40 protein-coding genes, 1 pseudogene and 1 riboswitch (2 of these 42 only partly in view) are annotated in these 57,671 nt (G+C 40.7%); of the genes and pseudogenes, 31 read left to right on the top strand and 10 right to left on the bottom strand.

Features of this window, described 5'->3' with window-relative positions:
• The 9 genes from IGL23_RS13310 to IGL23_RS13270 form a co-directional block, all read left to right on the top strand.
• Nucleotides 1-458, top strand: partial view of a CtsR family transcriptional regulator gene (locus IGL23_RS13310; protein ID WP_002354715.1) — the 3' portion only. It extends 10 nt beyond the left edge of the window; the window shows 458 of its 468 coding nt (coding positions 11-468); its start codon lies off the left edge, out of view; it ends in the stop codon at nucleotides 456-458.
• Nucleotides 459-460: 2 nt separating this feature from the next.
• Nucleotides 461-2,956 carry an ATP-dependent Clp protease ATP-binding subunit gene (locus IGL23_RS13305; protein ID WP_002378875.1) on the top strand — a complete coding sequence of 832 codons (2,496 nt, stop codon included), beginning with the start codon at nucleotides 461-463 and terminating at the stop codon, nucleotides 2,954-2,956.
• Between the two features lie 133 nt (nucleotides 2,957-3,089).
• Nucleotides 3,090-4,124 carry an FUSC family protein gene (locus tag IGL23_RS13300; RefSeq protein ID WP_002354721.1) on the top strand — a complete coding sequence of 345 codons (1,035 nt, stop codon included), beginning with the start codon at nucleotides 3,090-3,092 and terminating at the stop codon, nucleotides 4,122-4,124.
• Between the two features lie 179 nt (nucleotides 4,125-4,303).
• Nucleotides 4,304-5,224 carry a peptidase U32 family protein gene (locus tag IGL23_RS13295; RefSeq protein WP_002354722.1) on the top strand — a complete coding sequence of 307 codons (921 nt, stop codon included), beginning with the start codon at nucleotides 4,304-4,306 and terminating at the stop codon, nucleotides 5,222-5,224.
• A gap of 27 nt (nucleotides 5,225-5,251) precedes the next feature.
• The gene (locus tag IGL23_RS13290; RefSeq protein ID WP_002368523.1) at nucleotides 5,252-6,499 is read left to right on the top strand and encodes a peptidase U32 family protein; all 1,248 of its coding nucleotides are present in this window, start codon (nucleotides 5,252-5,254) and stop codon (nucleotides 6,497-6,499) included.
• A gap of 23 nt (nucleotides 6,500-6,522) precedes the next feature.
• Complete coding sequence (locus tag IGL23_RS13285; RefSeq protein ID WP_002354724.1) at nucleotides 6,523-8,085, top strand: PucR family transcriptional regulator; 1,563 nt, start codon at nucleotides 6,523-6,525, stop codon at nucleotides 8,083-8,085.
• Nucleotides 8,086-8,218: 133 nt separating this feature from the next.
• Nucleotides 8,219-9,493, top strand: a complete 1,275-nt coding sequence (locus IGL23_RS13280) for a cytosine permease (RefSeq protein WP_161634303.1) — start codon at nucleotides 8,219-8,221, stop codon at nucleotides 9,491-9,493.
• Nucleotides 9,494-9,512: 19 nt separating this feature from the next.
• Complete coding sequence (locus tag IGL23_RS13275) at nucleotides 9,513-10,607, top strand: DUF917 domain-containing protein (RefSeq protein WP_002354727.1); 1,095 nt, start codon at nucleotides 9,513-9,515, stop codon at nucleotides 10,605-10,607.
• Nucleotides 10,608-12,161, top strand: a complete 1,554-nt coding sequence (locus IGL23_RS13270; protein ID WP_010821972.1) for a hydantoinase/oxoprolinase N-terminal domain-containing protein — start codon at nucleotides 10,608-10,610, stop codon at nucleotides 12,159-12,161.
• 56 nt (nucleotides 12,162-12,217) lie between these two features.
• Here IGL23_RS13270 and IGL23_RS13265 read toward each other — a convergent pair whose 3' ends face one another.
• Complete coding sequence (locus IGL23_RS13265) at nucleotides 12,218-13,735, bottom strand: RNA-binding domain-containing protein (RefSeq protein ID WP_002386215.1); 1,518 nt, start codon at nucleotides 13,733-13,735, stop codon at nucleotides 12,218-12,220.
• A 423-nt stretch (nucleotides 13,736-14,158) separates the two neighbouring features.
• Between IGL23_RS13265 and gor the strand changes: the two genes are divergently transcribed.
• From gor to IGL23_RS13225, 8 genes are all read left to right on the top strand, one after another.
• Nucleotides 14,159-15,508, top strand: a complete 1,350-nt coding sequence (gene gor, locus IGL23_RS13260) for a glutathione-disulfide reductase (protein WP_033594852.1) — start codon at nucleotides 14,159-14,161, stop codon at nucleotides 15,506-15,508.
• 197 nt (nucleotides 15,509-15,705) lie between these two features.
• The gene (gene folB / locus IGL23_RS13255; protein ID WP_033594850.1) at nucleotides 15,706-16,068 is read left to right on the top strand and encodes a dihydroneopterin aldolase; all 363 of its coding nucleotides are present in this window, start codon (nucleotides 15,706-15,708) and stop codon (nucleotides 16,066-16,068) included.
• Nucleotides 16,069-16,554 (top strand): 2-amino-4-hydroxy-6-hydroxymethyldihydropteridine diphosphokinase, encoded by a 486-nt coding sequence (gene folK / locus IGL23_RS13250; RefSeq protein WP_033594848.1) that lies wholly within the window; start codon nucleotides 16,069-16,071, stop codon nucleotides 16,552-16,554.
• Complete coding sequence (gene folE, locus IGL23_RS13245) at nucleotides 16,548-17,117, top strand: GTP cyclohydrolase I FolE (RefSeq protein WP_002383148.1); 570 nt, start codon at nucleotides 16,548-16,550, stop codon at nucleotides 17,115-17,117. The genes folK and folE overlap by 7 nt, the downstream gene beginning before the upstream one ends.
• A 3-nt stretch (nucleotides 17,118-17,120) precedes the next feature.
• Nucleotides 17,121-17,714, top strand: a complete 594-nt coding sequence (locus IGL23_RS13240) for a non-canonical purine NTP pyrophosphatase (RefSeq protein ID WP_002386218.1) — start codon at nucleotides 17,121-17,123, stop codon at nucleotides 17,712-17,714.
• Complete coding sequence (gene folP, locus IGL23_RS13235) at nucleotides 17,707-18,498, top strand: dihydropteroate synthase (protein ID WP_002386219.1); 792 nt, start codon at nucleotides 17,707-17,709, stop codon at nucleotides 18,496-18,498. The genes IGL23_RS13240 and folP overlap by 8 nt, the downstream gene beginning before the upstream one ends.
• Nucleotides 18,499-18,950: 452 nt before the next feature.
• On the top strand, nucleotides 18,951-20,999 hold the full coding sequence (locus tag IGL23_RS13230; protein ID WP_080279877.1) for a hypothetical protein: 2,049 nt from the start codon (nucleotides 18,951-18,953) through the stop codon (nucleotides 20,997-20,999).
• Between the two features lie 96 nt (nucleotides 21,000-21,095).
• A complete protein-coding gene (locus IGL23_RS13225; RefSeq protein WP_162531340.1) occupies nucleotides 21,096-21,257 on the top strand; it encodes a hypothetical protein in 162 nt (53 codons plus the stop codon).
• A 546-nt stretch (nucleotides 21,258-21,803) separates the two neighbouring features.
• On the opposite strand, the gene IGL23_RS13220 is transcribed toward IGL23_RS13225, so the two are convergent.
• The 4 genes from IGL23_RS13220 to IGL23_RS13205 all read right to left on the bottom strand — a co-directional run bounded on the left by IGL23_RS13220 (nucleotide 21,804) and on the right by IGL23_RS13205 (nucleotide 25,983).
• Nucleotides 21,804-22,790 carry a polyprenyl synthetase family protein gene (locus IGL23_RS13220; RefSeq protein ID WP_033594842.1) on the bottom strand — a complete coding sequence of 329 codons (987 nt, stop codon included), beginning with the start codon at nucleotides 22,788-22,790 and terminating at the stop codon, nucleotides 21,804-21,806.
• 37 nt (nucleotides 22,791-22,827) lie between these two features.
• The gene (locus IGL23_RS13215; RefSeq protein WP_002354743.1) at nucleotides 22,828-23,385 is read right to left on the bottom strand and encodes a Gx transporter family protein; all 558 of its coding nucleotides are present in this window, start codon (nucleotides 23,383-23,385) and stop codon (nucleotides 22,828-22,830) included.
• An 11-nt stretch (nucleotides 23,386-23,396) separates the two neighbouring features.
• Nucleotides 23,397-23,819, bottom strand: a complete 423-nt coding sequence (locus IGL23_RS13210; RefSeq protein WP_002358956.1) for a NusG domain II-containing protein — start codon at nucleotides 23,817-23,819, stop codon at nucleotides 23,397-23,399.
• A gap of 217 nt (nucleotides 23,820-24,036) precedes the next feature.
• On the bottom strand, nucleotides 24,037-25,983 hold the full coding sequence (locus IGL23_RS13205) for an NAD(P)/FAD-dependent oxidoreductase (RefSeq protein WP_002354747.1): 1,947 nt from the start codon (nucleotides 25,981-25,983) through the stop codon (nucleotides 24,037-24,039).
• A gap of 277 nt (nucleotides 25,984-26,260) precedes the next feature.
• On the opposite strand from IGL23_RS13205, the gene pplA reads away from it, so the two are divergent.
• The 7 genes from pplA (at nucleotide 26,261) to IGL23_RS13170 (ending at nucleotide 41,737) form a co-directional block, all read left to right on the top strand.
• Nucleotides 26,261-27,190, top strand: coding sequence for an extracellular electron transfer flavoprotein PplA (pplA, locus tag IGL23_RS13200; RefSeq protein WP_002368513.1), 930 nt, complete (start codon nucleotides 26,261-26,263; stop codon nucleotides 27,188-27,190).
• A gap of 254 nt (nucleotides 27,191-27,444) precedes the next feature.
• A complete protein-coding gene (locus IGL23_RS13195) occupies nucleotides 27,445-28,512 on the top strand; it encodes an FAD:protein FMN transferase (RefSeq protein WP_033594840.1) in 1,068 nt (355 codons plus the stop codon).
• A 13-nt stretch (nucleotides 28,513-28,525) separates the two neighbouring features.
• Nucleotides 28,526-29,473: a 1,4-dihydroxy-2-naphthoate polyprenyltransferase gene (gene menA, locus IGL23_RS13190; protein WP_010821964.1), complete on the top strand. Its 948-nt coding sequence runs from the start codon at nucleotides 28,526-28,528 to the stop codon at nucleotides 29,471-29,473.
• A gap of 387 nt (nucleotides 29,474-29,860) precedes the next feature.
• A complete protein-coding gene (locus IGL23_RS13185; protein ID WP_104869734.1) occupies nucleotides 29,861-30,223 on the top strand; it encodes an LPXTG cell wall anchor domain-containing protein in 363 nt (120 codons plus the stop codon).
• On the top strand, nucleotides 30,210-34,091 hold the full coding sequence (locus IGL23_RS13180; protein ID WP_113826347.1) for a WxL domain-containing protein: 3,882 nt from the start codon (nucleotides 30,210-30,212) through the stop codon (nucleotides 34,089-34,091). The genes IGL23_RS13185 and IGL23_RS13180 overlap by 14 nt, the downstream gene beginning before the upstream one ends.
• Before the next feature lie 211 nt (nucleotides 34,092-34,302).
• A complete protein-coding gene (locus tag IGL23_RS13175; RefSeq protein ID WP_033595076.1) occupies nucleotides 34,303-37,362 on the top strand; it encodes a WxL domain-containing protein in 3,060 nt (1,019 codons plus the stop codon).
• 568 nt (nucleotides 37,363-37,930) lie between these two features.
• On the top strand, nucleotides 37,931-41,737 hold the full coding sequence (locus tag IGL23_RS13170) for a WxL domain-containing protein (protein WP_033594230.1): 3,807 nt from the start codon (nucleotides 37,931-37,933) through the stop codon (nucleotides 41,735-41,737).
• A gap of 189 nt (nucleotides 41,738-41,926) precedes the next feature.
• On the opposite strand, the gene pepG1 is transcribed toward IGL23_RS13170, so the two are convergent.
• The 3 genes and pseudogenes from pepG1 to IGL23_RS13155 form a co-directional block, all read right to left on the bottom strand.
• Complete coding sequence (gene pepG1, locus IGL23_RS13165; protein WP_277813408.1) at nucleotides 41,927-42,070, bottom strand: type I toxin-antitoxin system toxin PepG1; 144 nt, start codon at nucleotides 42,068-42,070, stop codon at nucleotides 41,927-41,929.
• 235 nt (nucleotides 42,071-42,305) lie between these two features.
• Nucleotides 42,306-42,450 (bottom strand): annotated as a pseudogene (locus tag IGL23_RS13160) (putative holin-like toxin).
• Between the two features lie 328 nt (nucleotides 42,451-42,778).
• Nucleotides 42,779-44,395, bottom strand: a complete 1,617-nt coding sequence (locus IGL23_RS13155; RefSeq protein ID WP_002372620.1) for a phosphatase PAP2/LCP family protein — start codon at nucleotides 44,393-44,395, stop codon at nucleotides 42,779-42,781.
• A gap of 91 nt (nucleotides 44,396-44,486) precedes the next feature.
• Nucleotides 44,487-44,653: riboswitch (M-box (ykoK) riboswitch) on the bottom strand.
• 429 nt (nucleotides 44,654-45,082) lie between these two features.
• Between IGL23_RS13155 and IGL23_RS13150 the strand changes: the two genes are divergently transcribed.
• Nucleotides 45,083-45,721, top strand: coding sequence for a lytic polysaccharide monooxygenase (locus tag IGL23_RS13150; protein ID WP_002375448.1), 639 nt, complete (start codon nucleotides 45,083-45,085; stop codon nucleotides 45,719-45,721).
• Nucleotides 45,722-45,887: 166 nt separating this feature from the next.
• Here IGL23_RS13150 and IGL23_RS13145 read toward each other — a convergent pair whose 3' ends face one another.
• Nucleotides 45,888-46,895, bottom strand: a complete 1,008-nt coding sequence (locus IGL23_RS13145; protein ID WP_033594232.1) for a biotin--[acetyl-CoA-carboxylase] ligase — start codon at nucleotides 46,893-46,895, stop codon at nucleotides 45,888-45,890.
• A gap of 138 nt (nucleotides 46,896-47,033) precedes the next feature.
• Between IGL23_RS13145 and IGL23_RS13140 the strand changes: the two genes are divergently transcribed.
• From IGL23_RS13140 to rpoC, 5 genes are all read left to right on the top strand, one after another.
• A complete protein-coding gene (locus IGL23_RS13140; RefSeq protein ID WP_002354768.1) occupies nucleotides 47,034-47,249 on the top strand; it encodes a zinc ribbon domain-containing protein in 216 nt (71 codons plus the stop codon).
• A 171-nt stretch (nucleotides 47,250-47,420) separates the two neighbouring features.
• A complete protein-coding gene (mazE, locus tag IGL23_RS13135; RefSeq protein ID WP_002354773.1) occupies nucleotides 47,421-47,651 on the top strand; it encodes a type II toxin-antitoxin system PemI/MazE family antitoxin in 231 nt (76 codons plus the stop codon).
• The gene (locus tag IGL23_RS13130) at nucleotides 47,651-47,992 is read left to right on the top strand and encodes a type II toxin-antitoxin system PemK/MazF family toxin (protein ID WP_002360937.1); all 342 of its coding nucleotides are present in this window, start codon (nucleotides 47,651-47,653) and stop codon (nucleotides 47,990-47,992) included. The genes mazE and IGL23_RS13130 overlap by 1 nt, the downstream gene beginning before the upstream one ends.
• A gap of 370 nt (nucleotides 47,993-48,362) precedes the next feature.
• Nucleotides 48,363-51,977, top strand: coding sequence for a DNA-directed RNA polymerase subunit beta (gene rpoB / locus IGL23_RS13125; protein WP_033594233.1), 3,615 nt, complete (start codon nucleotides 48,363-48,365; stop codon nucleotides 51,975-51,977).
• A 166-nt stretch (nucleotides 51,978-52,143) separates the two neighbouring features.
• The gene (gene rpoC / locus IGL23_RS13120) at nucleotides 52,144-55,797 is read left to right on the top strand and encodes a DNA-directed RNA polymerase subunit beta' (protein WP_002354777.1); all 3,654 of its coding nucleotides are present in this window, start codon (nucleotides 52,144-52,146) and stop codon (nucleotides 55,795-55,797) included.
• 48 nt (nucleotides 55,798-55,845) lie between these two features.
• Here the strand turns inward: rpoC and IGL23_RS13115 are convergent, their stop codons facing one another.
• Nucleotides 55,846-56,538 (bottom strand): prepilin peptidase, encoded by a 693-nt coding sequence (locus IGL23_RS13115; protein WP_033594234.1) that lies wholly within the window; start codon nucleotides 56,536-56,538, stop codon nucleotides 55,846-55,848.
• Nucleotides 56,539-56,646: 108 nt separating this feature from the next.
• Here IGL23_RS13115 and IGL23_RS13110 point away from each other — a divergent pair, with 108 nt between their 5' ends.
• Nucleotides 56,647-57,671, top strand: the 5' portion of a protein-coding gene (locus IGL23_RS13110; RefSeq protein WP_430619661.1) for a gluconokinase. The gene runs 496 nt beyond the window's last position; 1,025 of the gene's 1,521 nt are visible here — the first part of the coding sequence; the start codon lies at nucleotides 56,647-56,649; its stop codon lies off the right edge, out of view.

Here is a 57,671-nt window from a genome sequence, read left to right as displayed (position 1 = left end):
AAAATACGTCAGATTTAATCGAGGCTTATTTAAAAAAGATTTTAGAAGAAAGTAATAAAATTGAAATCCGTCGGGCGGAAATGGCTAATTTATTTAATTGCGTTCCTTCACAAATTAACTATGTAATTAATACACGTTTTACCATCCAACGAGGCTACGCAGTTGAAAGTAAACGTGGTGGAGGCGGCTATATTCGCATTGTCAAAGTACAAATTTCAGATAACGATCAATTACTAAAACAAATGGATCAATTGATTGGCGCAACCTTAACAGAAAAAGATGCGCTAACATTTATTCAAACATTGTATGAAGAAGAAGTGATTACGAAAAAGGAAGGCAATTTAATGCTAGCTGCTTTAAGTAAAAGCACATTGAATGGTCTGGGGAATCACGAAGATTTTCTAAGAGCTCAAATAATGCGTTCATTTTTAGAGCGCTTGAGCTATGAGGAGGAATAACTATGGATGAACTATTTACAGAAAGTGCGAAAGCCGTACTGGCGATTGCCCAAGAAGAAGCGAAGTATTTTCGTCACCAATCCGTCGGTTCTGAGCATTTATTATTAGCACTCGTTTTAGAACCAAATGGGATTGCCGGAAAAACATTACGACAATTGAATACTGACACAGAAGACATCCGTGAAGAAATTGAGCATTTAAGTGGCTATGGCACCATGCAAAGTCCAATGGGGAATAACAACTTATACTTACCTTATTCACCAAGAGCCAAACAAATCTTTGCCTATGCTGGAGATGAAGCGAAGCGCTTAGGGGCTCAAAAGATTGGTACCGAGCATTTATTATTAGGCTTGTTAAGAGACGAAGAAATTTTAGCGTCTAGAATTTTAGTGAATTTAGGATTAAGCTTATCCAAAATGCGTCAATTATTATTGAAAAAAATGGGCGTTTCCGAACCCAATGGCGCACAACGTCGTCGGAATGGTCAAAATAAAAATGCGCCACAAGGGACGCCAACATTGGATTCTTTAGCAAGAGATTTAACCAAGTTAGCACGAGAACAAAGTTTGGATCCAGTAGTTGGTCGCGGGACCGAAGTTCGTCGTTTGATTCAAATTTTGAGTCGCCGTACCAAAAACAATCCTGTCTTAGTCGGTGAACCAGGTGTTGGGAAAACAGCGATAGCAGAAGGCTTAGCCCAGAAAATTGTCAACCGAGAAGTCCCTGAAGATATGCAAGGCAAACGTTTAATGATGCTAGACATGGGTGCCTTGGTTGCTGGAACCAAATATCGAGGTGAGTTCGAAGATCGCTTGAAAAAAGTTGTCGATGAAATCTATCAAGATGGACAAGTCATTTTATTTATCGACGAATTGCATACCTTGATCGGTGCTGGCGGTGCAGAAGGGGCGATTGATGCTTCAAATATTTTAAAACCTGCTTTAGCACGTGGCGAGTTGCAAACAATTGGTGCGACAACTCTGGATGAATACCAAAAATATATTGAAAAAGATGCCGCTTTGGAACGTCGTTTTGCCCGTATTCAAGTAGCAGAACCAACGCCAGAAGAAGCAGAAGAAATTCTAAAAGGCTTGCGTTCACGCTATGAAAAACATCATGGCGTAGAAATTACAGATGAAGCTCTACATGCAGCGGTTCAATTATCGATTCGCTATTTAAATGACCGCCAATTACCAGATAAAGCAATTGATTTAATGGACGAATCTGCAGCAAAAGTTCGTTTAGATAAGGCAGATCAACCTTCAGAAATTAATGAATTGCGTACCGAAATTTCTCAATTAATTACGGAAAAAGAAGAGGCCATTCAAAACCAATCATTTGAAAGTGCTGCTCGGATTCGTCAAAAAGAAAAACAAGTGATGGAAAAACTAGAAGAATTGATTGCAGTGAAAGAAAAAAGTCTGTCTGGTTACAGTACGCAAGTAACAGAAGAAGACGTGGCTGGAGTCGTTTCACAATGGACAGGCGTTCCTTTGCAGCAGCTAGAGAAGAAAGAAAGCGAACGATTGATGGAATTAGAAACCATTTTACATCAACGGGTCGTTGGCCAAAATGAAGCAGTTGAAGCTGTTTCACGCGCTATCCGTCGTGCGCGTAGTGGCTTGAAAGACCCAGCAAGACCGATTGGTTCCTTCATGTTCTTAGGGCCAACAGGGGTTGGGAAAACAGAACTTGCCAAAGCCTTAGCCGAAGCGATGTTTGGCAGCGAAGAAGCGTTGATTCGCGTGGACATGTCTGAGTTTATGGAAAAATACAGTACTAGCCGTTTAATCGGTTCTCCTCCAGGTTATGTCGGCTACGAAGAAGGCGGCCAACTAACTGAAAAAATTCGTCAACGTCCTTATTCCGTTATTTTGCTAGATGAAGTAGAAAAAGCCCATCCAGATGTCTTTAATATTTTATTACAAGTCTTAGATGATGGCCATTTAACGGATGCCAAAGGACGAAAAGTCGATTTCCGTAACACGATTTTAATCATGACCTCCAACTTAGGAGCAACAGCGATTCGTGAAGAAAAACATGTCGGCTTCAATGTGAAAGACATTTCTAAAAATCATGAATTAATGCAAAAACGAATCATGGAAGAATTGAAAAAAGCCTTCCGTCCAGAATTCTTAAACCGAATTGATGAAACGGTTGTCTTCCATTCCTTGAAACAAGAGGAAATTCATGAAATCGTAAAAATTATGAGTCAATCTGTCGTAAAACGGATGGCCGAACAAGAGGTTAAAGTGAAAATCACACCAGCTGCAATTGAAGTTATTGGTAAAGTCGGGTTTGATCCAGAATATGGCGCACGTCCAATTCGTCGGGCCTTGCAAAAAGAAGTGGAAGATCGTTTAAGTGAAGCCCTTCTTTCTGGTCAAATTCAGTTAGGGGATAAAGTAACTTTAGGCGCTAGCAAAGGCAAAATCACGTTAAATGTGCGGGCACCAAAAGCACCAAAGACAGAAGCAAAAGAATTACAAACTGTATAGATGAGATGCGAAGTCTGGTACAAAAACCATTTAGGGTTTTTATGCCAGGCTTTTCTATTTTCCAGTGGCGATTTCTTTTTGAGAATTGCCAGATTGATTTTTCTGTGCTACGTTAATAAGGAGGGGTGATGGAATGGAACAATCTTTTTTTCGAGAATTACTACATTATCAGCGTCCAAAGGATAATCCTTTTCGACTAGTGTTTGCTGGCTTGGTTATGTTCAGCATTCTTTTTTTGGGCTATATCAATCATCAATTATTGATTTCAAGCTTTGGCTCGTTAGGTATTTTTACTTTTTTATATTATCAGCCGCTACCATTAAAACAGTTAATGACTCGTTTATCTGTGGTCGGCAGTTACCTTTTTTTAGGAAATTTGTTAGGCATGTTATCGACCCATATTGCATGGCTTATTCCCATTGTTGTTGCCCTGGTCGGTTTTGGTGGCCGCTTTTTCTTTGAAGTCTACGATATTTCAAAACCAGGGGCCTTCTTTGGTGTGATGGTGACAGCGATGGGTGCCAGTACGAGTATTCCGTTAGCAAAAATTCCGTTCATGAGTGGCTGTATGTTATTAGGTATTGGCTTTTCTATTTTGTTTGCACTAGTGTTGCATTTTACAGAGAAGGAAATCAGTGCCCCGCTAGCTAAGCGATCATTACGGGAACGAATTTATCGGCATCCAGAAGCGCCATTAGATAGCATATATTATAGCTTTGTCTTATTTTTTGCTGTATATATCAGCGAAAGTTTACATTTACAGAATCCGTATTGGTTAGTCGTTTCCTGTGCATCCATTTTACAAGGAGACAATTTACGTGCGATTAAGCAGCGAAATATTCAGCGAATTTTTGGCACAACGATTGGTTTGGTTATTTCCGCTTTTCTGCTTAATTTAGCTTTGACAACTTTTGAATCGATTGTCGTGATTACAATCTTATTTGTGACCGTTGAGTATTTTATTCGTCGTAATTATGGATTGGCGCAATTTTTCACAACGCCTATGGCTCTGATGCTTTCATTGCTCGTTCGTCAGCAGTACGTGATAACGTTGATTCAATTCCGCTTTTTGGGGATTGTTTTAGGCAGCTTGTTAGGCTTAGCGGCAGCGTGGCTATTCACCGTTGTAGTAACGTTTTATGAACGAAAATATCACTTGAACGAGTGACCAAAGAACAGATGACCAGTAATTAAAAAAAGAGCATTTGGTAGGTAAGCGGATGGCGCTTCTCTACCAAAATTTTTTCGGAAACATTGTGAAAAATGTACGTTTAATACAGATAGGCTCTTTTAAAGTTTGTGAACGTATGATACTATTAAACGGTCATAAAGAAGGAGGCTATATTTATGATTGAACTGATTGCAACTGCAGAATCTGTTGAGCAGGCTGTAGAATTACTCGCAACAGGTGTGGATACATTATATATTGGAGAAGAAACATTCGGGTTGCGTTTGCCCGTATCTTTTACACGAGATGAACAACGCGAGATTGTGAAACGTGCACATGAAATGGGCAAACAAGTGCTAGTTGCAGTAAATGGCATTATGCACCCTGAAAAAATGAAATTAGTCCCAGAGTATCTGACATTTTTAAAAGAAATCAACGTCGATAAAATTACTTTGGGTGATCCAGGTATTGTGTTTATTATGCAACGAGATGGATTAGAAATTCCTTACGTTTATGATGGTGAAACCTTAGTAACGAGCTCACGTCAAATCAATTTTTGGAGTAAACGAGGAGCCATCGGAGCTGTCCTAGCTCGGGAAGTACCTTTTGAAGAAATGGTCGCAATGGAAGAAAACTTAGCAGTTCCAGCTGAAATTCTTGTCTATGGGGCGACCTGTATTCATCAATCGAAACGCCCATTAATTCAAAATTACTACAATTACACAAAGAACGACAAAGGGGTTACGAAAGACGAAGGGCTGTTTATTTCTGAACCCAAAAAACCAGAAACCCACTATTCCATTTATGAAGATAGTCATGGTACGCATATTTTTGCCAATAACGATGTGAACTTGATGAATGAGTTAACAAACTTGTATGACCATCACTATCGCACATGGAAGCTCGATGGCCTTTACACACCAGGTGAAAATTTTGTCGCGATTGCTCGCTTATTTGCTGAAGCGAAAGCAGCACTTGAAGCGGGAACTTGGTCAGAAGATCAAGCAGCTCATGCAACAGCTGAAATTGAAAAATTACATCCAACAGGTCGTGGCTTAGACAATGGTTTCTTTGATTTAAGTGCCGATGCAATAAAATAAATTGATTCATTTAAGGGGAAGAAGAACATGAAAGTAATGACAGAACGAACATTGAAGCGTCCCGAGGTGTTGGCTCCAGCCGGGACGCTAGAAAAACTAAAAGTCGCAATTCGTTACGGTGCCGATGCCGTTTATATCGGAGGGAATGCCTACGGTCTGCGTAGCCGCGCAGGAAATTTCACGCCAGAAGAAATGGCGGAAGGCGTAGCCTTTGCCCGCGAACATAATGCGAAAGTTTATGTCGCTGCCAATATGGTCACTCATGAAGGAAACCAGGAAGGGGCAGGAGCGTTTTTCAGAGAATTGCGAGACATCGGAATTTCAGCTGTGATTGTTTCCGATCCAGCTTTAATCGAAATTTGTGCGACAGAAGCACCAGGTTTACCCATCCATTTATCGACACAAGCTTCAGCAACCAACTATGAAACATTAGAATTTTGGAAAAATGAAGGCTTAGAACGTGTGGTATTAGCGCGCGAAGTTTCAATGGAGGAAGTTGCAGCGATTCGTGAAAATACGGACATTGAGATTGAAGCCTTTATTCATGGAGCAATGTGTATTTCATATTCAGGACGTTGTACTTTATCCAACCATATGTCGATGCGGGATGCCAATCGTGGCGGTTGCTCACAATCTTGTCGTTGGAAATACGAGTTATTTGATATGCCTTTTGGGACAGAACGTCGGAGCAAAACCAGCGAAGGGGAAGTTGAAGAAGAGTTTTCAATGAGCGCCGTAGATATGTCTATGATTGAACATATTCCAGAATTAATTGAAAATGGTGTCGATAGTTTTAAAATTGAAGGCCGCATGAAATCCATTCACTATGTTTCGACAGTCGCTAATGTGTATAAAAAAGCCGTCGATTCTTACATGGAAGACCCTGAAAACTATGTCTGCCAACAAGAGTGGATTGATGAATTATGGAAAGTAGCACAACGTGAATTAGCAACTGGATTTTATTACAATACACCAAGTGAAAATGAACAATTATTCGGCGAACGTCGTAAAATTCCACAATATAAATTTGTTGGCGAAGTGATTGCGTACAACGAAAAGACGCAAGTCGCGACAATTCGTCAACGGAACCTTTTCAGTGTCGGCGATGAAATTGAATTTTATGGTCCCGGGTTTACCCATTTCCACCAAACCGTTAAAGAGATGTATAATGAAGACGGTGAAGCGATCGATCGGGCACCTAATCCCATGATGTTATTAACGATGGAAGTGACCCAACCTGTTGCAGTCGGCGATATGATTCGTAAGAAAAAATAAACCAGCCAAAAGGAGGAGTAAATATGAGTGTCCGCGTGAATGATTTATTAAAATTACCGTCTTTGCGAGAAGCAACGGTACTTTCTGGTAAAAACCAATTGGACACATCTGTTGCTTCTCTTTCTTTTTTAGAAGTCTCTGATATGTCTTTGTTTTCGGAAAAACTTCACAAAACAAATGAATACCATGCTGGCGAAATTTTGATTGGTTCATTTTGTGCCATTCGTCATGATGTGGTGAAGCAATGCGAAACGATTCGGCATCTCCATGAATTAGGCGAAGTAGGCCTAATCTTGTACTACGTTGGGATTATCGTACCGAAAGTTGCAGAGGAAGTGATTCAATTAGCGGATTCTTTAGGTTTCATTTTAATCCAAATGCCTAAAAATGATCCCACATTACGCTACAACGAAGTCATTTATGAAGTCATGAAATTGTTAGTCAATAAAAATAAAATGGCTTCTTTTGCAACGGACCTCTTGGAAAAAGTTTCCCTTTTGCCTGAACAAAACCGCAGTGTGGAAATGACCTTGAAAATCCTATCCGATTTTTTAAAAGTCAATATTGCGTTAACCACCTATACCAATGAAATCATCAGCACCATCAATTGGCCGCGAAGCACGAAATTACCCTTAACCAAGTTACTTTATCAATCACAAGAGAAAGTAGCGCTGGGAGAAACGACCTACTTCATTACCTCGCAAAAACTTCCTCAGAAAGATGGACAAACATTGAAGCTTTACTTCATTCGAGAAGAAGAGCAGTTAACCTCTTTTGAGATGAATCAAGCGGTGGAAGTCGTTCAGATGGCTCTGAATTTATGGGGGAAAAACTATGACGAAGTCAGTGAGTATGCCTTAGTCCAAGCAATCATTAACGATGAAAGTGATAAGATGTACCAATTAGCCAAAAAATTAATGATTGATATTTCTTCTGTCGAAACGATGTGGCTTTTGCCTATTTGGCAACAAGGACAAGAAATCCACGCTATTCAGCAAGATTTGAAAGATTTCCTACGTTACTATTACCAAACAACGATTGTCCAGCAAACAGAAAATTACCTGATTGTTCTCTTAGGTAATTATTTACACAAACAGCCTGAAGCCACGATTAGTAAAGAATACTTGCAAGCCACAGACTATCAGGACTATTTAGGTGAAATCATCCTTTGTCCGAAAGTTCGTAACACGACTGAAGTGCGTGTCAGCTACCAAACCGCTAATCAAGTCGCGCCGTTTTTAAAGCGCGTCTATCCACAAAGAAAAGTGTTATCAATCGCGGAAATTCGTACAGTTCAACAAATGATGACGTGTCTCCAAGCAGGAGAAGAAGCAATCCAACAACGCTTAGCAGTTATCCAACCTCTCTTAAAAGAATCAGAGCAGTTAATGACATTAGGGACGTTTTTACTAGATGCAAGTAGTGATTTTAAAGAATGCGGCGAACGCCTATTTGTTCATAAAAATACGGTCAAATATCGTATCAGTAAAATTAATGAAGCGCTCGGCTATGATATGACTAACGCCGCCGAAGCCTATGAAGTCTATTTGGCGATGATCTTATATCGCTTGGTCACGAATGAATGAAAAAAGCAGACAATCGGCAGTAGCCGATTTGTCTGCTTTTTTATTTTAAGCCAAAACTTCCTCGATATTTTTTTCAATTTGAAAAAGACCTATGACTGATTTTTCGTTATAATTGAAAAATAATTAAGGAGGAATGAGAATGAAATTAAAAAACGAGCAACAACAATCGTGGCTTAGCTTAGCATTTGTTTGGGCGGGCGCAATGATTAGCGTGCCAGGATTAATTATTGGAGGAACGTTAGTTGCAGGCATGCCTTTATGGGAAGCTTTGTTAACAGGATTTATTGGTTACGGTATTATTGTTATTTTAATGATTTTACAAGGAATTCAAAGTTCCGACTTACAAGAACCTTCTGTCAAAGTCGCTTCTCAAGTGTTTGGCATTCAAGGTTCGCAAAAGATTATTTCCATTATTCTAGCGATTGCTTGCTTAGGTTGGTTTGGTTTGCAAGCCAATGTCAGCGGCGGCGCCTTCACGAACTTTTTAAAAATTTACGGCATTGATTTACCTGTGTCGTTTTCTTCCTTAATCTGGGGAGTTATCATGCTTATTTCGGCTCTTTATGGCATAAAAATATTGAAAATTCTGAATTATTTTGCGGTTCCTGTGTTAGTTCTGGTTTGTCTTTATGGCTTGGTGGCTTCGTTAAGAAACAACGGTTGGGAAGCTGTTAGTCAATATACACCTCAAACAGCAGGAAGCTTTATGTCAGGTCTTTCAATGACTGTCGGTTCTTTTGCATTAGGCGCAGTAATTGCCGGAGATTACTCTCAATATGTTTCTTCTCGTAAAGATGTGGTCAAAGCGGCCACCTTAGGGATTTTACCGACAGGCTTGTTGATGATTGGCGTTGGTGCGGTCTTGACCATTGCATCGAACACCGCAGATATCACGGAAGTTTTTATGAATCTCGGTTTTCCAGTTTTAGGAATTATTGCGCTAATTTTAGCAACTTGGACCACGAATGCCGTGAATGCTTTTTCTGGCGGACTGGCCTTGATTAATGTCTTTGATATTCCAAAAGAAAAAGAAAAAGTCGCTGTCGGTGCGGCCGGCGCCATTGGAACCTTATTAGCAGTTGTGGGGATTTTAAATTACTTTACACCGATTATGTCTGTCCTTTCTGCGATGGTTCCACCAGTGGCTGGTGTAATGATTGCTGCCTATTGGTTGATTAACAAAGGCGATCGAACCAAATGGCAGCCAATGCCTGGCGTGAATAAATTAGGTGTTTTTTCATGGCTAATTGGTGCTGCAGTGGGGGGCATTCCGGTGATTATGAGTTTCTTTCCCAATGCCCCTCAATTGCCTAACCAACCGCTAATTGGCATTGTTTTATCGTTTGTTATTTATTATTTCGGTGCAAAACGTCAACAGACGAACACCGAATCATTAGAAATGGAATGAAGAAGAGGAGTGTCGGAGAATGCGTTATTTAGATGCAGAAGCAATTGAGAATATAGCCACAGGAGCAGCTTTTTTAGGGACAGGAGGTGGCGGTGATCCCTACATTGGTAAAATGATGGCTTTGTCCGCCATCGAAGAAAACGGACCTGTCAAACTGGTTTCTCCAGAAGAAATTGCTGCGGAGGATTTTTTCCTACCTGCCGCAATGATGGGTGCCCCATCTGTCGCAATTGAAAAATTTCCCAAAGGCGACGAATTCGTCCGTGTCTTTGAGAAGTTAGGAAAATATTTAGACCAAGAAACGATTGCGGGAACCTTTCCAATGGAAGCTGGGGGCGTCAATTCAATGATTCCAATTGTTGTTGCAGCGAAGCTAGGCATTCCCTTGGTGGATTGTGATGGTATGGGTCGGGCCTTTCCAGAATTGCCTATGGTAACGTTCCATTTGAATGGGATGTCAGCGACCCCTATGGCAATTACCGATGAAAAAGGAAATATTGGCATTATGGAAACGATTGATAATACTTGGACAGAACGTCTTGCTCGTGTTCAAACGGTTGAAATGGGCGCCAGTGCTTTAGTGAGCATTTATCCCGCGACAGGCAAACAATTACAAGACTATGGTATTCACAACATCGTGACATTATCAGAAGAAATTGGCAAAGTGATTCGAGGTACCTATGCAGATGAACAAGAAAAACGCCAAGCATTAGTAGAAGTTACGGATGGCTTTGAATTGTTCCAAGGAAAAATTCTAGATGTAGAACGAGAAGTAAAAGGTGGCTTCAATTTGGGACGTGTCAAATTGAGTGGCTTAAACAGTGATGCTGGTTCAGAAGCAGTTGTCCATTTTCAAAATGAAAATTTAATTGCCGAGAAAGATGGTCAGGTGATTGCGATGACGCCTGATTTGATTTGTATGGTAGATTTAGAAACTTTAACGCCTGTGACAACAGAAAGCTTGAAATACGGCAAACGTGTCCAAGTAATGGGTTTGAAAGCGAATGCCGCTTGGCGAACGAAAAAAGGTATCGAAACAGTGGGTCCTCGGTATTTTGGCTACGAAATGGATTATCAACCACTAGAAAACTTAGTAGCGAAGGAGGACAAATAAATGTATAAAATCGGTATCGATGTCGGCGGCACAAATACAGATGCTGTTATTTTAGATCATCAATTAAACTTGATTCATTCAGTGAAAGTTCCAACAACCGATGATATTCAAACAGGGATTGCCGGTGCCTTAAATAAAGTCTTGGCAGAATCAGCAGTGGACCCAACCAAAGTCACACATGCAATGTTGGGCACGACCCAATGTACGAATGCCATTGTTGAGCGAAAAAAATTAGCAAAAGTTGGGGTCCTTCGTTTGGGCTATCCAGCAACCGCTTCGGTCTTGCCTTACACAGCTTGGCCCAAGGATTTAGTGGCCACTCTTTCAGAAACGTATGCTTTAGCACATGGCGGCTACGAATATGATGGACAACCATTGACTGCACTGGACGAAGAAGAATTACGTGGGATTTTGGCCTCTTGGCGAGGAGAAGTAGAGGCAATCGCAGTAATTGGCGTTTTTTCTTCTTTAAAAAATGACCAAGAATTGTTTGTTCAAGCACTTGCGAAGGAAGTGTTAGGGGCAGATGTTCCTGTATCTTGCTCCTCAATGATTGGATCTGTCGGTTTAATTGAACGGGAAAATGCGACAATTTTGAATGCTGCGTTGCACAAAGTAATTAAAGTGACCAGCGAAGGCTTTGAACAAGCCTTAGAACAAGAAAAAATTCATCACGCCCAAGTGTACTTATGTCAAAATGATGGTACGTTAATGTCGTTAACGTATGCCAAACAGTTTCCTATTTTAACCATTGCTTGTGGACCAACAAATAGTATTCGTGGGGCTTCTTACTTAGCCGGCTTGAAAGATGCAGTTGTTTTAGATGTTGGTGGCACAACGTCAGACATTGGCGTGTTAGTGGATGGCTTTCCAAGAGAATCTTCACTGGCCGTTGATGTTGGCGGGGTACGGACCAATTTTAGAATGCCAGATATCGTGTCAATTGGTGTCGGCGGCGGCAGTCTAGTGCGTGAACAACCAGATGGTTCTGTGACAGTTGGCCCCGATAGTGTCGGCTACCGTATTACACAAGAGGCCCTTGTTTTTGGCGGCACACAATTAACGACCACTGATATTGCGGTTCGCTTAGGCCATGCCCAAGTCGGTGATCCTAGCAAAGTGGCTCATTTAGACCAAGCGTTTGCGGAAAAAGTGTACCAAAAAATTGGCGAATTGGTCAGTGAAGCGATTGATCGCATGAAAACCAGTTCTGCAGACGTGACGGTCGTTTTAGTTGGTGGTGGAAGTATTATCATCCCCGAAGAATTGACAGGTGTTAAAGTGCTAATTCGCAACGAAAACGGGGCAGTGGCGAATGCCATCGGTGCCTCTATCGCTCAGATTAGCGGACAATACGAACAAATTTATGTCTATTCAAAAATCCAACGAGACGCGGCGTTGGCCGATGCCCAAGAAAAAGCCGTCCAACAAGCTGAACTTGCGGGTGCAGTCCCTGGCACAATCGAGTTAGTCGAGGTGGAAGAAACACCACTCGCCTATCATCCAGAAAATGCAACCCGCTTACGAGTAAAAGTGGTTGGGAACATGTATTAAAAGAAAGGAAATCCTCTGGCATATGAGGGTTTCCTTTTTGTGCTATAGTCTCATCTTTACTTTCGAGTCAATTCAGTTTCAATGCGTTTTAAAATCCTCTTGTTTGCAATTATACCAAGTTCTTCTGTTGAGTTAAGCATATAAATCGTTGATTTCCCATTTCCTTTGTTTAACAAAGTACCTTGTTGGACTAAGCTGGTAACGGTTTTTCTAATTTTATAGTCAGAGTACCCACTATTTTTTTGAATATCTTTAATTTTTGCTTGTCCGTGATCCATCAAGTATAAAATAATTAATTGTTCAATATCAGTATAACCTTTTAGGCTATCTTTCATATTAATTTTCCAGATTTTGATAGTGGTTGCATCGAAATAGGTATCAATATCAGGTGCTTTTAAACTATTTTTAGTCGCTGCATCTATTATTCTAGGTCCTCCAGACCCTGCCTTCTCAGCAATTCCTACTCTCCTAAACAAAGTTGAAATAATCGGATTTCTAGTGACTGAATAACTTCCATGAATAAATTCTTCTTTAGACACTTTCATTTCTCCTGGATTGTAGAACTCAATATAATCATCGTAATCTGCAATCTTAATGACATGATCTGAATCATAATACGCATGCATTAAGACATTTACCAAAGCTTCTTTTAGTGATAATAATAGATCTGATTTATAGGAACCGCGAGTCATATCTTGTGATTGTCTAAAAGTATCAGGAATTGCGAGAGCGAATTTTTCAATGACAATAGTGTAAAAAGAGAAAATATTCATCTCTGGATAGTTCATATCACCTGTGGAAACTCTATCTAACCAATCGCTATCTAATGAACTTTTTTTCTTAAAATAATCCAATTGAAACTTTTTAAACCTGTCTGTAATTGAATGATATTTTCCGAAAAATAATAGTCCGCCAGTTGTTAATTTATATACATTATCGCTGTTCATTCTATCCTTTTTCAGGACACCCAAATTTATAAGTAACTCTTCATCTGAATAATCTAAGTATTTTTGCTCCTGAGTATTTTTATAAAGTAATTCTCTATATTCTTGAATTGTTTTTGTGTTTAAATCGTCCAGGGTATAATTATTTAGTAGCTCAGTATCTATATCGTTCTGAGAATCGACAATTAGGTATTTAAATTGATTATCATCTGCTTTTCGATCGCCATCATCTGTTCTTATGTAGGTATTCGTTTTATTTCCATTTAGATAAATAGGTCTTCTTTCAAATGAAGCTTTTGGGACTTTAATTTGTATAATTGATTTTCCAGCAACTTTTAATGTAATAACATCTTCATTACTCAATAAATTAGCGCTCACTTTTTTCTTGTCGTGAATAAGATTCCAAAAATCCCTAAGGATCATTTCTGGCTTATCAACGCCAACAACTCTATAGCCGTTGGGTATTTCTTCTACACCTAAAATAATTATACCACCCTTAGTATTTGCAAATGCGCTGTATGTACTCCAGATATCTTTGGAAAGAGAAGTCTGTGATTTTTTGTACTCTAATTGCCAACTTTCTTTTGGATGTGAAAAGATTTCGTCTTTTAATTCTATAAATTGATTCATACGTCCCCTCCTTAGTAATAAATTCAAAAGTAAATCAAAAGTAAAAAAACTGAGTGGTATCAAGCTTTTGAGTGATTTTTTCAAAAGAAAAAGTCATTTTTGAAAAGAAAACCAAAAGAATTGACATATAGATAAAATGTGGTATAATTTTAGGTTTCAATAATTAAATTGTATCATTAAAAAACTTTTTTTCTAGAAGATTTTAGCAAGAAGTAGTTAAATGAACCAAGTAAATCAATCATAACTAGGAATTCCCTTCGACAATGCTACGGTTGAATTCCTTTCCCCCAGTGCTTTTACGGAACGAATCCATGAAACAGAAGCAGCAGAAAACTAAACAAAAGTAAGTAATACGACTGTCTTTTTTTGCTATTTTTTGCGATAATAAGAGAGAAAGTTCAAATTGAAAGGGAGCCAGAATAAATGAAAACCTATGATTATATTGTTATTGGTGGCGGTAGTGGCGGGATTGCTTCTGCTAACCGCGCAGGAATGCACGGAGCCAACGTCCTTTTAATTGAGGGCAACGAAATTGGTGGGACCTGTGTCAACGTTGGTTGTGTGCCTAAAAAAGTCATGTGGCAAGCCAGCAGCATGATGGAAATGATGGAAAGAGACACAGCAGGCTACGGGTTTGATGTTGAAATCAAAAATTTTAGCTTTAAACAATTAGTTGAAAATCGTGAAAAATATATCAACTTCTTACATGGTGCGTATAATCGTGGTTTAGACAGTAACAACATTGAACGTATCCATGGTTACGCTACGTTTACTGGGGAGCAAACAATTGAAGTCAATGGGACAGAATATACGGCGCCGCACATTTTAATCGCGACAGGTGGTCGTCCGAAAAAACTAGGTATTCCAGGAGAAGAATATGCCTTAGATTCAAACGGCTTCTTTGCGTTAGAAGAAATGCCAAAACGTGTGGTCTTTGTCGGTGCAGGTTACATCGCAGCCGAATTAGCAGGAACCTTACATGGCTTAGGCGCAGAAACACATTGGGCCTTCCGTCATGAACGACCATTACGAAGCTTTGATGACATGCTTTCTGAAAAAGTCGTAGAACGCTATCAAGAAATGGGCATGCAAATTCATCCGAATGCAACACCAGCTAAAATTGAAAAAACGGCACAGAATGAGTACGTTATTACATTTGAAAATGGTGAATCAATCACGACAGATGCCGTGATTTTCGGGACAGGCCGTCAGCCGAACACGGATCAATTAGGCTTAGAAAATACGAAAGTAGCCCTTGATGAAAAAGGCTACGTCAAAGTAGATAAATTCCAAAATACCACGCAAAATGGCATCTACGCAGTCGGCGATGTCATTGGTAAAATCGACTTAACGCCAGTCGCGATTGCCGCTGGTCGGCGCCTGTCTGAACGTTTATTTAACGGACAAACCGATTTATATTTGGATTATAACTTGGTACCAACGGTGGTCTTTACCCATCCACCAGTTGCGACAATTGGCTTGACGGAAAAAGCAGCGCTTGAAGAATATGGTGAAGACCAAGTGAAGATCTATCGCTCTAGCTTTACGCCAATGTATTTCGCTTTAGGAGAATACCGTCAAAAATGCGACATGAAATTAATTTGTGTCGGCAAAGAAGAAAAAATTGTCGGTTTGCATGGCATCGGCATCGGTGTTGACGAAATGCTACAAGGCTTTGCAGTCGCTATTAAAATGGGCGCGACCAAAGCAGATTTTGATAATACTGTTGCGATTCATCCAACAGGCTCAGAAGAATTTGTAACAATGCGATAAAAGGCGAATAAACCCCGAAAAAGAGCGTTGCTGATGCAACGCTCTTTTTTGAATACACAAGTTATACTATTGGATTCATAAAAAGTAATTTTTTATATCATACTAATAACCACTTTTCCATCTTTTAACTACTGACTTTTCCAAGAAATATGCTATGATTAAAAAAATTAGCAAAACAGAGGGTAGGGAGTTAGAGGATGGATAAAATTAGAATCAACAACTTGAAATTTTTCACAAAAAATGGTGTTTTGGCAGAAGAAAAACGTCTAGGACAGCAAGTAGAAATCGACCTTGAAATGCTGTTGTCGCTAGCCGAGGCAGGGCGAACAGATGATGTCACCCAAACCGTCAATTATGCCGAAGTGAATGAATTGATTGCCCAACGAGTAAACAATCACTCGTACGATTTAATCGAAGGTTTAGCGAGTGCTATTTTAGATGATATTTCCGCAGATTATCAAGAACAATTGAACAAAATTATCATTAAAATTAGAAAATATAGTGTGCCGATGCCCGGCCTTTTTGACAATATTGAAATTGAAATGGAGCGAGAAGTATAGATGATTGGCTATGTAGCATTAGGTAGTAACGTCGGCGATCCGTACGCAAATTTAGTGAAAGCCCGCAATTATTTAAACGAAGACCCGCAGATTCAGGTCGTGGCTTCTTCAAAACTTTATGAAACGGATCCTTACGGCTATACAGACCAAGATGATTTTTTGAACGCCGTATTGAAAATTGATACTAGCTATACCGCTGAAGGGTTATTGGCTGTTACCCAAGGGATTGAGCAAGTAATGAAACGTAAAAAATTAATTCACTGGGGTCCGCGGATTATTGATATTGATATTTTATTATTAGGGGAACAGTCAGTCGCGTTGCCCCACTTACAAGTTCCTCATCAAGAATTAACAAAACGGTCATTTGTTTTGATTCCCTTAAGTGATGTTTACGCAGAGGAACAACTATTGGGCGCGCCAATAGCTACGTGGATTCAGCGCAGTGGCAATCAAGAAGAAGTGCGAGTAAGCGAAAAGGAATGGTAGAGATGGAACAGGAAAAACAAGCGCAAATTGAGCAGGCAGTTACCACAATCTTAGAAGCAGTGGGGGAAGATACTCAACGGGCAGGACTCATTGATACACCCAAACGCGTAGCTAAAATGTATGCAGAAGTTTTTAGTGGATTAACCGAACCTGAATTTGATGATTATAAATTATTTGATAGCTTAAATGAAGGCGAAATGGTTTTAGTAAAAGATATTGCCTTTTATTCAATGTGTGAACACCATTTATTGCCATTTTATGGAAAAGTACATGTCGCTTATCTGCCAGAAGGTGGCAAAGTATTGGGACTAAGCAAGTTACCAAGATTAGTAGAACATTGTGCCAAACGTCCCACAGTTCAAGAAGATTTAACAGTGACAATTGCCCGCAAACTCCAAGAAAATATTCCCGTCAAAGGCATTGCAGTAGCCATTGAAGCGGAACATATGTGTATGACGATGCGCGGCGTGAAAACACCACAAAGTAGCACCAAAACATTTCAATTTACCGGACTATTTAAAGAACAAGAGTGGAAAAATCAATTTTTAATGGAGATACGTTAGAAAATGGAAATCATTGTTGGCACGAATAACCAAGGTAAGTTAAAAGAAATGCAATCAGGACTTAAGGACCCCGCTATTCAACTTGTCTCTTATCGAAAGTATACAACCAGTCAAGAACAACCTGCAGAAACTGGCACTACGTATGCTGAAAATGCTTATCTAAAAGCTCGCTTTTTCCAACAATTAATTGGCCGCCCAGTGTTAGGTGATGATGGCGGCTTAACGTTAACTGCTTTTCCTGATTTATTAGGTATTCATACAAGCCGCTTTTTCCATTCAGCCAATCCGGAAGAACAGAACCGCGAACTGTTGCACTTATTTGAAGGGCAACAGTCGATTCGCGAGTTAACCTTATCAGCCACGTTGGTCTATGTACTCGATGACGACAAACTGTTGCAAACGGAAGCCACTTTGACTGGTGAATTAGTTGAACCGCGCGGTACAGGCGGTTATGGTTTTGATCCGATTATTTATTTACCAGACCGAGGCAAAACCTTAGCGGAGTTGTCCACGAGTGAACGAATGAAGATAAGTCCTAGAATGCGGGCTTTACGAAAGATGATTCAGCAGATAAAGGAGCAATGTGACAATGATTGATTTAAAAAAGAATTACCAAATTATGGGGATTGTCAACACGACCCCCGACTCTTTTTCTGATGGCGGTAGCTACACAACGGTCGACGTGGCCTATCAACATGCGCTTCATTTACTAGAAGCGGGGGCCGATATTTTAGACATTGGCGGCCAATCCACACGTCCTGGCTACGAAGAAGTTTCTCCACAAGTTGAGGCAGACCGAGTATTACCGTTAATAAAAAAAATACGTGAGACTTCTCTAGCGCCGATTTCTGTGGACACCTACTATCCCGAAGTAGCGGAAGCCGCGATCCAAGCTGGCGCCACAATGATTAATGACATCAAAGGATTAGACACTCCGGGGATGGCAGAAGTCCTCGCGCAATATCCTGAAATCCAAGTTGTGATTATGCATTCTAGAAAACGCCAATCTCTTTCTTTAAAAGAAGAGTTACACCAATTTTATACAGAAAAAATTGAACAATGCCAAAAATACGGCCTTTCCTTAGAAAAAATTTGTTTCGATCCAGGGATCGGCTTTCATAAAACTGTCGCAGAAAACCTTCAATTGTTAAAAGATCCTAACGCCTTTCGCTACCAAGATTATCCGTTACTATACGGCGTTTCTCGCAAACGAACCATTGGCGCTTTAACGAACGAACCAGAACCAGCCAACCGTGATTTTGGTTCAGCCGCTGCTTCCTTGTATGCAGCACAACAAGGCGTAGAAATTTTACGTGTTCATAATGTCCAAGGCTTAAAACAAACATTTGATGTCTGGCGAGCATTGTCGGAGAAGGAGTAAAGGCGGAGCAATAGACTAAATAGACCGACCATCTTTTTTGATGGTCGGTCTATTTAGTCTATTGCTAAAATCAGTAATAAAAAATAAACCTGTCATAACTTTTACCGAAGGTTGATTATAATTAAAGATGACGTCTTAAACGTTCGCAACCTAATAAACGGCAGAAACAGAACCAACGCCTTCGGAACTAATTGGTTCTGTCCTGACCTCTTCATGTTTATCGTGTTTATTATGCTAAGTTGAAACGGGAAAGTCGATTGTTAAATAAGCTTTCGTTTTTTAGGTATTTTTAAGAAATATTTTAGAGTAGATACAGCATAGAAATTCTATTACAATTGTCTTTGGATCTTTAAATAATATCAATTGTTATTTAATATTTATTTTATTTTTTACAAGTAAAAGTAAGGAGGTTGTAATCTCAATTGAAAAAACATAACTATTTATTGATTTTATTGTGGATAGTTGGAGGGATCTTTTTAGGAGTTGAAAAAGTAGAGGCTGCTCCTAGACCATTAACAGAACTGGGCTATTTCCATTGGGCAAATCAATCGATTACACCAGCGGCAAACACATTTATTATGCATTACGGCGAAAATACATCCGTCGAACCAATTGAAGGCGAAGTGTATTCAAACTACATGGCAGTTAGTCGAACGACAAATAAAAGTAAAGCATTAGTAAAAAATGTGGGGTTCTATGAAGGAAAAGCAGTTAATTTATTAGTTACATTACAACGGAATAAAAGTAATTTGGATGGAGGATCAATTAGTTTTACTGAAAGCTATTTTTTAGGAATTACGATTAAAGGCGAAATGCTGGTTACCTATGATTTTGTTGATAATGATGGTCAGCCCTTAACGATAAAAACAGCATTTAATTACTATGGGTTAAATTCAAACAAATATGTTGGCTATAAAAACCCTGGAACGATAATTGATGCCTTATATGCGGAAAATCCTACACATATTCTTTACGATACGTGGGATGGCGGAGACGATGATTATTGGTTATATCTAAAAAACGTTACTGCAGGGGTACCTTGGCGGGACCCTCGCCAGCGTTTTGAAATGACGACCAAAAGTATTTCTACTGTTACGTTTGTAGTCCACAACAATGACACAACGCCGTCATCCATTGTTTACTTTACGGATTTTTTGGCAAAACCAGAATTTCCACCAGCCTACGCAATGGATACTTATTTTGAAAATGCAGAGACGGCTGTTTGTTTAAATGTGCAACAGACCATTCCCAATATTGATCAGTGGACAAAACCTAGTCAAATGGTTGTAAACGTTAACCTGAACCAAGTAAATCAAACAAAGCAATATCAATTTGACAAAGTCTTAGTTACAGACTTTAAAGGAGAAGATTTAACGGATTTATTTACTAGCCAAACAGATGGTGAAAATGTCCAAATTATGACAAAAAATCTGTCAGATAGTCGTTTCTACGATACCGTATTACAATATAAAGTTTACTTGAAATGGCAAGGGACTCAAAATCCAGTCGATACGGCGCTCATTTCAAGTGGAAAATTAGACTTGCCGTTTAGTGCAAGAACTCTTTTAGATGGAGAAAATTTAGAGGAAACGACTGCTACATCCAGTGTGAATTATGTGGGGAAAGCAACGGCTGTGTTTTTAAATGAACAAGATAATGCTATTCATGAACCGGTCACAAAAGAAGGGATTTTAACCACGCCTTTTGACTTGTCTAATCAGTATCCCAAAATAGCTGGCTATGAACCAATTAAGACCCAACAAGATCAAGGAATGTTTCTTCCAGAGGAGCAAACAATTATTCATCGTTATCGTGAAAAGAAGTTATTACAATTCAAATTGATGGATGAAGAAAATCCGCTATTGGTCTCACGTTTTACAAATCAGCGAGAAGTTACTTTTTCATTTTCTCATGATCCATCAACCAATATAACTTTAATAGCGAAGTGTGGCACAGAAGAAAAAGAATTAAAAAAATATGTAGATGCGCCAGAATCGGTTGTTGATAAAGTTACGTATACTTTTCCTGAACATTGGTTGAATCGAGAGGTTTTCTTTTATATAAAAGATGAGAACAATCAAGAGTCAGAAAAAGACAGTCGGACTCTTCAAAAAGAAGCTGGGCCCAAGCTCATTTTACCTGATACAATCAATTTTGGTGTGAATGAAATTCCCGCAACAGAGACAATGATTTCTTCTATTACAAATAAAGAAATCCGCATTGAAGATACAAGCAAACTTGATAAAAGTCGGTGGACAATTAAAGTAAAAGAAGAACAACCGTTAAAGAACGAAAGCGGTGAGTTACTCGACAAAAGAATAAGTTATGGTGAGAAGAATCAGCGTGTTCTAATTAATGCAGATAGCCAACCTATTTTGCAAGGAAGCGGCAACGCTACCGCTAATTTGACCAAACAACTTCAGTTGACGATTTTTCCTTCTGATTCAGTCGGAAGGTATAGTGGAGTATTGCGATGGTCTCTGGAAGATGCGCCAGAATAAAACCTTTTTTATAGATCTCTCTGGGGCTCCTACTTTTTTAAAGAGAGCGCCTTCTAACAAAGTACAAATGTGTTATACTACACAAGTAGGAAGTTTATGACGGTGGCAATTTCTCAAAAAAGGGGGACTGCCAATGTTTTTGCTTGTTCGCTTTTTCCCTACAAAGGAATAGCAGTGACTGTCTTTGAAGCATTGATGCTTGCGATTGCTTTCGCAACGTTAATTGTCAAAATCAGTAATAAAAACGACAAAAAATAAACCCGTCATAATCTTTAGCCAGGATTAACGGGTTTATTTTCTAATTAATTCAGCTACCGTCTTAAACGGTCTACCAGAGAGCGTATGTCTAGTACGCTCTCTTCGTGTTTATTATAGCAAGTTGAAACGGAAAAGTCGAATAGTAAATAAAAAAAGTAAGCGTATTCCAGTAAGGGATAAATGTGTTATACTACACAAGTAGGAAGTTTATGACGGTGGCAATTTCTCAAAAAAAGGGAGACTGCCAATGTTTTTGCTTGTTTGCTCTTTCCCTAGAAAGGAATAGCAGTGACTGTCTTTGAAGCATTGATGCTTGCGATCGCTTTCGCAACGTTAATTGTTAAAATCAGTAATAAAAACGAAAAAAAATAAACCCGTCATAACTTTTAGCGAAGATTGACGGGTTTATTAACCAATAAATTAAAGCTACCGTCTTAAACGGTCTACCCGAGAGCGTATGTCTAGTACGCTCTCTTCGTGTTTATTATACCAAGATATCACCTAAAAAGCTAGCCGCTAAATCCTCAATAGGATCCAGCGGCTTTTTTAATTTTCTCTTGTCAAAATCGTTTGTGTAATTTCATACAATTGTTCTTTCGCTTGGGCCTTTGTTTCAGGAAGTTTGCTGATTTCTTTCAGCGCTTTTTCTGTGTAATGAGTGGCTAATTGTTGGGCCTTTTCTACGCCACCTAGTTCATGGACAAGACGATAAATTTCCTGTGTTTCTTCATCGATCAAGGCTTCTTTTTTCATTAAAAGTGGCAACAAGACTTCACGATTGGCTTCAAGTGCATAAATCAAGGGCAAAGAATACACGCCTTGACGTACGTCTTCTAAGACGGGTTTGCCGATGGCATCGGCAGTTTGTGTATAGTCCAAAATATCATCAATAATTTGAAAAGCCAGTCCGATATTTTCGCCGATTTCACCACAACGTTTAGCAAAACGTTGGGAGGTGCCACTTTCATAGGCACCGACAAAACAACTTAGCGCAAACAGTTCGGCAGTTTTCCCGGAAATGTTTTTTAAATATTGGTCAATCGTTACCTCGAAATTATAGCGATTGTCCATTTGACCAAGCTCACCAGTCAGGACTTTTTCCATACTGCGCGAATTTAATTGAATGCTTTTTAATGAAGAAGAATAATCAGATAAGAGCTTAAAACAGCAAACAAAAAGATAATCGCCTGTATACACGGCTGTGCTATTGCCAAAGCGCGAACGCAATGTTGGCAAGCCACGACGCGTATCGGCTTCGTCGACAATATCGTCGTGAACTAACGTGGCGGTATGCAGTAATTCAATGGAAGCCGCTAACGCTGTCGCCTTTTTAGGGTCCCGCTGTTCACCAAAATAAGAGAACAACAGTTGGTAGGCTGGACGTAGCAATTTGCCGCCAGAATGAATCATGTCATGGACAGCAGCTTGAATCTCTTGATTATCGATTTGAACCGCTTGTTCCATCAAGCGAAGAGTAGTTGTTAATTCTTTTGATAACGTAGGATAGGTATTCCACATAGGATGTATATTCATAAGATGACTCCTTTAATTGTGGCGGACAGGTTTTCAATTAGAAAAATTGACTCCACTTATGTTTCGTTGTTTGTTCATAATTCAGTTGGAATTTTCGTAACGTCTGGACATGTTGTAGTAAATAATTAGCGGCAATCCCAATGGCAATCCCTGAGAGTAACCCAAACAGAGATAAAAATGGTAAGTACAGCATCGGCGCCCACGAATGAGCAAAGAAAGAGGTCGTTAGCAACTGACCAACGTTGTGTAAGAAACCACCAACGGCACTAATCCCAATAATGCTGACCCGTTTTGGCCCCAGCTGCTTGACAAGCAACATGCCGAAATAACTTAATAAGGCACCACTGGCACTATAGAAAAAGGTCGAAAGTGTGCCGCCCAGTAATGTCGTTAAAATCAAACGTAAACAGACCAGGAAAAAACTATCACGCTTACGCATGGTGAAAATCGCAATAATGGTAATTAAATTTGCTAGACCGAGCTTTGCCCCAGGAGCAAATGCGAAAGGGTAAGGAATCATATTTTCGATTAAACCAATAATGACCCCTTGGGCAACGAGCATAGCAATATAAATATTCTTGTGTAATTTGCTCATAGTTGTCGTGCTTAATAAATTAAGCTACCGTCTTCACTCCCATCAGAAGCTTCCACGGTGATAAACAAATTGTGGGGTAGACAGGCAATCGGGGTTTCACCAGGTTTGGAAATCCAGCCTCGCCGAACATCCACTAAGTCAGCACAGTTGGCTTCCTTCACGCGGATACGATCACCATCTACTTCAATCAGGTTGTAATCACCGTCTTTTGCTTCGTATTTATATGTATAATGCGGGCCGTCCTTTTTTAAGTCAAAGACTTTGATTACTTTGTTGTCTACTTTCAAGACTGCTTGATACGTAGCCGCTTCTTGACCACGGTTTTGCATGGCAAAAACAACAAGGGGCAGAAAAGAACCAAGAACTAAAACAGCAATAATAATAACGTCCCATGTTTTCAAGCGACTTTTCTTAATGAATTCTTTGATCGTCATTTTCTTCTCTCTCCTTTGGTGTTTTTTTCTTGTCTATCATAACATAATGAACGGAAAAGAAGTATTCTTTTCCAGTTGAGCCACCATATTATATAAAAGAAAATATGTGGGACAAAAGTCATGCTTGACTGCTGTCCCACATACTAAATCCTATGATAGTCAGCTGGAGACATGTGTCTCAGCTTTTGCTCGTAGTTGTCAATCGATTATCGATTGCTTACTTACCGCCGTATCTAGCTTTCGGGGTACCATACCACGCTTTACCAAGTTTGCGTTGAATCCATGGAATTACCCAGCGGTCTAAACCGACAGCACGGCCTGAACCGTTCATCAAAGCAAAAGCGACAAAGATAAACCAGATATTTACCCAATAGAACATGCCAGATAAACAGAAGGCAATTGTTAAACCAATTGTAGCAGCACTTGATAACCAAGTGAATAAACCAGCAATCAATGCTAAAGCAATACATACTTCAACGATTGTCATGAATTTTTGCATGAACAAAGCAACTTCTTGGTTTGGCATCATAAATTTCATTACGCTTTCGAACCATTTAGGCATGTGATCAAACACTTGCATTGGTGTTTCGCCGTAAGCGTAGCTTAAACCAAAGTGCGCTGCTTGTGTTGCCGCATCGGCACCACCGCTTGCCGCCGCATCCGCCGCACCACTTGCAGCAGTTGTTGCTGTTTCAGTTGCTTGAGAAGCACCTGTTGTTACTTGTTCTTGTAACCAAGGGAATGGGAAAACGACTTTATCTGTGAACCAAGAACCATCACCAAACCAAGTGCTTGGTTTCAAGTAATCGCCGTTGCCGACAATTTTCTTCATTGATTCGACTAACCAAACCATACCATAGAAGACACGTAGCGGAACACTCCACAAGACATTGCCGTAACGAGACGTATGTCCGCGAGCAACAGAACGATCATCTTTAATATGGAAGATTTCGTGCATAATGTATTGGAACATGTAGTAACCAGAACGAATATCAAAGAAGTATTTCAAGTTAACGATATGTTTCATAATGATGGCTAAGAAACCACTCAAATGAATTTTATCGAATAAGTTGGCAACGCCCCATTTCGCGCCGATGGAAACCATGAATCCTTGGTAGTTTCCTTTAAAGGCGTGTTTTTCGCCGCCTTTAATATCTGCAACGATGTTGGCAGCTGCAGTATGACCTGTTTGTTCAGCTGCTTGAACGATTTGAGGAGTTGGTGTATTTGGTGTTTCTTCGTAATAAACCAAGTCACCAATGATATAAATGTTTTTGTCTTCGTAGCCTTTTGCTTGCATGTATTCATTCGCAACTAAACGACTACCACGTGCTGCTTCTAAACCAAAGTCAGCGGCATCAGAAGTTGCTTTCACACCAGCTGTCCAGATTAACGTATGCGTTGGTACTTCAGAACCATCTTTTAATTTAATGTGATCTGCTGCAACTTCAACGATTGGTGAGTTCAATAATAATTGAACATTTTTCTTTTCTAGATAACGTTCTGCTTTGGCAGCATCGTTACGAGATAACATGTTTAAGATGGTTGGCATTGCTTCAACAACCATTAATGTAATTTCGTCTGGATCAATTTTGGCATCTTTCGCTAAACGATCTTTCCAGTCGATTAATTCGCCGACCATTTCGATCCCAGTAAAACCAGAACCACAGACAACGAATGTTAACATTGCTTTGCGTACTTCAGCATCTGGTTCGATGGCTGCTTTAGCAACGGTTGCTTCAATGTGATGACGAATTTTCACTGCATCATCAAATGACCATAAGGTGAAACCATTTTCTTTCACGCCTGGTGTTCCAAAGTCGTTTGGTTCGCCACCCATACCCAGAATTAACTGGTCAAATGGATAAGAACCTGCTAAAGTTTTCACAACTTTGTTTTCTTTGTCGATCCCAGTAACAGTATCTGTTACCAATTTTACGTTTTTCTTGCGTGAGAACAAACGTTGTAAGTCGTATTGAATTGCTTCTGGTTCAACACGTCCGCCTGCTACTTCATGCAATTCGGTCATCATAGTGTGGTAAGAATGGCGATCAATCAATGTGATTGTTACGTCCGTATCTTTTTTAAATTTCTTTGCTAGAAATTTAGTAGCTGAAACGCCAGCATACCCAGCACCTACAACGACAATATTTTGCTTTGTCATTGACAATCCGCTCCTTAATATTGTAAGTAGTAAAATAGTGATAATGATTAATAAGTACACAATCGACTAACATTATATAAGTATTTCACGAATTTGTCTAATATAAATTTTAATTGTCAACAAATTTACTCCAACGATGAGTTTTTGATGAAAAAAAGACCGAAATGTAAATATTTTTAGGGGATGGTCTTGACAACGTTTTTAAAACCATTATAATGTGTAATGTATCACAAACTTTTGATGTTTGTGAAAATCATGAAAGAAAAGGTGACTATCAATGAAAGTGAATAAATTTGTTAAAGGTTTTGCGGCAATTGCATTATTTAGTTTAGTATTAGCAGGCTGTGGCGCAGACAAGAAAGACAACACAACGAACTCTTCTAGCGCAGCATCTTCAGAAACGAAAAAATCAACTGAATCATCAGCACCAGCGAAAAAAGTTGCCGGTGGCGATTTAAAAGATGGTACGTATAAATTAGAAGAAAAAAATGAAAAAAATGGTTACCGTGCAGTCTTTGAAATGACTGTAAAAGACGGCAAAATCACTGAATCTAAATATGACAACATCAATGCTGACGGCAAATCTAAAACAGAAGACACTAAGTATGAAGAAAGCATGAAAGCAAAATCTGGTGTTGGACCAAAAGAATACATCAAACAATTAAACGATTCTTTTGTTAAAGCACAAAGCGCAAGCGGTGTGGAAGTAGTAACTGGTGCGACTCATTCATCTGAATCATTCCAAAACTACGCACAACAATTAATCCAAGCAGCACAAGCTGGTAACACAGACACAATCGAAATCGACAATGGGGCAACATTGAAAGATGGTACGTACTCATTGAAAGAAAAAAATGACTCAAACGGCTACCACACAACATTCTCAATGACTGTGAAAGATGGTAAAGTGACTGAATCTAACTACGATAACGTGAACGCTGACGGCAAATCTAAAAAAGATGACACTGAATACGAAAGCAAAATGAAAGACGTTGCTGGCGTTGGACCAAAAGAATATATCGAAACATTAAACAAAGAATTTGTTAAAGCAATGGGCGAAGAAGACGGCTCACCTGCAGGTGTTGAAGTGGTAACTGGTGCAACACACAGCACACATTCATTCATCAACTACGCACAACAATTAGTGAACGCTGCTGAAAAAGGCGACACAACTGAAATCGTTGTTGACAACATCGTAACAAAATAATTAGAAATAAATGAATCGTGAAGTAGTTCCTGAAATGCTTTTCAGCAATTACTTGACACCATTGAGGGGTTGGGAAAAAGTCGGTTGGCTGACTTTCCCGCCCCTTTTTCTTCGCTAGTTCTGTCCATCATTTCACAAATTTTTTCACAGAAATTTGTGAATTTCCAAGAGAAAGACTTTTCATTTTTTCCAAAAAAGGCTACTATGCAAGAGAACTTATTTTTTAATTAAAGAAGGAAAGAAGAGGGAATCCTATGAAAAAGAAACTTCTGCTCATGGTGAGTGTTCTAGCAGTGCTGTTTGTGGCAGCTGCTTGTTCCTCAAAACCAGAAGCGAAAATTAATACAGAACCATACTCTGACCGTCAAACAATGCTTGGTACCTACGTTCAAATTCGCATCTACGATGATGGCAAAGAAGACGTCTTACCGAAAGCCTTTGCCCGCGTCAAAGAACTAGGCGATAAAATCACGGTCAACCAACCAGGTTCAGAAATTGATGAAATCAACCAAGAAGCAGGCGTGAAACCGGTCAAAGTCTCAGATGACCTGTATCCTTTGTTGAAAAAAGCCTATGAATACAGCAAAGACTCCCGCGGTGGTTTCGACATGGCAATTGGCCCAATCACCTCTATGTGGCACATTGGCTTCGATGATGCCCGCAAACCAAGCCAAGCCGAAATTGATCAAGCCTTGAAACTTGTCGATTACACGAAAGTCAAATTCAACGACAAAAAGCAAACCGTTTACCTTGAAGAAAAAGGCATGCAATTGGATTTAGGCGCAATTGCCAAAGGCTTCATCACCGACGAAGTTGTGAAAGTCCTCAAAGACAACGGCGTCACCACCGCTATTGTCGATTTAGGCGGAAATGTTTACGTCTTAGGACACAGCCCACGTGGCAAAGACATGGACTGGACAGTCGGCATTCAAGACCCGAATAAAGCCCGCAACACTGTTTTAGGTCAAGTCAAAGAAAGCAACAAAACCTTAGTCACATCAGGAATTTATGAACGCTACTTAAAAGTCGATGGCAAAACCTACCACCATCTCTTTGATCGTGAAACTGGCTATCCGTTTGATAACGACATCGCGGGTGTCACCATTATCACCGACAAATCCATCGATGGTGATGGTCTCTCAACAGCCGTCTTCTCAATGGGCGTCAAAAAAGGACTAGAATATGTCGAAAGTCTGAAAGGAACCGATGCCATTTTCGTCACAAAAGACGACAAAGTCTACATCAGCAAAGATATCGAAGGCAACTTTGAAATCGGCAAAGACTCTGGCTATACGATGGGGAATCGGGCCGATTTGAAATAAGGAGCGACTAAAAATGTCTTTAAATGTGTTTTTAAAAGTAGTGGAAATTCAGACGAAGCTAGCCAGTCTCTTTCCCTTTATTATCGGGGTCTTGTTTTCAATGACCTATTTTGGGGAAGTCCAGTGGGGCAACACGCTGGTTTTCTTCATTGGCATGGTGGTCTTTGATATGGCCACCACCGCCATTAATAATTACATGGACTTCAAAAAAGCCAAATCAGACGTCTATAAATATGAAGAAAACATTATCGGACAATCAGGGGTTTCACCACAACTAGTTCGCAACATGATTTTCGCCATGATTGCCTTCACTGCCGTTGTGGGTGCGTACTTAACGGTTCAAACCGGCTGGCTCTTCCTCGTATTAGGCGGGATTTGCTGCTTCATCGGGATTTTCTACACGTATGGACCGATTCCGTTATCCCGCATGCCCTTGGGGGAAATTTTCAGTGGCTTCACGATGGGCTTAGGCATCTTCGTCTTAACCGTTTACTTGAATGTCGTCACCAATCCGCCGTTTTACTTAACGGTCGATTTTGCTAGCGGCGCCTTTCGCTTAGACGGCAATCTCTGGGCGGTGCTTGCGATTGTCGTGGCGTCCTTGCCCTTGGTCTGTTCGATTGCTAACATCATGCTCGCCAACAATTTACGGGACTTAGACACGGATATTGAGAACCACCGTTATACATTAGTCTATTATATCGGGCGCCCAGCAGGGATTGTGCTGTTTCAAGTGTTAGCGCTAGCTGGTTATCTGGTGATTTTATTCGGCTTCATTAGTGGCATTTATCAATGGCCAGTGTTAATTACATTTGCTACTTTGCCTGTCATTTGGAAAAATATTCAAACGTTTAAACAAGAATTGCCGCAGCCGAAAAGTTTCCGTCATTCCATTAAAAACTTAATGGTTTTCAATGGCACCTATGCCTTAGGGCTATTCATTAGCGCCTTACTTGGTTAGTCTTGCGGAAAAATAGCGGGCTGGGCGAAAAAAATACTGTTTTTTTTCAGGTGCCTACTTCAAAACAATCAAACAAAGCTCAAAATGTTAGTATTCGTTGCTAACATTTTGAGCTTTTCTTGTTAAAAAGAGCGGAATCTTAAAATTTTGTCAGGGGATTTTGGTAAAAATTTGCCGAAATCGCCCTTTTTTTGAGCCGATTATTAAATAACAGCTGTTGTAACCCTTGTCAGAATAGGAACCTTCAAAATTTTCGCATGGGGTGCGAAAAAATCGTCAATTTCTGCTGGGGGTTTCTTTGTTATTATAGAGGAGTAACAAAAGGTTGTTTCGTCTTTCTTGTGTAAAAGGGCAAGAAAGGCTAGCGAGTTAAAAGGAGGTTTTTCAATGAAAAAAAAGCGTTATTTAATGATTGTGTGTCTACTATCTTCTCCTAGTTTTTTTATAAATGTTGAAGCGTCTGATGGTGGTTCTAGTTCGGTGGGGATTGAATTTTACCAAAATCCGACAACACCCGCTCCAAAAGATCCCCCACCGAAAACAGATGCGCCAGCTGCTGATCCCAAGGAACCAGCTGGTCCTCCGCAAGGAGATCAACGAAGTGGTGGTTCGACACAGACCACCACAACTGGCTCGCAGCTCCCTCGTACAGGGAGCAAGAGTCAGGCAAATTTGAACATTCTCGGCTTCGCCTTAATTGGCTTGGCGGGAATCGTACATAGAAAGAAGGGACGACATGAAGCGAAATAAATGGCAACGTCTTGCAGCTATTGGCTTATGTAGTTCTTTGCTAGTGAATGCCTTTTCTGGCGTGACGGCAGTTGCGGAAACTGTGACGATTGAAAGTAGTCCGACCGCCGAAAGTAGTGCCAAGGAAGAGACGCCAGCCAGTAGCGTGAAGGAAGAAACAACGAAAGCCAGTACGGAAAATAGTCAAGAGACGACTGATACGAGTCAGGAAGAAGCAACGAAAGAAGCGGAAGAACAAGAAGAAGCAGACAGCAAGATTGTGAATGATGTCAATAGCATAGTGTCGAAGGATGTACTGAAAGAATCTAATAAAAAGCTAGCTAAGGCAGTTGTTTATTCACCAGTATTCCCAGGTTTTAATGCTGAGTTTTTTGATGAAGAGAATAAAGCATTTACAGAACCTCTAAATATTACTGGAGAGTACGTCCATTGGCTTGCTTCTACTACACAAGTAGTACGTTATACAGATACAATGTATCCGATGGTATCTAGTAAATCTACAGTAAATAATAGGTATAAGGTAGTAACACAGAATGTAATGCAAGTACCCAGCAACCTGTTTGAATTCTTTCCAACTGGGTATACACAACGAGGATTAGGAATTAATAAGCTACAAATTACAACACCTTTACGTTACGTAGATAAAATTGAGCTTACAACAACCAGTGTACCAGGATATTATTATAATATTGATGGAATAGCTGGACCTCCTTCGACAACAGTAGGAGTAAGTCCTAATGCTGTTGAGAAGAGTTTTATAAAAAACAATACAGATAATACGTTCTCTATTCAGTCAAAATGGGGAGCAGGAACAGTTTACACCGTTCTTCCTGTAACAGCTATGGTAACAGGAAAGCCTGACTCGTCAGTTGCAGCGTTATTGATAGGATTTAACGCCGATACAGAACCACATCCATATGTGGCGAAATACAAAGTCACACGTAAACAAGTCACCGAAAAGTTCGTAGATGCGAACGGCGTAGCCATTACACCACCAACAGGGTTTACCCAAAATAAGAAAACACCAATGACCAGCAATGACTTCACCTTCAAACAAGCAGGTACCTTACCCGACACCTACACAACAGGCGGTAAGACCTACAAGTTCAAAGGCTGGTACAAAGGGAAAACCAAAACCGAGCCCTTGAAAACGACGAAAGCGCCAAGTTATGGGGTAACCTATGATGGCAATGATGACTTGAATGTGGTGTATGAGGAATCGAATTTCCCAGCAGTCACGTATCAATTTGGCTTTGTGAACGAAGCAGGACAATTAGTGAATCTTGCTGATATTAAGATTACGTATGATTATAAGAGCATTGCTTTTAGAGGAACAGGAGGTACAGGCTCTACTGTTTCTTTTGGAACACTTGCCACCAATCAGAGTGGTTCAACTGTTGGTAAGTTAAAAGAGGTAACACTCCCTGCGGCTAATATTGCTCGACCTACCGCAACGGGATGGAATGGTGATGCCTTTTCTAACTTCTCTATTAAGCTTCCTAGATACTATCAGTCGTTAAATCTTTATGATAAAGCAGGAAAGATTAATCCCAACTATCCACTACCTGCTATGACAATGATCAATTCTACTGGAGAAAATACAGACCAAACGGAGGCTGCTGTTATTGCTAATTTGATATTAACACAGCGAGCAGATAAGAGTTATACACCAAAAGAACTATATTCAGTAGCTGATCCCAGTGTTAAATATCCATATTTTTTGCGTAGAGTTATCAATAGCGCTAATTTAAGCTCTGGAAACTTAACCTATTGGACTGTCGGTAGTCCAATCTACTATCACTTAACCAACCGCAAAGTCACCGAAAACTTTGTAAACACAAGCGGTGCCAAAATCACAGCACCAAGTGGTTTCACCCAAGGCAAACAAACGGCGATTACCAGTGACCCGTACACCTTCAAACAAGCAGGCACCTTACCCGACACCTACACAACAGGTGGTAAGACCTACAAGTTCAAAGGCTGGTACAAAGGTAAAACCAAACCAAGTACCTTGACCACCACCAAAGCACCAAGTTATGGGGTAACCTATGATGATAATGATGATTTAAATGTGGTGTATGAGGAAGTAAGAGCCTTTGATTTTCCTGCAGAGACATTCCAATTTGGTTTTGTTGGTGAAGATGGTAAGTTAGCGAATCCTGCAGATATTAATATTACGTACAATCATACGGGGATTTCTTTTAGACGACCTGCAGGAGTAGATCCAAGCGTTTCTTACAAAACAATTGCTGCCAATCAGAGTGGTACAACGGTAGGTAATTTTAAACAGGTAATATTTCCTGCGACAACTATCGAGCGACCTACTACAACCGGCTGGAATGGAGATGTCTTTTCTGACTTCTCAATCAAGCTTCCTAAATATTATGAATCGTTAAATCTTTACGATAAAACAGGGAAAATTGGGACGAATTATCCATTGCCTAAACTAGCAATAATTAGCACGATTGCACCAGATAATGTTTTCACTGAAGCAGGGCTTATTTCTAATTTAACTTTAACACAGAGGGAAGATAGGAGTTATACACCGTGGGAGATAAATGTGACGATAGATTCTAGTGTTAAATATCCGAATATTATGAGTAGAAGTATTAATAGTTTAGATGAAAGCGATGGAAATATTAGATATAAAACAATCGAAGGGCCAATCTACTATCATTTAACCAATCGCAAAGTCACCGAAAACTTCGTTGATGCCAACGGTACCAAAATTACCGCACCAACAGGCTTCACCCAAGGTAACCAAGTACCGATGACTAGTAACACCTTCAAGTATACAGCGGCAAAAGCTTTACCAGCGACGTATACTACAGATGGCAAGACCTATACTTTCCAAGGGTGGTACAAAGGAAAAACCAAGCCAAGTACGTTGAACAAAACCACAACACCAACGTTCAATGCGACCTTTGATGGCAATGACGATATGACCGCCATGTATAAGGAAGAAATACCAACGGCTAGTGTCACATTAACTCGACCAAAAGAAGTGATCGATACGAATACCAATGTAATTTGGACAACAACGATCACGAATACCAGCAAAGCACCCTTACAGAATCTTACCTTGAAAAAAGGGCCTAATTGGTCAGTTGGTCTGACGATCCCAACCTTCATGGAAGTGACACCAGAAGGAGGAACGACAAAATCAATCCCAGTAAATAGTACACTTTGGACAGAGGGGGTTCCTTTACCAAATGCTGTTCCTATCGGCAAAAAAGTTTCAGTTGCTTTCACAACTCGCGCAACAGGGAAACCAAACACTGTTTTGAAAGCAGAAGTTGTAGTATTTGGTGGTATTAAAGATCGTGCAGTGGATAACTTCGTGAGAATTCGTCCAAATGATCAAGAAGTAGTCACACCAACGACCGAAGGCTTCATTAGTGTACCAACCTTTGATTTCGGTCAAGTGGGCGTTGCAGGAAGTAAGCAACAACACAGCTTGAAACAAGCCGCGGATTACTACGGTAACGGTACCCGCAATCCGTATCTGCGGATTAAGAAAACGCAACCGAATTGGAGCTTAACGGCGCAACTGTCGCAACCGAAATCAGCGACAGACAGCTTACCTACAGCGACCCGCTTATTATTAGGGGCGGCGCCTGTCTCTAGCTTCACCAATTACAATCAACCAACCGAGTTGAAAAATGCGGTCGGTACCACGAGTGCCATTAGCTTAACAGCCAACAACACGGCAACGAGTATTATTGCCAACAAGCAATTCACAGGTAGTAATGTTTACCAGTTGGACTTCACCTTCAATAATGTCAAACTTGAAGTGCCAGCCAATCAAGGTGTTAAAGGGCAACAATACAAGGCCGCAGTTACATGGAACCTAGTTACAGGTCCTTAAAATAGTTAAGTTATCATGAGAAAAGCTCAAAATGTTAGTGGTTATTACTAACATTTTGAGCTTTTTGGTTTAAATATTAAGGAAAAATCAGCTGGAGTTCGTTAAAAGAGCGTTTAAATCCTTGATTTTCGCTAAAATAACACTTGTTTTTAAAGGGAATGGAGGCGCTCAGCCTTGAAAGGATAGGAATCACTAAAAAACGGCACTCAATATGTCAAAATTTGAAATTTCAAGCGGTGTGTTCTTTGGTAAAATAAATAAAAAAATGCTAGTTATCAGTATCGATAATAACAGGATACTGATTAAGAAAGGACTTTATAGAGACTATAGATTGAATTTTTACATAGAAAGAAGGAGCAAGATGAAGCGAGTAAATTGGAAAAGATGGCTAGTTGTTGGGTTAAGTTGTTCTTTGTTCATGGATTCAGTGGTCGGTGTGACTGTGTTAGCGGAAACGATTACTGGGGCGACGGAGCAAGGAGTAGCATCATCTCAGTCTAGTGACGAAGCGAACCAGACGACACAGCCAACCGAAGAGTCACAGGCAACGGTCGCTAGTGAAGCGAAAACAGTGCCGCCACAGGAAACGGCAAGAATTGCTTCTCGAGCGATTGGTTATTCTTCTGTGGAAGGGCGCGAGATTCCCTTTTTCTTTGTGGAGGAAGACGGGACGTTGTTTGATCCCGACCGGATTACGATGACGGTCAATCTTTCTTCGTTTTCGTTTTATGAAGAGAAATTACAACGAACCCCCCTTGAGCCCACCACTGTGAATGGCGGAAAGTTACTGTCTATTCCAACGTCACCAGCTTTTAAATATGATACCAACAATCGGGATCCAAGTAACATTTATGGCGTTTCTGAAGTGTCGTTTACTATTCCTAAGGAGTATCAAAGCCTGGACATTCGACCAAGTACGTTTTATACAGGAGACACTACGCAATATCCAGTGCCAACGGTTTTTGCGAACGTTGGGGGCAAAGTGACGAACTATGTGGGCGCCAATGCGGAGACGGAATTAGAGTTAACCAATGAAAAAATGCCCAATAAGCTGACGTTTGGTCCTAAAAAGACGTTTAAATATACGGTAGCTACGGCACCAGGAGGCGTTATGTATGCACTGACCTATTTTTATGGAGATGTCGGCGGTCCAACTAGTTCGCACCAAAGACGAGGAACAGCGGGTCCTGTGTATTATTATTTAACCAAGCGGCGTGTCACGGAAAAATTTGAGAATCCCGCAGGCGGGGCAATTCCTGCGCCAGAAGGTTTTACGCAGGATAAGAAAACCATTGTGACAGGGGAGGATTTTACTTTTACCCAAGAAGGCACCTTGCCTGAGCGTTACACAGGCAGTGATGGGAAGACGTATTTATTTAAAGGTTGGTACAAAGGGAATGCGAAAACTGACCCGTTGGAAACCTCCAAAACGCCTAGTTATGCGGTGACCTATGATGACAATGACGATTTGCATGTGGTCTATGAAGAAGCAGTGATGAAAACCTATACGTTGCCAGCGAGAGAAGCTTTGTTCGGCTATGTTGATGAGCAAGGAAACTTGATTAATCCCGCCAAGTTTAAGCTAAGTGCGACCATGGGTGAAAGTGACGGAGCCACAGGGGAAATGACGACTTTTCCCACAATTGATGGAATCGATATGCCAGCAAGTCAATTAAAGAAATTAGCCATCCCGCAAAAAGTCTACACACGCCCAGACGATGGGACAATCGTAACTTATGGCCCGCAAGAAGTGAGTGTTGAAATTCCTAAGTATTACCAGACGATTTCGATTAAACCAACTACTGCGTATACAGGGGATAAAACCAAGTATCCAGTGCCAAATGAAGTGCGCCGTGGCATCGAAAACCCCGACAATATTGTTAGTAGTTTAGTGGGAACCACTGCGTATAACTTGACCCAAAAAAGTGCTACGCGCTATACTGCCCGCCGTTCTTATTGGACGTGGGACACCACGAAGACACTTTACTCAATGAGTATCTATTCAGGAACTGCTGGGGGCAACTATAATTTATCGACCCCCGATGGCACCATTTATTATTACTTAGAAAATCGGCGGGTCACAGAACATTTTGTAGATGATAGTGGTGCAAAAATCACGCCACCAACTGGCTTTACACAAGGAAACCAGCTAGTGATGGACAGTGAAAACTATGTCTACACCGCCACGAAAGCTTTACCGAAGATCTACCAAGCTGGTGAAAAAACCTATATCTTCCAAGGCTGGTTTAAAGGCAAAACCAAGCCAGCAACATTAAAGACGACAACGACCCCAAGTTTTACACCAACTTTTAATGATGAGGACGACATGACCGCTGTGTACCAAGAAGCGATTCCCACCGCGGAACTAACGTTAACAGGTGCCGTTGACATAATCGAAAATGGCGCCACAATGGACTACTGGGAAGCACTACTGAAGAACACAGGCGAAGCGCCGTTAACCACCATTAAAATCAAGCCAACGGCAACTTGGGCGGCTGGCATCGGCGCACCCAACACGATATTTGTACAAGGAACGGGTCAAAACACCAAAGCCTTTCCTGTCACCAAAGAACAATGGACGACCGGTGCAGGAGTGTCCATCACGTTGGATCAGCCTTTACCAGCTGGCGGTCAATTAAAAATGAACATATTAGGAACCACCGTGACCGGTCAACCTGGTCAAGTTTTAACCGCTGATGTTGAGGTAACGGGCAACTTTGGCAGCTTAACCGCCAAAGATACGGTCCGTATTAAAGATTTAGATCAAGAAATTACGAGCCCTGACGGCGACGGCTTTATTAGTACCCCGACATTTGATTTTGGTAAACTAGCAATTTCAGGAAGTAAGCAACAATATGGTTTGAAGAAGGCCGCAGATTACTACGGCAATGGCACTCGCAACCCTTATTTACGCCTGAATACTAGCCAAGCCAATTGGAGTTTAACGGCGCAGCTGTCACAACCGAAATCAGCCACAGACAGCCTGCCAACAACGACTCGCTTATTGCTAGGAACGGCCACTGCTGCCAGCTTTACCGATTACAACCAACCAACAGAAACCAGGACACCACTTGGCAAGACCAGCACCGTGACTTTAACCGCCGACAATACCGCAACAGCGGTGGTCGCAAACCAACAGTTCACAGGCAGTGACGTCTATCAGTTGGACTTCACGTTTGCTAACATCAAACTAGAAGTGCCAGCCAACCAAGGTATGGCTGGCCAACAATACCAAGCCGCCGTCACGTGGAATTTAGTGACTGGCCCCTAAAATAAAAATGCCCGAGCCTCTTATTTTTCTAAGGCTCGGGCATTTTTATTGATGGTCTTTTGATGGTCGTTGTGCTATAATAGCATTGAAAAGAGAGATATGCGCTAACATACTTCTCTGATGTAGAGCCGTTTAAGACGGTGACCAATTGTATTATTTAAAAATAACCGTACTGGTCAAAGTAAACGGTTATTTTTTATTGTCATTTTTAACAACCTTTCGGATTTCGTAGAGGGTTCTTTTTTCAAATAATAAAGATGTTGCGGAAAAAGCTCAAAATGTTAGTTATTAATTCTAACATTTTGAGCTTTTCTTGATAAATATTAAGGAGATTTTCCGAAAATCAAGAGAAAAATAGTGAATCCGCTTGGTGTTTGAGCGATTTTTTGGTAAAAAAGTTGCTCTTCTGCCTTGGTATAACAGGAATCATTGGAAAAGTCGGTTAGCTGTATTAAAATTTGAAATTTCAGGGAGTAATTTTTTTGATAGAATAATATATAAATTTAAATTAAAAAAATTGTACATATAACAATTAGCAATAAAAACAATACATAAAAAGGAGAATCACATGAATCGAAAATGGCAAAAGATACTCACAACCGCTGTGTGTTGTTCCTTATTAATCAGTCCATTTAATGGCATTTCTGCAGTTGCCGAAACACTGGTTGCAGAAAAGACAAGTGATAACGACCCTCTAAGTGAACAACCGTCAAGCGATAGTCAGGAAAAGGCAGCTAGCGGTGCAATTCCTTCATCAGAAACCGCTACAGAACAAGTCACAATAGAATCTCCTCAGCAGAAGCTAGAGGAGCCGCAACTGCCACCAGCAGAAGAGCAGATTGAACAGGACACCGCGGAAGCAATGCCAGCGCCTGTTAAAGAAATTCAGGAAGCGCCTACGAAGCGAGAAAGTCGTGCCGTTAAAACGGCGGATATTCCTGAAAAAACCTATAAAATGGCTTTTATTGATGAAAATGGTTTGTTTATTGATCCTGCCAAAGTAACATTTGCAGCCGATGTTACGAAAGTCGAAATGAAAGCAGGTACTACAACAAAAGTGGGAACTGTTACGACTAGTAATCTGGGGAATTTTAAGCTAATGACAGTGCCAAAAGTCACGCTTCCTGATGATGATGCCACGAAAGATAATGGCTTTTCGGGTCTGACCAATCATCAAATTATGTTGCCATGGCAATATGATGCCCCTAAGACAACCCCGAATAATTTTTATCAAGGCCCCGATACAACAACCTTTCCTCTGGCAATTTCCCATCAACTACTGATTGACAGTGGTGAAGATTTTCTAACAGAAACAACGGGTGTTCGTTTTAACATGTTTTCTGCGGGAATGCCCAAGCAATTTAGGACTCAATTGCATTATTGGGCCGATGATACGCAAAAAGTCAAATTTGCTGCTGGCTACAATATGGGAGCGACTGTAAATAAGAACAGTTACTTTACAACCGATGATACGATTTATTATTATGTACCCAACAGACGGGTTAATATTTATTATAATGACATGACACCAGCCGCTTTACCTGCGTATCCTACAGGGTATAATGCCAGCCTTTCAAAAACATTGGTTGATTCAGACGCGTTTCACTACAAAGCACCTAAGGCGTTTCCAGCAACTTACTCTTCTGGGAATCGTTATTTTCGATTTAAGGGCTGGTACAAAGGGGCAGTAAGACCAGCGGATCCGAAAGCTGTTAAATTAGAAACATCATTGACGCCAGAGTTTGATGTCACTTACGATGGTGCCGACAATTTATATGTTTTTTATGATGAAGTGAAAGAAATGACCACTACTATTCCAGAAGTTACCTATAAGTTTGGCTTTGTTGATGAAAAAGGGGCGCTTGTTGCGCCAACGAATGTAGACATTCAGGCGAACTTAACAACTGTCGAGGATAATGTGGTCCAGAAGGTGGGGACTGTTACAGGCGCTAATGCAGGTAATTTAAAACAGTTAACCGTTCCTAGCCAAACACTAACCTATGTACCTAAAATTAAAGTTTCTACTTCTGGGGTAACCGATTTTCGTTTGACTATTCCCAAGCGCTATCAAATCCCAACAGTCACACCTGGTTCATTCTACACTGGCTCAACGACCGCCTATCCTTTGGCGACAACGTTGTTAAGATATATTAGTGGTCAGGCAGATGAACGGATAACAACGGATGGTACTCGTTATAGTTTATACAATTTACCGACGCCTCATAGCTATCGTATGTACAGAAGTAATTGGCTACCTGATGTTACCAAAACGGTATATAGTGCAGCTTTAAGTATGGCATCGACGGAAGCTCAGCCAACGTATTTCACGACAGATAACACGATGTACTATTTCTTAGAAAACCGCCGCGTCACTGAACACTATGTTGATGAAGCAGGCGCTGAGGTACCAATGCCTACAGGCTTCACGCAAGGGAATCAAACGGTGATTGACAGTGATACTTATCATTTTAAATTGGCGAAGGAATTGCCGTTTAGTTATTTTTTAAACAATAAAGCTTACCGATTTAAAGGCTGGTATAAAGGCAAAACCAAGCCTAAGGTGTTAGAAACGAGTCGAACGCCTGAGTATGATACAACGTTTGACGATAACGATGATTTAACCGTTGTTTACGAAGAAATTAAATACGGCGGAAATACGGTGACATTTGGTTTTGTTGGGGAAGATGGGCAATTGCTTCAGCCGACAGGGTTTCAGGTGACTACGGATATTGTTGAAACAATCGATGGGCTGAGTACGGTTTTAAGTAATGTTTCAGCTGTCGACAGTACAGGCAACGTTAAAACTTTGACGATCCCGCAAAAGGAATATGTATTGACTCCCCAGATGAATTTCTATGGAACAAAAAATTCATTGATTACGATTCCAAGACAATACCAAGAAATTTCTTTTACCAAACCTGCCAACTACCAAGGACTAGATTATCCAGTTGCAGGGCGTGTTGAGAATATGTTTAGTGGTAATCCGTATGATGCGGGGGCACAACCACCTTACTTTTCTGCTTCGAAAGTCAAAGCCAATCAATACAAAATAATTGAGTTTCATTGGAAAGAAGAGCCTACACAAAGTTTCTCTAGTTTGTACAAAGCTACGTTAATTCGAAGTAGCGTGGCACCAACAGGCGTAGAAATGTATCCTAATAAGCCAATCTATTACTATGCGACCAATCGCCGAGTGACTGAAAACTTTGTAGATAAATCTGGCGCCAAAATCACGCCACCTCAAGGATTTACGCAAGGGAATCAAGTCACAGTCACCAGTGATCCTTTTACTTATACTGCTTCAAAAGCTTTACCAAGCGTTTATGCGGCTGGGGCAAAAACCTATAAGTTTGTTGGTTGGTATAAAGGAACCGCCAAGCCAACGACCTTAAAGACAACGGCTACGCCAACTTATCAGGTGGATTTTGATGATAATGACGATATGACGGCGGTCTATGAAGAAGAAACGCCGACTGCTGCTTTAACTTTGACCAGCACCAACCGTGTCGTGAATAATGGCGATAGTGTAGATTGGGTGGCAACACTGAAAAATACCAGCCTGGCACCACTTAAAACGCTGACAGTGAAACCAGCGACTACTTGGCCTGCAGGAATTGGTACGCCGACGTCACTTTCTGTCCAATTGGACGGACAAGCACCGAAAATTTATCCAGTAACGGCGACAACTTGGGCTCAAGGAATCAGCTTAACAGGTCTCGAAATTCCCGCTGGACAAACAGCCAACGTGACGCTTGTTGGCACCGAAATTTCAGGAACATCAGACCAACGCTTGACGGCAACCCTTGATGTTACAGGAAATTTTGCGACAGTGAGCGCTGCGGATGCGGTACGTCTGACAGATACAACCCAAGGAACAATTACACCAACCGCAGAAGGCTTTATCAGCGTGCCAACCTTTGATTTTGGAAAAATGAATATTGCTAGTAAAACGCAACAATCAGGCTTGAAAAAAGCGGCCGATTACTACGAAAATGGTACACGCAATCCTTACTTGCGAATTAAGAAAAATCAACCGAATTGGCAGATGACAGCGCAACTATCTCAACCGAAAGCAACCACAGATAGTCTGCCAACAGCGACTCGTTTATTGTTAGGTCCTGCGAATGTTTCAAGTTTTACAAATTATAACGAAGCAACTGAACAAATCAAAGCAGTTGGTAAGACTAGTTCTTTGAGCTTAACGGCGAATAATGTGGCAACCAGTGTTGTCGCAAACCAACAGTTCACAGGTAGTGACGTCTACCAACTGGATTTTACGTTTGAAAACATTAAATTAGAAGTGCCAGCCAATCAAGGAACCAAAGGACAACAGTACAATGCTGCGGTCACTTGGAATTTAGTGACTGGTCCCTAAAATAAAAATGCCCGAGCCTTTAAATAGGAGGCTTGGGCATTTTTTATTGATGGTCTTTTTAGGGTTGTTGTGCTATAATGATAAAGAAAAGAGAGATATGCTTCCAACATATCTCTCTGATGTAGAGCCGTTTAAGACGGTGACCAATTTTATTATTTAAAAATAACCGTGCTTGGTCAAAGTAGACGGTTATTTTTTCTTGTCATTTTTAAGCAATTTCACAATCAGCGCAATCAAAGCAATGGTAAACATACCAAACCCAAGAATTGTCTGAATTGTTTCATATGCTGACAAAAGGCCTCTCCTTTCTGTGAATTTCGGAAATACGTGCATACGCATCACCTCTCTTTCAGATTGGATAGCCACCGCCATAACTTCTCTACACATACATTATACCATGTGGTGCTAAAAAATAATTAGTTTACAATATATTTTTTTAGGTAATTGTGCTATAATAGCAATGAAAAGAGAGGTATGCGCCAACATACCTCTCTAGTGTAGAGCCGTTTCAGACGGTAGCGATTTTTAGTGATTTATAAAAAATAACCGTACTCGCTAAAGTTGACGGTTATTTTTTATTGTCTTCTTTAACAGCTTTTAGGATTCCGAAGATTAACGTTGCGATAAAAGAGCCGAAACTAATCATCAGAGCTAAAGCTTCTGCGATAGACAAAAGGCCTACTCCTTTCATAGATTTTAGCACTTACATTCATAAGCACCACCACCGAAAGGGGAAAGTCTCTGCTCCTACGCTTCTCACTTCGTTGCGATTCTCGTCGCAAAGCGCATGTTCCTGTACGCTTGCCTCCACCATAACTTCTCTACAATTTTATTATACCATGTAGGGCTAAAAAATAATTAGTTTCCAATATATTTTTTAGGTAATTGTGCTATAATAAAAAAAGAAAGAGATGCGGAAACATCTTTTTCTATTGTCAAACCGTTTAAGAACGGTGACAAAAATTAATATTTTTGAAATGACCGTCTAACTAGCCAAAGTAAGCAGCGCCCCTTTCATTAAGGGGCGCTGCTTTTTAGTCGTTATTGCGATTGTTCAGTGTCTTTCGTAGAGAGGTTCATTTGTTCTTTGATGGCATTTTCGACACGTTGGCGTTCACTCTCTTCCACAAGTTGATAAGAAATACCTTCAATCCCTGTCACGCCATCGCCAGTGTAATCGTAGCCTTTTAATTGATCGGTTTCAATCGTTTTTAGTGCGGGGGTGTATTTTTTTAGCATCGCCATCATTTGGTCAAAGGACAAGTCGGTTTCTCCATGTTCGCCGATTACGTCCAGAATTTCTTGATATTTTAGCAAGCTGTTAAAAGAAAGTAGCTTGTTGGTTAATTCGATTAAAACTTCTCGTTGGCGGCGTTGACGACCATAGTCGCCTTCAGGGTCTTCGTAACGCATGCGCGCGTATTGTAAAGCTTCCCAGCCACCTAAATGCTGTTTGCCTTTCGGATAATGAATCCCTTCAGCGTCAAAAGCAAAGGCATTGTCAACAGTGACGCCGCCCACCGCATCGCCAAGGTCCTTCATAGCATCCATATCAATTGAAAAGTAATGATTGATTGGGATGTGCAAGACATTTTCAACCGTTTTGATTTGCATATCGGCACCACCGAAAACGTGGGCCGCATTGATTTTATTGTATTCGCCATTGGTGCCAGCCATTTCCACATAGTAGTCACGCGGGATGCTAGTGATGGTAGTTTTTTGTAATTGATTATTCACTGTAACCACCATTAAGGCGTTGGAGCGGTAATCGGTTTTGCGTTTTGAGTCATTCGCAATTCCCATAATTAAGAAACTAACCGGCTCACCTTTGGCTAAATCGGGACTCTTCGTGGAAGATTTTCTTGGTTTATACATGGTGTTCGCCGTTTTTTGCAAATTACGATACATGCTGACGCCGTAAGCCGAAACAGAAAGTGTACCTAAAAATAAAAGGGTTAAACTGAAGACCACGAATAAACTTTTTCTTTTACGAGAATGGCGGCGCCGGCGTTGTGTCGGTACTTCTGCTTCCTCTGGTTCAGGTGCCGGCAAATAACGTTGGACAATTTGAAATGAAAAGTTGATCCAGCTATAACTTAGGAGCATCCCAGCAATGACATCACTAGGATAATGAACGCGTAAGATTAAGCGACCTAACACAATCAAAACTAAATAAGTGAGTAAGAAAATTTTGATGCCTTTGGTTTTTTCGACATGAAGATAGGCCAAAATGATCAAAATCGTACAGACCAGCGCCATTGCTAACAATGAATGTCCGCTGGGAAAGCTAGCAGAGCTTCGATCAGCTAAAGCGCCTAGGTTTGGTCGAGCCCGACCCACCACATGTTTAAAAACGCTCCCTAAAAAGCCGACAGCTAATAGGTTACTGACAGCCCAAAAGGCTAGGATTTTTTCTTTTTTGCGTAAAAGGTATACCATCAATAATAAGAAGAATAGCAGCATTGGTCCAATTGTGGCTGTTTTTGCTAACAGATTGACCGCTGTTAAAAGTGGGGCATTTAATTGCCATTTGATGTGATAGATAGCTTCGTCCATTTGTTGAAACCAATTTGGACTAGCCGCCACTAACAAAGTGAGGAAAGTAAAACCAAGCGTTGTTAGGGCATAAAGTGGAAATTTTTTATTCGATGTTTGCATGAGAATCCCTTTCTTTTTCCCTTGAAAGAGTAGACTAAGCCAGCATCGATCGTAAATAAGCGCTTGCGACTAAACAGGACACAGCAAGCCAATCGGTTCTCATCGTCTGAGCTTTAGCACTATCCAACGTAAAGATTTCTCTTAGCTATTTTTAGAAGAGCCTTAATTCGACCATTCCTGTTTTACACATTGGTGTCTTTCGACATTTCTGCGCAATAGCCTATGTTTGGATAGGAGCCTCACCTAACAAGGTTATTTTATCTAACGCTAGAAGTATAGAATTTATGCAGCGGTTCTCACAATGAAGTTTAAGAAAATTTATTGTTTTTTAAATAAATTTAAAGGTGTGGGGAAGTGAAGCAGTTAAAAAAACAGTACTTGAGCATTCTAAAAAAAGAGTGGGCAAGGCTGTTCTCGGTTAAACGCTATAAATAGTTGGGTGTTCAATAATGATAAATTAAAAAACAAACATTTTTTATAAGAGTGCTATAAGTTTTTCTCAGTAAAAAAGGCGGACAGTTGCTATTGAATTGCTAGTTCATTTAAAATAAATATGTCGACAATAATTGTGCACAAAGTTGATGGTCGCTATCGAAAAAGTAAAAATGATGTTGTGGAGATTTTACGTTTCAGTTGATTAAGATTACATGTTTTTTGAAGGGTTTTGCTTATAAGGGAGCGATATACATGAAAAAAATGATGTTATTCATAATTGCAGTAGGCGCAACGATGATCAGTGTTTTTGCTTTAGGAGATGCACAGCAGAGTTATGCACACGGCTATGTTGATAGCCCAGTCAGTCGAGTCAAAAATGCGGAAGCAAACGGATTTGGATGGGGACCTGGTCAAGACAGCTCACAGCCAGAAATTATCACGACACCCCAAGGAATTGAAGCGCCAACTAAATTATTAGACACGGGTCAATTAAATGGAAGGTTGCCTTCAGCTGGATTAGCAAGCTATTCCAAACTAGATGAACAAACAGCCACTCGTTGGGTAAAAAGTAATATAACAACAGGAGAGAATAATTTTAAATGGGTGATGACGGCAAAACATAAGACCAATCGTTTTAGATACTATATGACGAAACCTGGATGGAATCCTAATGCACCATTAACGATGGACGAAATGGAACTGATTGGCATAGTAGGGCAACCAATCGGTCAAGATTTACCTCCTGGTCAAGGATTTATGGTCAATGATACAGAAACACACAGAATAAATATTCCCGCTGATAGGAAAGGATACCATGTTATTTATGCCGTTTGGGATATCAATGACACGATTAATTCATTTTATCAAGCGATAGATGTTAATGTTCAATAATCAGGTATCAAGATAATGCGGCTGAGACAAAAGTGCTTAGCGCCGAGAAATAAGAAGAAATTTCCGAAGGGGCTGCTTTTGTTCAGCTGATTATCTTCAGAAGAAGAAAGAGGGACATCAGTCGATACGACTGATGTCCCTCTTTCTTCTTTCTAAATTTCCCCACTTATCCTCGACGCCATTCACCAATCTGGTCCAAACTAATTTCCCCAGAAGACAACGTTTTGGCCGTGCCATCAGGCAACTGGACAATCAATTCTCCATTTCCATTAATGGTTGTCGCAACGCCGCGGAAGTCTTGCCCATTTTGGGTAAAAGCGACGTCTTTGCCGATCACAAAGGAGCGTTGTCGGTATTCTTCTAAAAAGTCTTTCGTTGAACGTTCGTCTGTTGAACGTTCGTCTAAAATTTGATAAAAATGATTCCAAATGTTGGCGACTAATTCATTTCGCGTCGCTGTCGGTTCACCATCTGGGAAAAGGGAAGTCACTTTCTGCCGAATGTCCTCAGGAAATTCGGTTTCTGTAATTGAAAAATTAATCCCCATGCCGATGATAACATTAGAAATCTGCCCTGTTTCCACATTGCTCATGGCTTCAGACAAAATCCCGCAAACTTTTTTGCCATTTAAATAAAGGTCGTTGACCCATTTAATTTCTGTGTGAACGCCTGCCAGAGCATCCATTGCTCGAGCGACCGCTACGGCCATAATCACAGTATATTGAGCGATTTCTTCAAAATTTTGGTTCGGTTGAAGCACCATGCTCATGTAAATCCCTTTACCTGGCGTAGCGAAAAACGGCCGGCCGAACCTGCCCCGCGGCATTTCTTGCATGTCAGCAACAATCAATGTATTGTCGGGCGTCTGGTCTAAAATCGCCCGCTTAGCATCGGTCATGGTAGATTCAGATGTTTCTAGGACGGTAATTGTTAAAGGTGGCGTTTGGGGCCATAATGCCAACTGAATGCCTTCTGCAGAAAGGACATCTGATTTTTCAAGGCGATACCCCTTATTTTGCACGCTAGTAATTTGATAGCCATCTTTTTTCAATTCATTAATCGCTTTCCAAATAGCTGTGCGAGATAAGGATAGACGTTGTGCCATCTCTTCGCCCGAAAGGAATGCGGGCGTTTGTTTCATCAATAAAGTTAGGACTTGGCTTTTTGTCGACATATTTTTTCCTCCGATTCGTTATGCTTATTGTAGCGGAAAGGAAAAGGCTTGGTCAACTAGTGAAAAAATCCAACTTAGGATGGAGGAAAATGAAGCAGGCGTTTGTTATACTTATTTTATTGAGAAGGAGTGAGGGGAATGGAAAAGCAACAATATGTTTGTGAGAAATGTGGCAACATGCACTATGTATCGGACCAATTTCAAGCAACAGGTGGGAACTTTGCGAAAATTTTTGATGTTCAAAATAAAAAATTTATTACAATTAGCTGTACCCAATGCGGCTACACCGAACTTTACCGCAGCCAAACAAGCGGCGGCATGAATGTTCTAGACTTTTTATTAGGTGGCGGTTAGTCAAAAACGAATGCATCTTTGCATTCGTTTTTTTGTGTGAATAGGAAGATAGGAGAAAATGCGTAATTATTTATTACGCATTATATAGTAAACTCAGTCACATTAAGTGTGATTTAAAATTCTTTCCATCATTGCAAAGGCATAGTATAATGAAGCGAAGGGAGTGATTTCATGCTAACAACTAAATCAAGAAGACAAGGAAGCTCGGTCGTTTTAACTTTACCCACTGATAATGGTAAAAAACCAAAAGTCGACCAAGAATATATTGTGATGTATTCTGACGACGGTACAATTACATTAGTCCCTAAAATTCAGGATCCATTTAGTGAAGGTCCAGAAGGTGAGTATTATGAAAAAGATGAGTGGCATGATCTTGCACCTGAGGGGAGAGAACTTTTTTAATGAACGTTGAAAAGAAGTACATTCCTAAAAAAGGAGATATTGTATGGATTGATTTTGATCCTGCTGCAGGTAAAGAAATTCAGAAGAGACGCCCTGGTTTAGTCGTGTCAAGATATGAATTTAATCGGAAAACCATGTTTGCTGTGATTTGCCCGATTACTTCCACCATTAAAAATATTCCCACTCGATATACGTTGCCCGATGACATAGAAACCCATGGGCAAGTAGTGATCTCACAACTGAAATCTTTGGACTTCACTGAAAGAAAATTAAGTCAAATTGAGCATTTGCCATTAAAAGATATGGCGAAAATTGACCAAATAATTGAATATATTTTCTAGTTGTTGAAAAAATGCGTAATTATTTATTACGCATTTTTTCATTAAAACCCTTTACAAAAAAACTCCTTTTTATGAAAAAGAAAACCTTAAAGAAACCCTTGACTTTTCTAGACAAAGGTAGTAGAATCTATAGAGCAAAAACTATCTGAAAGTGACGAAGCAGGAGCGAAATATTGTCCGTTCCGGTTTTTTATAGGAAAACAAAAGTAGAAACGCCAGAAAATTTTTCGGAAGCATGTTCTATTTTTGGTTTTTTTTTGCTTAAAAACTGCAAAAAATGCTTTTTGTTACATATATTTAATATATGTAACGTAAATGTAATTTTTCGGATCGGTGTTTTGATAGACTTATAACTAGAGGGGTGAAGAGCTTGGCTGGACACGTAGTAAAATACGGAAAGCATCGCGAACGTAGAAGTTTCGCACGTATCAGTGAAGTATTGGAATTACCAAATTTAATTGAAATCCAAACAGACTCTTATCAATGGTTTTTAGATGAGGGACTTCGTGAAATGTTTGAAGACATTTTACCAATTGATGATTTCCAAGGAAACTTATCCTTAGAATTTGTTGACTATGAATTAAAAGAACCAAAGTACACAGTAGAAGAAGCCCGCGCACATGATGCCAACTATTCTGCGCCATTACATGTAACATTACGTTTAACTAACCGTGAAACAGGTGAAATTAAATCCCAAGAAGTCTTCTTCGGCGATTTCCCATTAATGACAGAAATGGGTACCTTCATCATCAACGGGGCAGAACGTGTTATCGTTTCCCAATTAGTTCGTTCTCCAGGTGTTTACTTCCATGGAAAAGTGGACAAAAACGGCAAAGAAGGTTTTGGCTCAACAGTCATTCCTAACCGTGGTGCATGGTTAGAAATGGAAACAGATGCGAAAGACATTTCTTATGTTCGGATTGACCGCACACGTAAAATTCCTTTAACTGTGTTAGTTCGTGCTTTAGGTTTCGGTTCAGATGATACCATCTTCGAAATTTTCGGCGACAGCGAAAGCTTACGCAACACAATTGAAAAAGATTTACACAAAAACGCAAGTGATTCTCGTACAGAAGAAGGCTTGAAAGACATTTATGAACGTCTTCGCCCAGGCGAACCAAAAACAGCAGATAGCTCACGTAGCTTGTTAACTGCACGTTTCTTTGATCCAAAACGTTATGATTTGGCAAACGTTGGTCGCTACAAAGTTAACAAAAAATTAGACTTAAAAACACGTCTCTTAAACTTAACCTTAGCTGAAACGCTAGTTGATCCAGAAACTGGTGAAATCATTGTCGAAAAAGGCACGGTTTTAACACACCAAATCATGGAAACATTAGGCGAATACATTGACAACGGCTTAAACAGCGTAACTTACTATCCAAGTGAAGATGCGGTAGTAACTGAACCAATGACAATCCAAGTGATTCAAGTTCTTTCACCAAAAGATCCTGAACGTATCGTAAATGTGATTGGTAACGGCTATCCAGACGACAGCGTAAAAACAGTTCGTCCAGCAGATATCGTTGCTTCAATGAGCTACTTCTTCAACTTAATGGAAGATATCGGCAATGTCGATGACATCGACCACTTAGGTAATCGTCGTATCCGTTCAGTAGGCGAATTATTACAAAACCAATTCCGTATTGGCTTAGCCCGTATGGAACGTGTGGTTCGTGAAAGAATGTCTATTCAAGACACAGAAACATTGACACCACAACAATTAATCAACATCCGTCCAGTGGTAGCAAGTATCAAAGAATTCTTTGGTTCTTCACAGTTATCACAGTTCATGGACCAAACAAACCCATTAGGTGAGTTAACCCATAAACGTCGTCTATCAGCCTTAGGGCCTGGTGGTTTGACTCGTGACCGTGCCGGTTATGAAGTTCGTGACGTTCACTACTCTCACTATGGTCGTATGTGTCCAATTGAAACGCCTGAGGGACCAAATATCGGGTTGATCAATAGTTTATCTAGTTACGCAAAAGTGAATAAATTTGGTTTCATCGAAACGCCTTATCGCCGTGTTGATCGTGCGACAGGCCGTGTTACTGATCAAGTAGATTACTTAACAGCAGACATCGAAGACCATTATATCGTAGCGCAAGCGAACTCACTTTTAAATGAAGATGGCACATTTGCCAATGATGTTGTTATGGCGCGTCTACAAAGTGAAAACTTAGAAGTTGCCGTAGACAAAGTTGACTACATGGACGTTTCACCAAAACAAGTAGTCGCAGTCGCAACAGCATGTATTCCTTTCTTAGAAAACGATGACTCCAACCGTGCCTTGATGGGTGCCAACATGCAGCGTCAAGCGGTGCCGTTAATTCAACCACGCTCTCCGTGGGTAGGTACAGGTATGGAATATAAATCAGCCCATGACTCAGGTGCTGCTTTACTATGTAAACATGACGGTGTCGTAGAATTCGTCGATGCAAAAGAAATTCGCATTCGTCGCGACAATGGCGCATTAGACAAATATATGGTTACAAAATTCCGTCGTTCTAACTCAGGAACAAGCTACAACCAACGCCCAATTGTTCACTTAGGTGAAAAAGTTGAAAAAGGCGATACTTTAGCGGATGGACCTTCTATGGAAGAAGGCGAAATGGCTTTAGGGCAAAACGTCTTAGTTGCCTTCATGACATGGGAAGGTTACAACTACGAGGATGCCATTATCATGAGCCGTCGTTTAGTTAAAGACGATGTCTACACTTCTGTGCATATTGAAGAATATGAATCAGAAGCACGTGATACAAAATTAGGACCTGAAGAAATTACCCGTGAAATTCCAAACGTTGGGGAAGACGCATTGAAAGACTTAGACGAAATGGGGATTATCCGCATTGGTGCTGAAGTTCAAGATGGCGACTTACTAGTTGGTAAAGTCACACCTAAAGGGGTCACAGAATTATCTGCAGAAGAACGTTTATTACACGCAATCTTCGGGGAAAAAGCCCGCGAAGTTCGTGACACGTCTCTCCGTGTACCTCACGGTGGCGGCGGTATCGTTCATGATGTGAAAATCTTTACTCGTGAAGCTGGCGATGAATTATCACCAGGTGTCAACATGTTAGTTCGTGTCTATATCGTTCAAAAACGTAAAATTCACGAAGGAGATAAAATGGCGGGACGTCACGGAAATAAAGGGGTTGTTTCCCGTATTATGCCGGAAGAAGATATGCCATTCTTACCTGACGGAACACCTGTTGATATCATGTTGAACCCATTAGGGGTACCTTCTCGTATGAATATCGGACAAGTACTTGAATTACACTTAGGTATGGCTGCTCGCCAATTAGGTATTCACGTCGCAACACCTGTTTTCGATGGGGCAACCGATGAAGATGTTTGGGAAACTGTTCGTGAAGCTGGTATGGCTAGCGATGCTAAAACAGTTCTTTACGATGGACGTACAGGTGAACCATTTGATAACCGTATTTCCGTTGGTGTCATGTATATGATTAAATTAGCCCACATGGTTGATGACAAATTGCATGCTCGTTCAATCGGACCTTACTCTCTTGTTACGCAACAACCGTTGGGTGGTAAAGCTCAATTCGGTGGACAACGTTTCGGGGAAATGGAAGTTTGGGCACTGGAAGCTTACGGTGCTGCTTACACATTACAAGAAATCTTAACTTACAAATCTGATGACGTTGTCGGACGTGTGAAAACATACGAAGCCATCGTTAAAGGTGAACCAATTCCAAAACCAGGTGTGCCTGAATCATTCCGAGTATTAGTGAAAGAATTACAATCACTTGGTTTAGACATGCGTGTCTTGGACATTGAGGAAGCTGAGATTGAGTTACGCGATATGGACGATGACGATGATGATTTAATCACCGTTGACGCACTAACCAAATTTGCGGAACAACAATCAGCGAAACAGCTGGAAAAAGAAGCAGAATCAGTCGTGAAAGAAGAAGCACAAGACGTTGTTCAAGAAATTGAAACAGCCGAAGACAGAGACTAATTTGTCGCTACCACTCTGATGAGTTGATTCAACTGCGACTTTGTTGCAACTGCGCAAGCCATTACTTGTTCCAAGTGTCGTCAGACCTTCTTTCAAGTGATGCTTGCCATTTGCTAACAAGTTGCTGACTCAGCTTCTCTAAATAAGGAAATGGAGGGAATTCCTTTTGATCGATGTAAATAAATTCGAAAGTATGCAAATAGGGCTTGCTTCACCAGAAAAGATCAGAAGCTGGTCTTATGGGGAAGTTAAAAAACCCGAAACAATTAACTACCGTACATTAAAACCCGAACGTGAAGGGTTATTCTGTGAACGCATTTTTGGTCCAACCAAAGACTGGGAATGTGCTTGTGGTAAATATAAACGTATCCGTTATAAAGGTATTGTCTGTGACCGTTGTGGCGTTGAAGTCACTCGTTCAAAAGTACGTCGTGAACGTATGGGACATATTGAATTAGCCGCACCAGTTTCACATATCTGGTACTTTAAAGGAATTCCATCTCGGATGGGTCTTGTTTTAGACATGAGCCCTCGTGCATTGGAAGAAGTCATTTATTTTGCTTCATACGTTGTCATCGAACCAGGTGACACAACATTAGAGAAAAAACAATTGTTAACGGAACGCGAATATCGTGAAAAACGTGAACAATATGGCCAAGCCTTCAAAGCTGCTATGGGTGCCGAAGCCGTGAAACAATTATTAGATAACGTCGATTTAGATGGCGAAGTTGCGCAATTAAAAGAAGAATTAAAAACAGCTTCTGGTCAAAAACGGACACGTGCCATCCGTCGTTTAGACATCTTAGAAGCCTTCCGTGCTTCTGGTAACCAACCAAGCTGGATGGTAATGGATGTTATCCCAGTTATTCCACCAGATTTACGTCCGATGGTTCAATTGGAAGGTGGTCGTTTTGCAACAAGTGACTTAAACGACTTATACCGCCGTGTTATCAATCGTAACAATCGTCTAAAACGTTTATTAGACTTAAATGCGCCAAGCATCATCGTTCAAAACGAAAAACGGATGTTACAAGAAGCGGTCGATGCTTTAATCGATAATGGTCGTCGTGGCCGTCCAGTTACTGGACCAGGTAACCGTCCATTGAAATCTCTTTCTCACATGTTGAAAGGGAAACAAGGTCGTTTCCGTCAAAACTTACTAGGTAAACGTGTTGACTATTCTGGTCGTTCCGTAATCGTCGTTGGTCCGTTCTTAAAAATGTACCAATGTGGTTTACCAAAAGAAATGGCGATTGAATTATTCAAACCATTTGTAATGCGTGAATTAGTACAACGTGAAATTGCGACAAACATTAAAAATGCGAAACGTAAAATCGAACGTGGCGAAGATGAAGTTTGGGATATCTTAGAAGAAGTTATCCAAGAACACCCAGTTTTACTTAACCGGGCACCTACGTTGCATAGATTAGGGATCCAAGCTTTCGAACCTGTTCTTGTAGAAGGTCGTGCGATCCGTCTTCACCCATTAGTGTGTGAAGCCTACAATGCCGATTTTGATGGAGACCAAATGGCGGTTCACGTGCCTCTAAACGAAGAAGCACAAGCAGAAGCTCGTATGTTAATGCTTGCTGCCCAAAATATCTTGAACCCGAAAGATGGTAAACCAGTTGTTACACCATCTCAAGATATGGTCTTAGGTAACTACTACCTAACAATGGAAGAAGAAGGCCGTGAAGGGGAAGGCATGATCTTCCGCGACATGAACGAAGCTGTTTTAGCATGGCAAAATGGCTACGTGCATTTACACTCACGGATTGGGGTTCAAACAACACTTTTAGGTGACAAACCATTTACTGATTGGCAAAAAGAACGAATCTTAATCACCACAGTTGGTAAGATCATCTTTAACGAAATCATGCCTGTTGAGTTCCCTTACTTGAACGAACCAACAGACTATAACTTAACTGTTCAAACACCAGATAAATACTTCGTAGAAGCTGGTACAGACATTCCTGCACACATTAAAGAGCAAGAATTAGTTTTACCATTCAAGAAGAAAAACCTTGGAAATATCATTGCTGAAGTCTTCAAGAGATTCCACATTACGGAAACCTCTAAAATGCTTGACCGCATGAAAGACTTAGGTTACAAACACTCAACTTATGCTGGGATGACGGTAGGAATTGCCGATATCATGGTTCTTCATGAAAAACAAGCAATCATTGATGCTGCCCACAAACAAGTTGAAACAATTACTAAACAATTCCGTCGTGGTTTAATTACTGATGACGAACGTTATGAACGTGTAATCGGCGTTTGGAACGGTGCCAAAGATGAAATCCAACAAAAACTGATCGAAAGTATGGAAGCTCGTAACCCAATCTTCATGATGTCTGACTCTGGAGCCCGTGGTAACATCTCAAACTTTACACAGTTAGCTGGTATGCGTGGTTTGATGGCCGCTCCGAATGGACGAATCATGGAATTACCAATCATCTCAAACTTCCGTGAAGGACTTTCTGTCTTAGAAATGTTTATCTCAACTCACGGAGCTCGTAAAGGGATGACCGATACGGCCTTGAAGACAGCCGATTCAGGTTACTTAACACGTCGTTTAGTTGACGTTGCCCAAGACGTAATCATTCGTGAAGACGACTGTGGCACTGACCGTGGTCTTGAAATCGAAGCCATTCGTGAAGGTAACGAAATTATCGAACCATTAGACGAACGTCTATTAGGTCGTTATACACGTAAATCAGTTGTTCATCCAGAAACTGGTGCAATCATCATTGGTGCGGATCAATTAATCACTGAAGATCTTGCCAGAGAAATCGTGGACGCTGGTATTGAAAAAGTAACCATCCGTTCTGTCTTTACATGTAACACAAAACATGGTGTATGTAAGCACTGTTACGGACGTAACTTGGCAACTGGTTCTGACGTTGAAGTCGGAGAAGCAGTTGGTACAATCGCCGCTCAATCAATCGGGGAACCTGGTACACAGTTAACCATGCGTACGTTCCATACCGGTGGGGTTGCCGGTGACGATATCACTCAAGGTTTACCTCGTATCCAAGAAATCTTTGAAGCACGTAATCCGAAAGGGCAAGCAGTGATTACAGAAGTAACCGGTGAAGTTATCGATATTTCTGAAGATCCTGCCACACGTCAAAAAGAAGTAACCATCAAAGGAAAAACAGATACACGTACCTATACTGTCCCTTACACTGCACGTATGAAAGTTGCTGAAGGCGACATCATCCACCGTGGTGCACCGTTGACAGAAGGTTCAATTGATCCAAAACAATTATTACAAGTTCGTGATGTTTTATCTGTTGAAAACTACCTATTACGTGAAGTACAACGTGTTTACCGTATGCAAGGGGTAGAAATCGGCGACAAACATATCGAAGTAATGGTTCGTCAAATGTTACGTAAAATCCGCGTAATGGATCCAGGTGACACTGAAATCCTTCCAGGAACATTAATGGACATCGCAGAATTTAAAGACCGTAACTACGACACATTAGTTGCTGGTGGCGTCCCTGCTACTAGTCGTCCAGTCTTACTTGGTATTACCAAAGCGTCATTGGAAACAAACAGCTTCTTATCTGCTGCATCCTTCCAAGAAACAACACGCGTGTTAACAGATGCTGCTATCCGTGGCAAAAAAGATCCATTACTTGGATTGAAAGAAAATGTTATCATTGGTAAAATCATCCCAGCTGGTACTGGTATGGCTCGTTACCGTAACATGGAACCAAAAGAAGTTGGCGTAGCTAGCGAAAACGTTTATAGTATTTCAGACATTGAAGCACAAATGGCTGCTGAAGATGCGATGAAAAACATCAATAAATAAACCCTAAAAAGCCGTAAGGAGCATGCTCCTTACGGCTTTTTTTATTTGCTATAAGCAACTGATTGTGAGTAAGCCCAAACTTAAAAAGGGGACAAAGGGAAGTGTCTGTTCAACTGGATACCCCAAAAATTTACAGCTGTAGCCATAGATTAGGCCATAACTACTGGCAAAAAATAGTAGCATCAGCAACTGAGGTACCTGTAAAAAACAGCCCCACAAACCCAGTAACAAAAGATCCCCTCGCCCCATGGCTTCCGGAAAATAATATAAGACGGCTCGGAAAAAACAAAAACAAAAAAGACCAGTCAGTAAGTAAAACGAATGCTGACCCGCCACTTTCAGCAAGCAAAGCACAAAAAAACTCGGATAAAGAATCTTCGGTTCAACCACTAAATACCAGTAATCAATCAAGGATAATGTGAAAGCGCTCGTCAGCCACCACCAGAGAATCACAGCGTCAATCGTCAGGCCAGCTGAAAAACAGCTTGCGGTTAAGCTGCCCATGACAAGTTCTGCTAAAAGATAACTCTTAGCTACTGGCTGTTGACACTTTCGACAACGAAAGCGCTGCAGCAAAATCGAAACAACTGGAATTAATTCATAGAGTTGTAGAGGCTGGTGGCAACCTTGACAGTGGGAAGGGGGCCACCACAAAGAACGCCCTACTGGTAAGCGCTCCGCCACTAAGCATAAAAAAGAACCGAAACAGGCACCAATCAAAAAGAGACTTAAGAAAAACATAGGTTACCTCCTTAAAAATAAACTACGCTTTTTTTAAACTTTTTCGTTTGACTAGACAAATCTTTTTTTGTTAGGAATAATAAAAGAAACAAGAAATGAGGGAATCAAATGGAAAAATTAGCGATTGGTGTCGACGTTGGCACCACGCAAGCCAAAGCAGTGGCTTTTCAAGCAAATGGCACAGTCGTAGCTTCTAGCTATGTGCGTTATCCATTAATTCAAGAGACTGAAGGAATGGCGGAGCAAGACCCAGAAACGCTGTTCCAAGCTGTGGTGAACTGTATTCGAACCGTCACACAACAAGTGAAGAATCAACCAATTGGGCTCATTTCTTTTGCTTCAGCGATGCATGGCTTAATTGCCATGGATGCGCAAGGACGCCCATTGACCCAAGTGATTACTTGGGCTGACACACGAGCATCTGATTATGCGGAAGAGTTAAAAGAAACGCCAGCGGCCCAATTGTTTTATCAATTGACAGGCATGCCAGTTCATCCAATGGCGCCTTTGTACAAGATTCGCTGGCTGCAGGAAAATCAGCCAGCCGTTGCGCAGAGCGCGGCCAAGTTTATTGGGATTAAAGACTACATTTTTTACCGTTTCTTTGGCGAATACTGGACAGATTATAGTAGTGCTTCAGGAATGGGTTTATTTAATATTCACACACGGCAATGGGAATCGTCGATTTTAGCGTATTTATCTATTGAGGAGGAACAGTTGCCAAAAGTTGCCCCGTCAACGTTCATTTTTCCAGCGTTAGCGCCTTCTTGGCAAGAGATGCTTGGTGTTGAGGAGGAAACGGTTTTAGTTCTTGGTGGCGCGGATGGTCCATTGTCTAATTTAGGTTTGGGAGCGCTAGGAATGGGTGTAGCGACTTTGACCGTTGGTACGAGCGGCGCACTTCGGTATATTGTCGAAGAACCTTTTTTGCATCCGCAAGGTGAAACGTTTTGTTTTGCTCTAGATGAACAGCACTGGGTAATTGGTGGCGCAAGTAGTAATGGTGCAGTTGCGTTAGATTGGGTGAGCCAAACGATTTTTGCAGAAGAACGTCAGCAAGCTATCCAAAACGGGACCAATCTCTATGACCCAATTATGGCCAAAATTGCAACCGTGCCAGCCGGGGCAAATGG

Origin of the sequence: Enterococcus sp. MSG3299, assembly GCF_050555765.1 — a bacterium.
Taxonomy (GTDB): domain Bacteria; phylum Bacillota; class Bacilli; order Lactobacillales; family Enterococcaceae; genus Enterococcus; species Enterococcus faecalis.
The sequence above is the reverse complement of the archived record's forward strand: the minus strand, read 5'-3'. Positions and strand labels throughout refer to the sequence as shown.

What these genes read in the sequence shown, in the direction of transcription:
- IGL23_RS13145 (WP_033594232.1), bottom strand. Translation starts at nt 46,895, where the DNA reads ATGTCGACAAAAAGCCAAGTCCTAACTTTATTGATGAAACAAACGCCC.
- gor (WP_033594852.1), top strand. Translation starts at nt 14,159, where the DNA reads ATGAAAACCTATGATTATATTGTTATTGGTGGCGGTAGTGGCGGGATT.
- folE (WP_002383148.1), top strand. Translation starts at nt 16,548, where the DNA reads ATGGTAGAGATGGAACAGGAAAAACAAGCGCAAATTGAGCAGGCAGTT.
- IGL23_RS13270 (WP_010821972.1), top strand. Translation starts at nt 10,608, where the DNA reads ATGTATAAAATCGGTATCGATGTCGGCGGCACAAATACAGATGCTGTT.
- IGL23_RS13285 (WP_002354724.1), top strand. Translation starts at nt 6,523, where the DNA reads ATGAGTGTCCGCGTGAATGATTTATTAAAATTACCGTCTTTGCGAGAA.
- IGL23_RS13210 (WP_002358956.1), bottom strand. Translation starts at nt 23,819, where the DNA reads ATGACGATCAAAGAATTCATTAAGAAAAGTCGCTTGAAAACATGGGAC.
- IGL23_RS13115 (WP_033594234.1), bottom strand. Translation starts at nt 56,538, where the DNA reads ATGTTTTTCTTAAGTCTCTTTTTGATTGGTGCCTGTTTCGGTTCTTTT.
- folP (WP_002386219.1), top strand. Translation starts at nt 17,707, where the DNA reads ATGATTGATTTAAAAAAGAATTACCAAATTATGGGGATTGTCAACACG.
- IGL23_RS13225 (WP_162531340.1), top strand. Translation starts at nt 21,096, where the DNA reads ATGACGGTGGCAATTTCTCAAAAAAGGGGGACTGCCAATGTTTTTGCT.
- IGL23_RS13215 (WP_002354743.1), bottom strand. Translation starts at nt 23,385, where the DNA reads ATGAGCAAATTACACAAGAATATTTATATTGCTATGCTCGTTGCCCAA.
- IGL23_RS13305 (WP_002378875.1), top strand. Translation starts at nt 461, where the DNA reads ATGGATGAACTATTTACAGAAAGTGCGAAAGCCGTACTGGCGATTGCC.
- IGL23_RS13240 (WP_002386218.1), top strand. Translation starts at nt 17,121, where the DNA reads ATGGAAATCATTGTTGGCACGAATAACCAAGGTAAGTTAAAAGAAATG.
- IGL23_RS13265 (WP_002386215.1), bottom strand. Translation starts at nt 13,735, where the DNA reads ATGAATCAATTTATAGAATTAAAAGACGAAATCTTTTCACATCCAAAA.
- mazE (WP_002354773.1), top strand. Translation starts at nt 47,421, where the DNA reads ATGCTAACAACTAAATCAAGAAGACAAGGAAGCTCGGTCGTTTTAACT.
- IGL23_RS13130 (WP_002360937.1), top strand. Translation starts at nt 47,651, where the DNA reads ATGAACGTTGAAAAGAAGTACATTCCTAAAAAAGGAGATATTGTATGG.
- IGL23_RS13275 (WP_002354727.1), top strand. Translation starts at nt 9,513, where the DNA reads ATGCGTTATTTAGATGCAGAAGCAATTGAGAATATAGCCACAGGAGCA.
- IGL23_RS13140 (WP_002354768.1), top strand. Translation starts at nt 47,034, where the DNA reads ATGGAAAAGCAACAATATGTTTGTGAGAAATGTGGCAACATGCACTAT.
- IGL23_RS13170 (WP_033594230.1), top strand. Translation starts at nt 37,931, where the DNA reads ATGAATCGAAAATGGCAAAAGATACTCACAACCGCTGTGTGTTGTTCC.
- IGL23_RS13180 (WP_113826347.1), top strand. Translation starts at nt 30,210, where the DNA reads ATGAAGCGAAATAAATGGCAACGTCTTGCAGCTATTGGCTTATGTAGT.
- IGL23_RS13185 (WP_104869734.1), top strand. Translation starts at nt 29,861, where the DNA reads ATGAAAAAAAAGCGTTATTTAATGATTGTGTGTCTACTATCTTCTCCT.
- IGL23_RS13220 (WP_033594842.1), bottom strand. Translation starts at nt 22,790, where the DNA reads ATGAATATACATCCTATGTGGAATACCTATCCTACGTTATCAAAAGAA.
- pplA (WP_002368513.1), top strand. Translation starts at nt 26,261, where the DNA reads ATGAAAGTGAATAAATTTGTTAAAGGTTTTGCGGCAATTGCATTATTT.
- IGL23_RS13150 (WP_002375448.1), top strand. Translation starts at nt 45,083, where the DNA reads ATGAAAAAAATGATGTTATTCATAATTGCAGTAGGCGCAACGATGATC.
- IGL23_RS13280 (WP_161634303.1), top strand. Translation starts at nt 8,219, where the DNA reads ATGAGAATGAAATTAAAAAACGAGCAACAACAATCGTGGCTTAGCTTA.
- IGL23_RS13295 (WP_002354722.1), top strand. Translation starts at nt 4,304, where the DNA reads ATGATTGAACTGATTGCAACTGCAGAATCTGTTGAGCAGGCTGTAGAA.
- IGL23_RS13195 (WP_033594840.1), top strand. Translation starts at nt 27,445, where the DNA reads ATGAAAAAGAAACTTCTGCTCATGGTGAGTGTTCTAGCAGTGCTGTTT.
- menA (WP_010821964.1), top strand. Translation starts at nt 28,526, where the DNA reads ATGTCTTTAAATGTGTTTTTAAAAGTAGTGGAAATTCAGACGAAGCTA.
- pepG1 (WP_277813408.1), bottom strand. Translation starts at nt 42,070, where the DNA reads ATGCACGTATTTCCGAAATTCACAGAAAGGAGAGGCCTTTTGTCAGCA.
- IGL23_RS13290 (WP_002368523.1), top strand. Translation starts at nt 5,252, where the DNA reads ATGAAAGTAATGACAGAACGAACATTGAAGCGTCCCGAGGTGTTGGCT.
- IGL23_RS13175 (WP_033595076.1), top strand. Translation starts at nt 34,303, where the DNA reads ATGTCAAAATTTGAAATTTCAAGCGGTGTGTTCTTTGGTAAAATAAAT.
- IGL23_RS13300 (WP_002354721.1), top strand. Translation starts at nt 3,090, where the DNA reads ATGGAACAATCTTTTTTTCGAGAATTACTACATTATCAGCGTCCAAAG.
- folB (WP_033594850.1), top strand. Translation starts at nt 15,706, where the DNA reads ATGGATAAAATTAGAATCAACAACTTGAAATTTTTCACAAAAAATGGT.
- IGL23_RS13205 (WP_002354747.1), bottom strand. Translation starts at nt 25,983, where the DNA reads ATGACAAAGCAAAATATTGTCGTTGTAGGTGCTGGGTATGCTGGCGTT.
- folK (WP_033594848.1), top strand. Translation starts at nt 16,069, where the DNA reads ATGATTGGCTATGTAGCATTAGGTAGTAACGTCGGCGATCCGTACGCA.
- IGL23_RS13155 (WP_002372620.1), bottom strand. Translation starts at nt 44,395, where the DNA reads ATGCAAACATCGAATAAAAAATTTCCACTTTATGCCCTAACAACGCTT.